The organism is Maribacter cobaltidurans (assembly GCF_002269385.1).
GTDB lineage: Bacteria > Bacteroidota > Bacteroidia > Flavobacteriales > Flavobacteriaceae > Maribacter > Maribacter cobaltidurans.
The window spans coordinates 1,802,437-1,860,107 of record NZ_CP022957.1 but is presented as its reverse complement, the minus strand read 5'-3'; the positions used below and the strand labels follow the sequence as shown (position 1 = coordinate 1,860,107).

Below are 57,671 nucleotides of genomic sequence, written 5' to 3'. Positions count from 1 at the left end.
CTTACAATTTGTGGATGCAGTTGTAGGTAATTCGTCAAGTGGAATATTGGAAGTCCCCTATTTCAATATTCCAACAATTAATATTGGGGATAGACAAAAAGGGAGATTAATGCCACTTAGTGTGATTTGTTGTAGGCCAGAAGGAAAAGAAATTGCTTTAGCGCTAGAAAAGGTATACGACTTTAGATTTCTTCAATTGATTAGAAATGAAAGAAGGGTATATGGAGAAGGGAATGCGACAGTAAAAATTTTAGAAGTTTTAAAGTGTCTTAAAATAGATACTTTGAAAAAATCTTTTTTCGATATAAATTTTGATATATGAATAAGCCAGTAATACTTTATAATAAGTCAATTCATGAAGCTCTCATTGAGTTAAACTCTATAAAGGATGAGGTAAGTAGATTAATCTTATTTGTTGTAGACGAAAATGAAAGGGTAATAGGCTCGTTAACAGATGGTGATATTAGAAGAGTATTAATTAAAAACAAAGACCTAGACCAACACGTTGTAGATGTCTGCAATAAAAACTTCATAAGTATAAAAGAGCCAATTTCTTATATTAAGGTAAAGGAATACAAAAAGCGGGAAATAAAGATGCTACCTGTTTTGGACGACGAAAATCGTTTAATAAAAATCATTGATCTTGACAAAATCAAAGCTATTTTACCTATGGAGTGTATGATAATGGCCGGAGGTAGAGGTAAAAGATTAAGTCCTATGACTGACAGTATTCCAAAACCTATGCTGACCTTAGGAGGCAAACCAATTATTGAACATAACATAGACAGGCTTATCTCTTTTGGGATACAAAAAATATATATATCCATTAAATACCTTGGCGAACAAATAAAAAACCATTTTGGTGATGGTAGTGCCAAGGGAATCAGTATTGAATATATAGAAGAAGATAAACCGCTAGGTACCGCAGGGGCTCTTTCTTTGGTAAATCAATTTAACACCGAACATATTTTGTTGATGAACAGTGATTTATTCACCAATATTGATTTCGAAGACCTGTATCTGCAAATTTTAAATTCCAACGCAGACATGGCAGTTGCATCAACGGAGTATAAGGTCAATGTGCCATATGCTATTTTTGAAACAGAAGGGGCCAGGGTAAAGGACTTTAAAGAAAAACCATCTTATTTATTTCAATCTAATGCTGGTATATATATCTTACGGCGGGATTTAATCAATGAAATACCATCCAATCAGTTCTATAATATTACAGACTTAATGGAAAAGTTGGTAAAGAATGATGGCATTTTAGTATACAACCCAATAATCGGCTATTGGATAGATATTGGAAAGCCATTAGATTATGAACATGCTCAAAATTTTGTAAAACATATTGAAAATTAAATAGATGTCTTATAATAACGTCCTTGTAGTAATTCCGGCAAGAGGGGGCTCAAAAGGTATACCAAGGAAAAATATTAAGCTATTTAATGGTAGGCCCTTAATAGATTATACTATTAAAGCCGCTTTAAGAATATTTCCAAGAAAAAATATATGTATAAGTAGTGATGATGAAGAAATACTAACGGTTGCCGAAGATTTAGGGCTTGAAATTAGTTTTAAGAGACCCGATTGTCTTGCAACGGATACTTCAGGGTCAAGAGAGGTGCTTTTACATGCCGTCGATTTTTATGAAAAAAAGGGATATGTATATGATACTTTGGTATTGTTGCAACCAACATCTCCCTTTAGAACTTTTAAACATATCGAGCGAGCGCTTAAGTTGTACGAATCAGATTTAGATATGGTTGTTTCTGTAAAGGAGTCAAAATCTAACCCTTATTATAACTTATTTGAAGAAGAACAGGGCTTTTTAAGAAAGTCTAAAAAAGGAAGTTTTATTAGAAGGCAAGATGTTCCAAAGGTTTATGAATATAATGGAGCGATTTATATAATTAATATTAATTCGATTAAAGAGAAGGACATGTCGGATTTTGATAAAATTAGAAAATTTGAAATGGATGAGATTTCATCAATGGATTTAGACACTCCTTTTGATTGGAAGATAGGTGAATTGTTATCAAATAATTTTTAAGTATGAAAACGGTAAGGGTAATTCCTCGATTGGATATTAAAGGTCCAAATTTAGTAAAAGGTATTCATTTAGAAGGGCTTCGGGTTTTAGGAAAGCCTTCTGATTTCGCTAAGTATTATTATCAACAGGGTGCAGACGAGCTGATGTTTATGGACGTAGTTGCCTCGTTATATGAGCGCAACAGTCTTCATGATATAATCACGGAGACTGCCAAGAAGATTTTCATACCTATTACTGTTGGTGGAGGATTAAGAACCATTTCTGATATTAAGGGTGTACTTAGGGCTGGTGCTGATAAAGTGTGTTTAAATACTGCGGCAATAAAAGATCCAGAACTGATAAAAAAGGCCTCTAGAATGTTTGGATCGTCTACTATAGTTATTGCCATCGAAGCAATAAAAGAAAGTGACGGTAAATATCTTGCCTATACTGATAATGGACGTGAGTATACTGGAGTTGACGTTTTTGAATGGGCCCGAAAAATTGATGAGCTTGGTGCTGGAGAAATTGTAATTACATCTGTGGATCAGGAAGGAACAGGACAAGGATATGATTTGAATTTAGTCTCCAAAATAAGTGAATCCGTTAGTATTCCTGTGATTGCACATGGCGGGCCTGGAAATAAAAAAGATGTAGTTTCTGTTCTAAAAGAGGGCCATACGGATGCCGTGATGATATCTTCTCTATTTCATTATCATTTTATAAAAGAAAACGAATCGAAAGTTTCCGAAACGGAAGGCAATGTTGAGTTTTTAAAACAGAAAAGAAATTTTCATACATTTGAACCTTGTAGTATTTTAGAATTAAAAAGAACGTTGGTAGATAATGAAATTGAATGTAGATTGTAATGGGAGAAACAAATAAAAAGGTTACCATAATTGACTACCAATTAGGAAATTTGTTTAGTGTGAAACAAGCATGTGATACAGTTGGTATTAATGCAGAAATAAGTTCAAAAAGAGAAGATATTTTAAATTCAGCCGCATTGATACTTCCCGGCGTGGGGGCTTTTATAGAAGCCATGAATAATCTGAAAAGCTTAGATTTGATAGATGCAATAAAAGAGAAAGTTGATGGTGGCACTGCATTATTCGGAATTTGTTTAGGACAACAATTACTTTTTACAAATAGTGAAGAATTTGGCGCAGGAAACGGCCTAGACCTCATTAAAGGAGTTATTAAAAAATTCCCCGACTCATTTAATGGAGAAAAGATGAAAGTACCTCATATCGCTTGGAACAAGGTTTATTCTGAAAACCTTGAATGGAAAGGAACAGCTTTGGATGAAATCGATGATAATGAGTTTATGTACTTTGTACATTCCTACTACGTTGAGCCGTTAAATGATGAATGCATCCTTGCTAAAGCTAATTATTCAGGGCTTCAATTTTGTTCCTCAATATTAGTGGATAATATTTTTGCAACTCAATTTCACCCAGAAAAAAGTGGTGATAAAGGAATTTCTATTTATAAAAAATGGTCTTTAATTAATAACCTGCTCTAATGTCAAAACAAAAAGTACTTGAAGCATATTATGGTTTACCAAATGAGGTAAAATATTGTACTAAATGTGTAATGTCCAATCAGAGACCAACATCTGCTGTTGAATTCAAACATACTAAGAACAGTAAAAAGACTACTATGCAGTTTGATGAAAATGGTGTTTGTGATGCATGCAGAACAGCAGAAATAAAAGAGGGCATAGATTGGGTGATGAGAGAAGAGGAATTGGTGAAACTTTTGGACCGGTACAGAAAAAACGACGGTTCCTATGATTGCTTGGTGCCTGGAAGTGGAGGTAAAGATAGTGCCTATCAAGCACATGTGCTTAAATACAAGTATGGAATGAACCCTTTAACCGTTACCTGGCCCCCTATTTTGTATACTGATTATGGGCTGAAAAATTGGAAAAATTGGTTAGATAGTGGCTTTGATAACATATCTTTTTATCGAAATGGAAAGGTCATGAAATTATTAACCAAACTATCCATAGAAAACTTATTACATCCATTTCAGACCTTTATATTGGGTCAAAAGAACCTTGCTCCAAAAATAGCTGCTAAATATGGAATAAACTTGGTCTTTTATGGTGAAAATGAAGCAGAATACGGTAATCCCTTGGCAGATAATGCCACCTCATTACGTGATAAATCATATTACAGCTTTGAGAATTTGGATGAAATATATCTCGGGGGCGTTACGGTTAAAGATTTGATGGAGAAATACAATGTCAGACTAAGTGATTTAATGTCGTTTTTCCCCCCAAAGGTAGAAGAATTGAAGAAATCCAATGTGGAGGTTCATTATCTTGGCTATTATTTGAAATGGACGCCGCAGGAGGTTTATTATTATGCGGTGGAAAATACAGGTTTTAAAGCCCGACCACACCGAACTCAAGGGACGTATAGTAAGTATAGTGGAATTGATGATAAAATAGATGATTTACATTTTTATACCACATTTATTAAGTTTGGAATAGGTCGAGCAACTTACGATGCATCCCAGGAAATTAGAAACAAACATATCACAAGAGAGGAAGGAGTAGCTTTGGTGAACCGATTTGATGGAGAATTTCCAGATAGATATTTTGATGATATAATGAAGTATATTGATATGAAACCAGAAGATTTCCATAATCTATGTGATAAGTTTAGGTCGCCACATTTGTGGGGTAAAAAAAATGGTGAATGGAAACTTAGGCATAATGTAAAAGGTACAGGTCTTGATGATTAGCTTATTTTAGATTCAGTCCTGTATTTATAGGAGTTTGAAAAGTCATCTTCTTTAATTAATCTCTTTCCTTTATTCAATAAAGATTATGAAGGCAATAAAAAATACTGGTGTTTTATTGTTTTCTGAATTTATTTCAAAAGGCATAGCTTTTTTACTGATTCCGTTTTATTCTTTTGTAATAGAGCCTGAAGATTTTGGCTTGATTGCCATACTGCAATTGTTTTTCACCATCTTTTTTTTGGTAATTTCTTATTCTTTAAGTAGTACGTTTGATAAGTTTTTTTTTGATGAAAAATATCAATCTCTCCAAACTCTTTTTTCAAATTTGTTTTTGCTTCAAATCTTCGCAATACTTATTGGCAGCTTAATATACCTATTGTTTGATAGTTCAATAGTTACCTTGTTAGATTTAGAAAATAAAGAATATTTAGATTGGATATTTTATACAGCTGTAATAGCAGTTTTTTTTCCCCTAGTTAACTCGTTTTTAATTTGTAGTGGACAAGTTAAAAAGGCAGGTTTGTTCTCAATCCTTATTTCTATCATTAGAAGTGTAATGGCTTTGCTTCTTGTCTTGAATATGGAAGATAAGGTTCTTGCCATATTGTTGGCCGGTTTTGCAGAACAGATTGTCGGGTTTTTAATAGCAGTGCCATATTATTACAAACACCTTAGGTTAAATAAAATTAGTAAGACATTAATAGCCGAGAGTGCACTTTATGCAAGTTTGTTTTTTCCCACCTCATGCTCTACGTTTATAGTCAAATTTTCTGATAGGTTTATGATTCAATATATGTTAGGATACCAAAGCTTAGGTATTTATTCGATGGGGACAAAACTAGTTAATATTCCAGGTCAGTTCATATCCACAGTAAATAAAAATTTTATGCCTCAAATTTATCAAGGCATTAGTAAAGGTGATAATCGGCTTATAAATCAGTTAGTCAGGTTATTTTTGGCGGTAATTTTTATTTTTATTTTCGGTTTAATAATATTTTCGACCGAGATTTTTTATGTAATAGGAACTAATTACAAAGACTCATATAATATATTTATCATTTTAAGCCTTTGTGCATATATTAATGGCTATAATTTAATACTACAGCCAGTCATGACTTATTTTAATAAATATGTTAAATATAAATCCATGATATGGGTAACAGTTGGAATTGTTAATTTAATATTAAATATCTTAGTTATACCCGATTATGGTATATTAGGTGCAGCTGGAGTAACTACCTTCTCTTATTTGATTTCCATACCTTTTAGTTATTATTATTCTAAAAAGGCGTACAAAGAAAATTATTATATAAAATGGTTTTCTTTTTCGTGTTTATTGTTGATTGTTCTGTCGATTTTTATGATTTTAAATGAGTATGAAGAGTCTTTGCTTTCTTTTTTTGTGAGGGTTATTATTTTTACTACAGTAGGATTGATTTTCATGAAAAAACTAGTTAGTCTTAAAGCTTTAAAGGCCAAGACAATGCTGTTCTCAAAAAAGCTACTAAAAAAAAAATAATGTAATTCTGTTTTATGAAAGTGGCTGTACTTATAGAATCTCCTTTGCAATTATTGAATGCCAATGAGTATATCAAAAAACACGAGCTAGAGCATATGTGCGACTTTTATTTTTTGAGCTCAAGAGATTTAAGTAATCTAAACCAGTTGTATAGTACATTTAGTGTTTTAAATTTAAAGGGGGATATTGAGGAGATAAGTGTTACTAACATTCATAATAGTATTTTAACGAGAATCAAATACTATTTTAAAATTAATAACGCTGCTAGAAGAAATAGAACTTTAAATTATTCACTTATCTTAGTTGGGAATATGCGCTCTATTTATCAATGCATATTGATGAATTCTTTCCAATCTGGAAAGAGTATTTACCTAGATGATGGTAATGCCGCTATTTATAATCAAAAAATGCTTTTATCAAAAAAACTTTCATCCTTTGCGCCTTTTTCGAAGAGGATACTTCCCTTAGCTGTTGGTTTGAACGCTAACTTAAAATATGATAAAGGGTACTTACATATATTCAGTATTTATGACAATATAATTCCAAAAGGCCATTCATATTTGAAATTTGAATATTGTGAATATACTTACTTAAACAATGAATTTGGAGGAAAATTGTTAAATAAGGATTTGATATATTTTATTGGAACTCCATTTTATTGGAAAAAACCAATTTATAATAAATTTGAAAATTATTTAGACAGAGTGGCTAAATATTATAGCAACAAATCCGTTAAATATTTTCCACACAGATATGAGAATAACCAACAATTAAATATAATAAAAAGTAAAGGCTGGGAAATCATCAATACCGGATTGCCGATTGAACTTTCATTGGTAAGTTTAAAGGAGTTACCACTAGAATTTGGAATGTTTTATTCGTCTGCATGTTTTAGCCTTTATGAATTAATACCAAATATTAAGTTCAGATCTTTTGAAATAGAAAATACGGAGAATTTGGAGGAAGGGGAAGATATTCAAAACCTATATGAGAGATATGTTGAAAATGAAAGCTTTGAAGTAGTTAACTTTAATTCATCCAAGTTATCCACATAATGACATTTTCAAGGGAATATCTATCGTTAGGGTTTCAGGCTTTTATGCTTAATCTTGTTTTATTTCTATCCTTGTCATTGAACTTGATGTTTGGGGCAGTTATTTTATTGATTATTTTTTTTGGTTTGGTAAATCGCATAAAAATTTTCTATGCGTTCTTTTTACAAACTATATTCTTTCAAAACACTTTTATAGCATTTGCATCAATATTTATAGAGAGCCTATCCATTTTCAAAATTTTACATGGAATAAATTTTTTGCTGCCAACACTCTTGGTGCTTTTTATGTTCAAAAAGAATACAGATTATTTTGACGGAAAATTTTTTGTTAAATCTGTTGCCTTGATATCTATACTAATTCTTTTTTATTTATTTGGAATTTACCACTATGGGTTTTTAAACAGTACAGTATATCTGAGGTTGTTAATTACTCCGATAATTTACCTTTTGGCTGGTATATTCTTTGCCAGAAAAACCACTCTTGGTTTTTTGAACGGATATTTGAAACTAATTCTGGTCATTTGTCTGGTCATAACAATGCTACAATTCCTATTTCCTTATACATTAAGCTTCTTTATGAACGACCTTAAATATTTCAATCTGAAGATTGGAATGAATACTTGGGACGAGCTGTTAGAGTTCTACAGGAGTAAGAAATTATTTAATTTTTCTTGGCTAAATGTTAGGTTTGCCAGAATAGGATCTTTAATAAAAAGTATAATTTCTTTAGGATATTTTTTATGCATACTTGGATTGTACTTTTATTGGCCCCAAAAGAAATTTCGGCTTTTTTTGATATTGGTTCTTGTTATTTTATCCGTAAATTCCAAAGGAGCCATATTGATGCTCTTCTTTTCAATATTTCTTTATTTTTTATTTTATAGAACAAACGTATCTAAAAGTTTGGCAATTTTACTTTATATAATAGTAAACATTGGATTTGTCGTACTTGGGTATTACGCCAGGAATGAACATATTGTGGGCTTCTTTGCGGGAATAGAGTATCTATTTTCATTTGGAAATGGGCTAGGATTTTCTGGCAACCTTTCTACAACCATGATGTCGAGTTTTAAAGGCGGACAGTTGCCTGATTTAGGTTATTGGACGAGATTTCAAAATGGTAGCGAGAGTGTCTATGGAGTATTATTTTCCAGTCTGGGTGTTTTTTCGATTCTCTACATCTACTATTTTGCGGATATTATTTTTACACTTTTTAGAAAATTAACTTCGGCGAATAGTTATGCGAAAATTTTGAAAGTATTAGCCTTGGTACTATTCGTTCAGGGTATATATCAAGAAGAGGCATTTTCTCCTTATGCATTTGGTCTGGTTATGTTTTTGGTAGGTTTAAATTTCAACACGATCAATGAAAGAGAAGGTGTATCAATATAGTCTCTGTCTGTTTGCATTTAGCATGGCATTTGAACCGGATTGGAGCAGCAAAACACTTATTTTGACATCTTTTTTTGCACTTTTTAACATCAAGTTTAATCGAGAAGTATTCAAAAAATTACCGTTTGCTATTTTGTGCATCCTAGCTCTATATGTAGTACTAAATATTGTTTTTATTACAAGGGAAGCTGATTTTAGTTTTTTTCCTTTTTTAGGCCTCCTATTTTTGTTTTTTCTTTTATTTACCAATACATCAATTGAGATCAAAAGCAAAGAATGGATTCTTTTCTCTTTTGTCGCGGGAGTTTTTGTTGTAGGCCTTTTCAATTTGTTTTTTTCATTCTTTCGTTCAAGTGGTGCTATGATTACTTTCTTCAACTCTTGGGAAACGACTGCCATTATAGACATTCAAAAAATATATTATGCCATGTATCTTAATATGGCATATGCTATATGTTTAGTTGGCCTTCAAAAAGGAAGAATAAAATATAGACTGGTCTATATAACTATTTTAACGGCACTAACAGTTGTTTTATTAATTTATAGCGGGGCAATGAGTGGTATAATACTGTTTGTAGTAATTAATGCTCTTATGTTGCTTCAATTGGCGAAAAAGTGGGTGAGATTTTTTTTCGTTATTTCTTTTATAACTTTTCCAATGGTATTTCTATTATTACTATCAAAACAAATGACTCAAGACTTTTTTTCACAAATAGACGGTGAAAATTCCAGAATAAGAAACTACAACGTTAATATGGAGCTTATTTTGGCAGCGCCTATTTTTGGCTATGGTTTAGGAAAGGAACGTCAAACTATGCAGGCCAATAGAAATGAGAAGAGTTGGGAGTATAAAAATAATTATCATGCACATAATCAATATTTTGAATCTCTATTAGGGGGGGGGTAATATTACTACTTTTGATATTATCGTTGTTGGCACTACTTTTAAGAAAAGCTTTGTTTAATACCGCCTCTGTTTATGCAACAAGCTTTGTTGTTATTTTATTATATTCTTTTTTAATAGAATCAATCTTAAGAAGACATCATGGAATTTTGTTCTTTTCCTTTTTCCTTTTTCTTCTATACTTCTACGATGTAGGCACTTCGAATAAAAGAATTAAATAAAGTTAAATTCTGATAAATGTTTTTCAATTCTCTCGATTTTGCCATCTTCTTACCGATAGTTTTTATCCTTTATTGGTTTTTGGCCAATAAAAGTTTAAAGATTCAGAATTTATTAATTGTAGCGGCTAGTTATATATTTTATGGTTGGTGGGATTACCGGTTTCTTGCACTGATTTTATTTAGTACTATAATAGATTATTTTATCGGACTCAAATTAGCGAAAGAACAGTCTTTACTGAAAAGAAAATTTTTGTTATGGACTAGTATCTCAGTTAATTTAGGTTTATTAGGTTTTTTTAAATATTTTAATTTTTTTCTCGACAATTTTGTAACGGCTTTTTCTTTTTTTGGCTTCCAAATAAATTCAGGCTCCTTAAACATAATTTTACCAGTAGGTATAAGTTTTTATACATTTCAAACGCTTAGTTACACGATTGATATCTATAAAGGAAAGTTGGAGCCTACAAAAGATTTTATCATATTTTCTGCGTTTGTCAGTTTTTTTCCGCAACTAGTGGCTGGCCCCATAGAAAGAGCTACGCATTTATTACCGCAGTTTTATAAAAAGCGTAACTTTGACTATTCTGCGGCTATTGATGGCCTAAAGCAAATTTTATGGGGGCTATTTAAAAAAGTGGTGATTGCAGACAACTGTGCTTACTTTGCCAATTTGATTTTTAATAACTCAGAGGATTTTTCAGGTAGTACTTTAGTATTAGGGGCCCTATTTTTTACTTTTCAGATTTATGGTGACTTTTCTGGCTATTCAGATATAGCTATTGGGACTTCTCGTCTTTTTGGTTTTGATTTAATGAAAAATTTTGCATTTCCATATTTCTCAAGGGATGTTGCAGAGTTTTGGAGACGGTGGCATATTTCGCTTTCAACTTGGTTTAGAGATTATCTATATATCCCATTGGGAGGTAGTCGCGGAAAAACTTGGATGAAAGTTCGTAATACTTTTATTATTTTTATTGTGAGCGGCTTTTGGCATGGAGCAAATTGGACTTTTATAATTTGGGGGGGATTGAATGCAATCTATTTCCTTCCTCTATTGCTTACAAATAGAAACAGGAACAATGTTGATATAGTAGCCCTAGAAAAGAAATTACCTTCGCTAAAAGAGTTCTTAAACGTCCTTATCACATTCAGTTTAACAGTTTTAGCATGGATATTTTTTAGAGCGGAGAATGTGACACATGCCTCAAATTATATATCTGAAATTTTTTCTTCTTCTTTATTATCTATGCCGTTGTTTCCAGATATGAGCATGGCGTTAACGACCATAATCTTAATTTTTATTTTTGTTTCTATAGAGTGGGTTGGAAGGCAAGATGAATACGCCATAGAACGCATTGGATTAAAATGGAAAAAGCAATTTCGTTATGGTATGTATTACATAATAGCACTCGTAATAATGTATTTCGGAAACTTTGGCGAAAACCAATTTATTTATTTTCAATTTTAAAAAAATGAAAGAATTTATATTTAAAATAACCTCTTTCGCTTTTGTCCTAGGTAGTACCTTACTACTAATAAACTATTACGGTGATGCAGCACACTTGTTCGATAAAGGTTATGAAATAAAAATGGCGGAGATTTTGCAAGATAATAATTATGTGACTAACATCTCCAATTATGACGAAAGGCTTTTTCAAAAGGAATTTATCAGTACTCGGACTCATCAACCAGACATTGTTGTGTTAGGCTCTAGTAGAACTATGCAAATTACTACTGAGGATTTTCCGGATGAACTTTTGATTAATAATTCAGTTAGTGGCGCTAGTGTTGAAGATATTATTGCTATCTATCAAATCTATAGAAAGAAAGGTATAAAACCCAAGAAAATTATTATTGGTATAGATCCTTGGTCGTTTAACGAGAACAATCAAAGAAACAGGTGGCAAAGTATAGCTGATTATTATTATGATTTCAAAAAGCAGAAAACAAGCCATGAGCATAAATCATTGGCAAAATATAAGGAACTGTTCTCATTTTCATATTTTCAGGAATCTGCAAAGAACTTAGTACGTAAAATATCAGGAAGTAATGAACCAAAAGCTAGTAACCGAAAACTAAACCGTACTAATACTAAATTATTTGATGGTTCATTAACTTATGGTGAGGCATATAGGAACATGTCACAAAAAGAAGTGGAAAAGAAGGCGGAATCATATATTTTAGGCGAGATTTACGGTGTTGAAAACTTTGAAAGAATTTCTAATAGGATTTGGAGTGAATTTGATGACTTGATAAATGATATGAAGGAGAATCAAATTGAAATTGAGTTTCTTCTTGTTCCATATCATCCTCTTGTTTATAAGAAAATAAAAATGGATTATAATATTATATTAAAGGTTGAAGAAGATCTTAAAGAATATGCAAATAACAATCATGTTTCATTAAAGGGTTCTTTTAATCCAAATCTTCTAAAATTGAATGAAACGTATTTTTTCGATGGTATGCATTGTAAAGAAAGGGGGATTAAAATAATATTGGATAGCCAGTATTGATTTGAGTTTTAAATAGATTGATTTTTTATAAGATATTAGAGTTAATAATGAAGATATTATTTGTTTCGAGTCTTGGTGGGCATTTAGAACAGTTGTTGAGCCTTAAGCCCACAATGGAACAATATGAGTCCTATATTATAACAGAGGAGAATAGCTCAACTTTAAAACTAAAGGAGAAACATTCAAACATTTCGTTTATTCCATATATTTCAAGGAGTAATTATTTATCTTTTGCTTGGTCTTTTATTAGCATAATATACCATTCGATAATTCATTTTTATAAAATTAAACCCGAGGTAATCATCACTACCGGATCGGGTTGTGTATTGCCGATATGTCTAATTGGAAAAATCCATGGTAAGAAAATTATTTTCATTGAGACGTTCTCTAGGGTCCATAGTAAAACGCTAACAGGGCGAATTTGCTATTACTTGGCAGACGTTTTTATTGTTCAGTGGGAAGAATTAAAGAAATTATACCCTAAATCAATTTATAATGGTTCAATATATTAATTCATGATATTCGTTACTCTTGGAAATCAAAACTTTCAGTTCAAGAGGCTTTTGATTTCAATCGAAGGTTTAATTAATGATGGTATTATTTCTGAACCTGTGGTAGTACAGTCGGGCTATACTGTTTATAAAAGCGATTTGTTCATATCAAAGAAATTTTTAGGTAAAGATGAGTTTAATGATTATGTTAAAAAAGCTGAATATATAATTTCGCACGCTGGAACTGGTTCTATAATAAGTTGTTTAAAACAAAACAAAAAGGTGGTTGTTGCCGCTAGGCTACAAAAATACGGTGAACATATAGACAATCACCAAGTTGAAATATTACAATCGTTTTCTGATAAAAATTTTATTGTTGGACTAAATCCTGAATTGAGCGATATAGAAAATAAAATAAAATCAATCGATAAAATAAATTTGAATTTTTTTATTTCAAACAATGATTATTTTAACAGGAAATTGATTGAAATAATAGAAGGACTATAGATGCTTTTAAAACAAGGTAGATACTCGGGACTTATAACACCGCTATCCTATTTTATGGATTTATTGGTGGTTAATCTATCAACCTATTTTCTTCCCATAAATTTTCAAAACCCTTGGCTATTTCATAGTTATATATCTATTTCTTGGATTATTATTTCCTTTAAAAATGAATTTTATGAAGTACATCGGTATTCAAAGGTTGTCGTAATCTTAAGGAAGCTATTCACTCAGTTCGTTTTCTTTTTTTTGGTATTATACGCCTATATAGGCTTTTTTAAGCAACCTTTAATGAGCAGGTTGGCATTAGGAAAATATTTCTTGTTGGTATTTGCGGGTGTCTTTATCCTAAAATTTCTGAACTATATTCTTTTGATGCAGTATAGGAGCCTATGGAGGGGAAATATCAGGAACGTTGTGGTCATTGGAAAAAGTAAGAAGGCAAATCAGTTGATACAGGTGTTCGAAGACAGGAAGGAGTACGGATATAGGTTTAGAAGGCAATTTTCTACCAAGGACCAAAATTTTGATTTGGTTACTTGTTTCAGATATATAGTAAACAATGGTATTGATGAAATATACTGTTCAGTTTCAGAACTAAAAAATGATGAAATTGCTTCCTTTGTTGATTTTGCAGACAATAATTTAAAAACCTTAAAATTCCTACCAGACAACAAGAACATTTTCGCAAAAAAATTGAAATTTGAATATTACGATTATTTGCCCATTTTATCATTAAGGGATATTCCATTACATAATACCCTAAATGCCTTCGTAAAAAGATCCTTTGACATCATATTTTCCTTATTTGTTATTTTCGGCATTCTAATTTGGTTTGGACCTTTATTGGCCTTATTGATAAGATTGGAATCCAAGGGGCCTGTTTTTTTTATACAAAAAAGGACTGGCTTCGATAACAAGGAATTTCAATGTTTTAAATTTAGATCGATGGCAGTGAATAATGATTCTGATGATAAACAAGCTGCAAAGAATGATATGCGGGTAACCAAAATTGGAAAGTTCATTAGAAAAACCAGTATAGATGAATTGCCTCAATTTTATAATGTATTATTTGGTAATATGTCCGTGGTGGGGCCGAGACCCCATATGATAAAGCATACGGATGAATATGCAAATAGGGTTGATAAATACATGTTAAGGCACTTCGTAAAGCCAGGAATAACCGGATTGGCACAAATAAGGGGCTATAGGGGTGAAATAGAAAAGGATAGTGATATTCAGAATAGAATAAAGTTTGATATTTTTTATGTTGAGAACTGGTCCTTTTTTCTAGATATCAAAATCATAGTCCAAACGGTGATAAATGCCTTTAAAGGAGAGGAAAAAGCGTATTAAATGAAAAAAATTTTAATAACAGGTGCTGCTGGATTTTTAGGGTCTCACTTATGTGACCGTTTTATCACGGAGGGGTTTTATGTCATTGGGATGGATAATCTTATTACAGGGGATTTAGATAATATTACTCATCTATTTCCATTGGAGAATTTTGAGTTTCACCATCATGATGTAACCAAGTTTGTCCATGTTTCAGGGAAGCTGGATTACATACTACATTTTGCTTCCCCGGCAAGTCCTATTGATTACCTTAAGATTCCTATCAAAACGCTGAAGGTAGGTTCTCTAGGTACGTTGAATTTACTGGGTTTGGCCAAAGAAAAGAATGCTAGGATTTTAGTAGCCTCCACTTCAGAAGTTTATGGCGACCCTCTAGTGCATCCTCAAAATGAGGAATACTACGGAAATGTGAGTCCTGTTGGACCTCGTGGTGTCTACGATGAGGCAAAACGTTTTATGGAATCTATAACCATGGCATATCACAGACATCATGGTTTGGAAACCCGTATTGTTAGGATCTTTAATACCTATGGTTCTAGAATGCGACTTAATGATGGTCGGGTTGTTCCTGCTTTTATGGGGCAAGCGTTGAGAGGGGAAGATTTAACCGTGTTTGGGGATGGATCCCAAACTCGTTCATTTTGCTACATCGACGACCAGGTTGAAGGTATATACCGATTGTTATTTAGTGATTATGCGGAACCCATTAATATTGGAAATCCACATGAAACGACCATAAAGGAGTTTGCGGAGGAAATAATTGCACTTACGGGAACCAATCAAAAAATAATTTATAAGCCGTTACCTAAGGATGACCCCTCACAACGCCAACCGGATATTACAAAAGCAAGGGAGATTTTAGGATGGGAACCAAAAGTAAGTCGTTCAGAAGGCTTAAAAATCGTATATGATTATTTTAAATCGCTCTCTCCAGAGGAGTTACAGAAAAAGGAGCATCGGGATTTTTCTTCCAGGTAGTTTAATTGCCCTTCAAAGCTTATTTTTGCCAAAATCAGTATTATGAACATATTAATTCTCGGATCAGGAGGTCGCGAGCATGCGTTTGCCTGGAAATTGTCCCAAAGTAATAAGTTGAGCAAGCTTTATATAGCACCTGGAAATGCCGGAACTTCTGAATTGGGAGAAAATATACCAATTGGCGTAAACGATTTTGATAACATCAAAAAAGTTGTGCTGGAAAAGAATATCGAAATGGTTATTGTAGGTCCGGAGGATCCACTTGTGAATGGTGTACATGACTTCTTTTTGAACGATTCCGATTTAAAGGAAATTCCAGTTATAGGTCCTCAAAAAGAGGCAGCTACCTTGGAAGGAAGTAAGGAATTTGCAAAGGAATTCATGATACGACATAATATTCCAACTGCCAAATACCAAAGCTTTACTGCCGATACCTTAAATGCTGGATACGAATTTTTAGATAGTCTGGAACCTCCATATGTGTTGAAAGCAGATGGTCTAGCGGCTGGCAAGGGTGTGGTCATTCTTAAGGACCTGAATGAAGCAAAGTCAGAGTTAAAATCCATGTTGGTGGACGAGAAGTTCGGAAACGCCAGTACGACCGTCGTCATTGAGGAGTTTTTGGATGGTATTGAATTGAGTGTTTTTGTACTTACTGACGGAACTAACTTTAAGGTGTTGCCCACGGCCAAGGATTATAAAAGAATAGGGGAGGCGGATACCGGTCTTAATACTGGAGGCATGGGGGCCATTTCGCCTGTTCCTTTCGCCGATAAAGTTTTTATGGATAAGATACACGACCAAATTGTAAAACCTACTGTAGAGGGCCTTAAAAAGGATGACCTGCCTTACAAGGGATTTATTTTTATTGGATTGATCAAGGTTGGGGATGAACCCAAGGTTATCGAGTATAATGTCCGCATGGGAGATCCTGAAACTGAGGTCGTTTTACCAAGGGTTCAGAATGATTTTGTTGAGTTGATGAATGCCGTGGCCAGTGGCAGATTGAATGAAGTGGAACTGAAAATAGATGACCGTTCGGCCACAACCGTAATGACGGTATCGGGAGGGTATCCCGGGGCCTACGAAAAGGGAAAGGAAATATCAGGTATAGGGGATATTGGAGACTCCATAGTTTTTCATGCGGGAACTACCTTAAAGGACAACAAAGTGGTTACCAACGGGGGAAGGGTTATGGCCATAACTTCCTATGGCGAGAATTTCAAGGATGCGCTGAAAACGTCCTACAAAAGCATCGAAAAACTAAAATTTGAGGGAATGAATTATCGTAAGGATATAGGTTTTGACTTATAAATAAAAAGCGTCATAGAACTTTAATAAGTTCTATGACGCTTTTTATTTTACTTGAAAGAATCCTATAAATAGGAGTGGGAAGAAATGGACTTATCTTCTTCGCCCTTGTCGTTGAACTTCTTCAGCTCAAGCATCCAATAAACGAATGCAACAAAACCGATCAACATAAAAATCCAGTTCAAGATATTGGATAATGCCCAACTTTCCGTAAATCTTAGTGCATCCAATGGCGCAAAAAGTACATTGACGAACAAATCCTCGATACCATAAAAAAATGACTTCATCTTATTCCTATATTTACAGGGCAAAAGTATAAAAATCATACATGATTTCAAGCATTTTTGGCAAAACAAAACCGGTAAATTTTGTCATACTCTTAAGTTTTATCTTTTTTCTTTATTCCATAGCCAACGTTTTTATTTTGGGCCGAGGTTTGGAGGACTTAAATATTTTCGAGGAAATCGTTGTATTGGCGGTACTATTGTTCAGCGTTTTTATAATGGATTTTATAGTTAAACGTAATAAACTCTCTAAAAATAATTCCTACGTCATTCTCTTTTTCACTTTATTTTTAATGGCCTTTCCGGATACATTAGGTGATTCCAAATCCATATTATGTTCATTTTTTGTACTCCTCGCCGTTAGACGTATCCTCAGCATTAAATCACTTAAAAATATCAAGTTAAAGATTTTTGATGCAAGTTTATGGATACTGGTAGCCAGCCTTTTTTATGATTGGGGCATTTTATTTATGGCCCTTGTAGTTTTTGCGATTTTAATTTATGAACCAAAAAATTTGAGAAACTGGCTTGTTATACTATCCTCCTCAATATGTTTTATACTTATACTCATAGGGTTTCTATCTGTTTTTAACGCAGTGGATTGGATTTGGAAGCATTACACGTTTCAGGCAGATTTTGAAACGTTGCTCACGGTACAACTGACCTCAAGTTTAAAAATTGTGATTTTTTTAATTTTGAACGCTTTCCTAATTGTTTGGGCTTTCGTTAAACTTGGAAAATCCGGTGTGGGCAGAATAATTATGATCCGTTTGGTGGTTTTAATATTTGCATTGGGGCTGTTGTTAAACCTATTGGTGGTTTCCAAGGATAGTAATTCTTTGATTATTATCTTTTTCCCTTCGGCAATTCTCGCAACAAATTATGTGCAATCCATTAAAAAGGAGAAATTTCGGGAGATACTTTTAATAGCATGTATTTTGGTTCCGATATCAATTTTTTTCGGAAGACTCTTGATTTCCTGATATAAGGTATCTTTGCACAAAACGTTATGTATGTTCAGTGATTTCGCGTTTAAGGTTTTTGGGGAAAGTATTGAGAAATATCATCAAAAGGATGATGTATATCAAGAGTTTAAAAATCCTTATCCCAAGGACGATATTGCACATTTGTTGTATAGGAAGAATTGGATAGATACTGTTCAATGGCATTATGAAGATATTATAAGGGATCCAAATATCGAGCCAGAAGCAGCGTTGGATTTAAAGCGTAAAATCGACGCGAGTAATCAGGATCGAACTGATTTGGTAGAGTATATTGATGGTTATTTTTTGAATAAATACCAATCGGTAGAAATTAAGAAGAATGCCACTATCAACACGGAAAGCCCTGCCTGGGCGATTGACCGACTTTCTATTCTCGCCTTGAAAATTTACCACATGCAGGAGGAGGTGAACCGGGAGGATGCATCCCAAGAACATCTAAAAAAGTGTCAGGACAAATTGGACATTCTTTTGGAGCAGCGCAGAGATCTTTCCACGGCCATTGACCAATTGTTGAAAGATATAGAGGAAGGCAACAAATACATGAAAGTGTACAAGCAAATGAAGATGTACAACGATGAGGAACTAAATCCCATCTTACGTGGCCAAAAATAAAATAAAGCATGTATTGGTTATCAGGCTATCGGCCATGGGAGATGTGGCCATGACGGTTCCTGTGCTACTTGCATTGACCCAAGAGCATCCAAATCTAAAGATCACTTTTCTTACCAAACCTTTTTTTGCCCCTATTGTATCCGAAATTCCAAATGTAAAGGTGCTCACGGCAGACGTTAGGGGTGAACATAAAGGTATTTTTGGTCTTTGGAAGCTATTTAGGCAAATGAGGACCTTGGAAATTGATGCCGTGGCCGATCTTCACAATGTGCTACGCAGTAATATTCTAAAACTCTTTTTTAGGCTATATGCTATACCGGTTGAACAGATGGATAAGGGTAGAAAAGAAAAAAGGGAACTTACTTCGGGAAAACTGAAGGCACTAAGGCCGTTAACACCTATGTATTTGCGATATAAAATGGTTTTTGAGCATCTTGGCCTTAGCTTTGACGTAAACAAGCATCACGTTCTAGGAAAACAAAAAATAACTACGGAAGTTTCTAAGGAACTATTTCCTATCAGCAAAAAAATTATTGGCATTGCTCCGTTTGCGGCATTTCAGGGGAAAGTATATCCACAGCATCAAATGGAAAAATTATTGGTCGAATTGAATAATTTGGATAATTCACGGATTATTCTCTTTGGTGGAGGTAAAAAAGAAACTGAAATTCTGGAACAGTGGGAGAATACATTCAGCAACTGTATATCGGCAGCAGGGAAACTTACTTTTCAGGAGGAGCTAAGGGTAATTAGCAACTTGCGTTTAATGATTTCCATGGATAGTGGAAATGGTCATTTGGCCGCCATGTATGGCGTTCCCGTAATTACCTTGTGGGGCATTACCCATCCCTTTGCGGGATTCACACCTTTTGGGCAAAGCGATTCAAATCAAATTTTATCCGATAGGGAGAGGTTCCCCCTAATTCCAACATCGGTTTACGGAAATAAGTTTCCGCCGGGTTATGATAAAGCTATGGAAACCATTTCGCCACAAACGATTTACGATAAAATAAAGGAATTACTCTAAGTTGCTATACAGCTACCGTTTTTGGCTCCAACGATTTAAGGTACATTCTCAATTGACTCATAAATCTGTATTTCCTGGCGCTAGGGGCAGCACCCACCATCAATGTTCGAACACCAAAATAAGAGCTTATTAAAAAAGTGGCTGCGGCTTCACAATCTACATGGCGATCCACATAGCCATTGAACTTTCCTTTTTGCAAGGTTGAAACTAGGTTAACTTCCCAAATGGAAAATATATCACATAGATGTTTCATGATTTTTTCGTCCTTTCCACGGAATTCAGTCAGGAAATTATTGAGGACACAACCAAAATCCATTTCATTGTGAACAGCAGTTTCTAATGCATCATCAAAGCAATCCTGAATTTGTTTAAGAGGATCGTCATGGCCTTCTATAGGCTCAATTAATACGCTATATATTTTTCTGGCCAATAAATTTTGAATGATTTGAATGAAGAAATCCTCCTTGGATTCAAAATGATAATAAAAGGCACCTTTGGAAAGCGAGAGTTTTTTTAAGATATCATCAACACTGGTGTTATAATAACCATTACTATAGAATAGTTCCAAGCCAGTGGTCTGCATACGGTGCATGGTAGCCATGCGTTTTAAGTTTTTATCCATGATTTCAAGATTTGGGTTAATCTGACCGTTTGGTCTATACAAAGAACCGACCGATGCTCGGTGAAATTCGATTCTTTGGTTATCATGAAGTAAAAAATCGGTGAACGTTCAAAATATCGGTGTACTACCTAATTATGGAATTGGAAAACAAACTGGGTGGTCGGTTTAGGTGTACATTTTTGAGGATGTATGACATACAAAAACCCTAATCATATAGGTTTTCAGGCCATATTAATAGAAATATAAACCTACTAAAAGCGATAGTTTTTATGTATGCCAGAATTGTAGTGTTTCAATTTAGCAACATCCGCCCCCATCATAATGGTATGTAGATTCGCTAATAAAGATATCTTCCCTCTGTAGGGATTGTAAAGCCCCTGCAGTTTTATCACAAACGGAAAGAGGCTGGTTTTTGAGCAGCACGTGCCCTTTTTTGTCATCGAAATAATCTTCATCACCATAATATATAGCAGACTTTCCTGTAAACACACACGGTCCGTCCTCTGGCATGGGATCCTTTATTGCCGCGACTTCAATGGATTCAATATAGATTAGTTCTTCAGTTGGATAATTTTTAGGATCCAGAATGCGGTATGGTTTTCTGGCCCTGATTTCTATGGTTCCAAAACCAACATCGGTCAGCGCTTTCACATATTCTCTTATGGGAAGGCTCCCACTAAGGCATAAAGCCCTTAACCGGTCATTATTTCTTAATGTGTCCGTCATTTCTTGTTCACAGGTAGGATCACTCATTACGAGTTTCCCATGTGGTTTTAGAACTCGGTACATTTCCTCGATAGCTTGTTTAAGGTCATCTTCCTTGAAAATATTGAAAAGACAGTTCTGCGCGGCTACATCTATAGTGCTATCTTCCACTGGAAGATTTAGGGCATCTCCTTTTTTGAGGTCCACGAATTCAGATTTGAACCAATCGTTCAGTTTCTCGGCCTCTTTAAAATTTTTTCGGCTCGCCTTTAGCATTTCATCCACCACATCTATACCTACAACTCCGCCGTTTTGGCGATTAAAATAAGAGAACTGTAAAAGTTCCATACCTCCGCCAACACCCACATAGAGTATTTTAGGGTTGTTGCCTAGGTCCCTTGCGTTAACAGTACTTCCACAACCATAGTTCATTTCCTGCATGATTTTGGGGATTTTTAAACCAGGTAATTCCCAAATTGGATTAGTGGTACAGCAAAGCCCTACATCTGGTTTTAAAGCTGCTTCCTTATATAGTTCATGTGTTGCTTCTAAATAACTCATTTGTTTTTTTTAAATAATTAGATTTATGCCACAGTACCCTGACAACTACTGCCGGCACCTGCAGTGCAGCCATAGCAGTGTTGGGAAATAATAATGTTTCTATCGTTTAGGATATCCTCATTGTAGTCTTTAATATGTTTTACTTTACTGGCAACCTTCAAATCCAGCATTTGATTGAAATCGCAATCATATAACCATCCGTCCCAACTCACGGAAATCGTATTGGTACACATAACATTGGCCACCGCAGCGGGATTATAAGCTTCCACAAGGGCATACATATAGTCCTCGTAGTTTTCGGAAGCGATCAAATAATCCAAAAATCGGGCAATGGGAAGATTGGTGATGGCGAATAAATTATGGAACTGAATACCAAAGTCCTCTTTCAGTGCTTTTTTAAAGTCCTTTTCCATGGCGGTCTGGTCTCCTGGCAGGTAAGCCCCAGATGGGTTGTAAACCAAGTCTAAGCGCAATTCGCTGTCCGGCATTCCATAACCTCGTTCGTTCAATTCCTGAAGGGCCTTTATTGATTTGTCAAAAACACCATCACCTCGTTGTTTATCCGTTTTTCCGCGAGTCCAATGTGGCATGGAAGAAATCACATGTACATTATGTTTTTTAAAGAAATCGGGCAGGTCATAATATTTTTTATTGGCCCTAATAATCGTCAAATTGGAACGTACGATAAAATCCTTGATTCCTGCTTTGGCGGCTTCTTCCACAAACCATCTAAAATGAGGATTCATTTCGGGTGCACCTCCCGTAAGGTCCAACGTATGGGCACCTGTATTTTTAATGACCTCCAAGCATTGTTTCATGGTTTCCCGGGTCATGATTTCCTTACGATCGGGCCCAGCATCCACATGGCAATGTTCACAGACCTGATTACACATATACCCCACATTGATTTGTAGCACCTCTAATTTTTTTGGTCGCAATGGGAATTGACCAATTTGGTTGATCTTATCCTTGAAATAGGGAAGTTCCCCATCGGCAAAAATACCTCCGTTCAAAATTTCCAATTGCTTATTAGATACTGCTAATTCATCTCCTTGCGCCTTCAACGACTTTGTTGCCATAATTTTTTATTTTTCAGTATTCAATTTTTTAAATAGTTGTAGATACGAAATGCTACATAGAAAGTTTGTTGTATTTGTTCATCATTTGAACTCCATGCACTAGGGTCGCACCACTTTCTATAGCTGCTCCAACGTGTACGGCTTCCATCATCTCTTCTTTGGTAATTCCTTTTTGAAGGCCATCCTTGGTATAGGCATCTATACAATAAGGACATTTTACGACATGGGAAACGGCAAGGGCAATCAGGGATTTTTCCCTGGCGCTCAAGGCCCCTTCTTCAAATACCTTTCCATAGTAATCAAAGAACTTGGTTCCCAGTTCTTCGCTCCATTCGGTTATTTTACCAAACTTTCTTAAATCTTTTGGGTCATAATAAGAGTCTGCCATTTTATTCTGTGTTTTGGATTGAATGTTTTGTTTATTTAAATCGATATTAAATGAAATGGGTATTCCTTGCCCCATTTTCTCTATTTTCGGAAGAATTTCCATATTATCCCATATTCCGGATGCTAAGGTGTCCGCATATTCCTCAGGCAAATGGTTTTGGTACATAAGTCGTTGAGCCGCCTGGAAATCATATGCAAAGGATTTATGGGAATAGGATAGATTTTCTTCTGTATCCTCCATAAGAACATACCAAACCCTAGATGTACCATCATTCGCGGGCATACCTATTACCCCGGGATTCACCCATAATTTTTCCTTTATGTTTTGATGAAAAGGAAGCCCACAATGTCCGGCAATCACCACATCGCTATGAGTAGCTTCAAAACAAGTTTCCTTACTTTCTTGGCCATTGGATTTAAATATGAATTCCGATACGTTGCCATAATTACCGTGCACTACCGTTATTTTTTTTCCGACATAATCAAAACTGATATTTTCGGGTATAGTGCCAATCCATTTGAGTGATTCTTCGGACAACTTCATTTTTGTATATGGAAACCACATTTTGGAGAAACTGTCGCATCGTCCACCTGCCTTAAAATCGCATCCACATTCCTCACTGTCATTGGCCAACTGTAGTTCGACATTACCGGCAATACTCAAAGCCCCCCAATTTTTGAAGGCTTGTACCGTTTCTTCTGGTTGGGCGCAATATCCGGTGATGTCTCCCGTACAGATACAATTTTCTGGAGGAATACCTTCTTCTTTAGCTATTGAAATTAGCTTTTCCAGCGCCTGTAAATTGCTGTATACACCACCAAAAAGGAGTAGTTTCCCCTTTTTTGTTCCGATATGTTTTATTTTTTCAGCCATTTAGGTATAAGGTATAACAGTGTACAGCATGAGATTCCCCAAACATTGATCCAAAGTAAATCGGCATATTTACCGGTCGTAAATATGAATTGTTCTGGGAACCAATTAAAAACCAGGAAAAGACCAAATATCAGTCCACAAAGAACACTCAAGTGAAAACTGATTTTAGGTGCCTTTCCTTTCCAAAAAATGAATATAGGGGTAAGCCCAATGACCATGGTTCCGCTGATGGTCGTCGCTGATAGTATTTCGGCATCCAAAAAAACAGGAATAGTACCAAGTACGGCAATGAAGGCCATAGACCAACGCCCTATACTTAGGGTGTTGCCAAATTTCAAGTCCACCGCGATTAGTTTAGAAAACGAGGAAAACGTGGAATCCAAGGTGGAGGCTGCTGAGGTAATCATTATAAAATTGATGATTAACAGTGTTACAATACCAAAGGCCTTTCCAACCTCAACGGCAGCTTGCCCTACAATTCCTTGGGTCTGGGCATAAACTCCAATAACGCTAAACAGTACAATGCATATAGCACCGGTTACACTGGCCCACAAAAAGCTTTTTAGGGTTACTTGGGGACTACTGATGAAACCTCTGTCCGTTAAGACCGGATCATGAAAAGGGTAACTGAAAGATTGTATAAGCGCCGCAAATAAAAGATTTAACCCCATTTCAAAGGACCAAATACCGGAATTCAAGGTCTCCCTGACCGTGAAATCAGTTTTTGGACCGTAAATGGTATATAGAATTACAATAAGCAGAATAGAAAATAGTACCATTTGTACTACATCCGTAAAAATGGAGCTGCTCATTCCCCCTTTAATCACATAGGCCAAGGTGAGAACAGTAAATACCAAAATACTCCAATAATAGGTGCTGGTCCCCATTTCACCAAAATAAGAACCAATGACCATGGTGTTACTCCAAACTTCATTAAATAACCGGATAGCTATCAATAAGGAAAATACCAGTACGGCCATTTTGCCAAATTTTGACGTGAGGAAGTGGTGTATGCTTTTATAATTTCCATACACACGCATTTTATAAATAATAATTCCTGCTACGGCAAAGGATAGGTAATATGCCGCATAGGCAACACCACCCACGATTCCATAATCCAACCCCAAATTTGCGGCATTGGTTATGCTTTTTGCGAATATCCATGAAATAACCAAACTGCCCATTAATACCAGTGTGTTGGGAGCTTTTTTCTTTTGAACGGCATTAAAAAACTGATTGGTATTTTTAGCAAAAGGGGACAAGAAAAATAGTATCAAACTAGATACTATAATCAATCCCCATTGCCAAAATAACATGTTGTTCATTTTTATTTTATTCTTCGTCCCACCAGACGTTTACGTTGATACTGTTACCGTTTGTATTGTCTGAAGCTTCGGTGTAATTAGAATTGTTAAGCGCTTCTTCCTCGCCGGGATATGGCATTCTAACGGGTATTAAATCATCATTGAGACTTGCTGAAATTGTTTTTAGCTGTGGGTAACCTGTTCTTCTATATTCTATCCAACCTTCATATCCATTAATCATATTGGCAATCCACTTTTGGGTGATAATATTCTCCAAAGGATTTCCGTTATTCAATGCTCCTGGACCCGTTAAATACTCATTGGAAAGGACTACCTGCCAATAGTCAAAAGCCTGGCTGACCCCCCTTTCATATAGCTGATTCACATTTCCAGTGATTAAACCCTTTTGCGCAGCCTCGGCCAAAAGAAAATGGGTCTCCATACTCGTCATGAAATTGGCGTCCAAGACCCCTGTATTTTCCCTAAAAATAGTCCCGGCCAAGGAATAGTCAGATACGTTAATAGTAGTTGAAGAGGCATCGATACCATTTAAGAGTCCGTTATATTCATCACCCATATCACTATTAGCAATGGGCCTAAAAAGTTTTGAAATACGCGGGTCATTAAGATTGGTTAAAATTTCATCCATCGTTTCGGACATCACAAAATTGTTGAAATCTCCAATTCGCAATCTTGCCAGCCTAAAATTGTTGGGCTCGCCATCCGTAAAATCAAACACTGCATTTTGACTATTCTCCTGAATATAATTTCCTTCGTTAAAAAGGGCTTGCAGTTCCGTAGCCACGTCCAATTTTGAAGAAATTCGCATGAGGTATTTGATCTTAAGTGAATTGGCAAAACGCACCCAGCTTTCCAAGTCACCCTCAAAAAGGATATCCCCTTCGAGCGGAATGGTTCCTTCATAGGATTCAATGGCCGATATCCCTTTATTAAGATTATCTAATATTCCATTTTCAGCCATATAAATGGATTCTTGACTATCGTAAACAGGGGTCACCGTGCCTTGATTCCCTTTAAAGGCTTCAAAGTAGGGAACGTCTCCAAACAAATCGGTCAATGCGGCGGCCATATAGGCTTTCATTATTCGTGCTGGTCCTTCATATACTGAAAATGAAGTGTTTTCCTGTGAGAGATTCAATATGATTTCATTGTCCCGAAGGTTCTCATAGAATATGGGCCATGGATTTCCTCCCAACTGTGGAGACTTTAAGTTATGCCTATCAAAGAGGTTAAAATCCAAAGCTGTAGTATATTGTCCCAACAAATTTCCAGCGGTAAAACCTTCATAGGACATCTGCTCCCCATAATCATAAATGACCTGTCTCAGCAAAAGGCTGGGTTGTACACTTACTGGGGAATTAGGATTGGTGTTGATATCCTCAAAATCTTGGGTACAACTTATTATCGCCAAGAAAAGTAATAAGCTATATGTTTTTTTCATCGTTTTCATTCTTAAAAATTAAACCCTGCCTTAATACCAATACTACGTGTGGTGGCATAAGACATATCCTCAACACCACCAATAAACCCTTGTCCTTGTACGGCAAGTTGCTCTGGGTCAAAATGCGGATTTTCAGTGAGGGCAAAAAGATTTCTGCCAATCAAGGAGACATTTAAACGCGCATCTTGATTAAAAACAGATAAGTCCTTAAACGTATATCCAATAGAGAACTGACGTAACTTTAGAAAAGACGCATCATACGTGTTGTTTTCCTCATGGTTACGGTCATAAAACTGTCTGTAATAGCTCTCTGCAGATACTGCAACCGTATTTGGGGTATATACAGGATTGTCATCAGTTCCCGTGTTGACCACACCAACAGGTACAATACCTGCTTCCGGACGAAAAGACGTTTCTGCCAATTGACCTCCTACGTTGCCCAAGGCCCTGGTTCTGGATACAATGATTCCTCCTTGTCGCCAGTCCAAAAGAAAGCCAAGGTTCCAGTTCTTATACTTAAACTGGTTATTAAAGCCCAACATAAAATCGGGATTGTAATTCCCTAGTTTTTGTAAATCGTTATTGGGAATATACCGTCCTTCATCCGTAAGTATAAAATCTCCATTTTCATTTTTTAAATAACCGGTACCATAAAGATCCCCAACGCGACCTCCTTCTTCCACTTGAAGATATACCGTTTGGTTTTGACTATCATAGATTCTTGAATATGCTAGGGTTAAGCGGCCGTCTTCCTGTGGTAAATCTTCAACAATGGCTCTGTTGGTGCTAAAATTTAAGGTGCTGTTCCATGAAAAACTCTCAGATACCACGGGAGAAATTCCGGTAATAATTTCCAACCCTTTGGAACGAACACTTCCTGCATTGACTACTTGCTTCGTATAACCGGAAGAAATTCCTATGGGCAGGGAGATAATTTGGTTTTTGGTCAGGGCATTATAATAGGAAATATCAAAATGCAACTGATCGCCGAAAAACCGTAAATCCGCCCCAATTTCAAAAGAAGAAGTCTGCTCCGGTTGCAAATTGGGGTTGGCAATGGTGTTTTGGTTGCTAAAAGTGGGCTGTCCATTAAATGGAGTTTGAGCCACGAAGGCACTTGTGGTTTGGTAAGGATTGGTATCATTACCCACTTGGGCCCAACTGGCACGGAGTTTTGCAAAAGAAATAAACTGTGGAACGTCTACAACCTCTGATAGAATAAAACTAGAAGAGACAGAAGGGTAAAAGAATGAGGTATTGTCTACGGAAAAAGGTGTGGCCAAAGCACTGGACCAATCGTTCCTGCCGGTAATATCTAAAAATAGAAAATCCTTATAGCCCAGTTTCACCAAACCATAAAAGCTATTGATGCGTTTGTTCGATTCAAACTCGAAAACTTCTACCGGGGAGGCCGCGTTCGAAAGCCTGAAAATTCTCGGCTGGGCCAAACTTGTTGTCTGGGATTGTGAAGTAAATGCTTTTTGGTCCAACCGGTTTCCACCTACACTAACATCGAGGCTTACATCATTAAAACGATTGATATAATTTAAAAGAAAATCGGTATTTATTTCCCTATAGAAAACATCATGCTCCGCATATCCTCCATTCTGGAATCTGTTGGAACTAAAGGCTCGCCTTAATTGGCGGAGTTCACTGGAATAGTCCATTCCTGATCTAATAGAAGCGGTCAAATGTTCCGTTATATCATAACTCGCAGAGATATTTCCAAAGACCCTGTCCCTATTAAAGGAGTTCCTGTTTTCATACATGATGAAAAAGGGATTATCAAAATAAGTATAGTTAAATGAATACTGCTGAACGCCTTCCAATCCGGGTTGCCAATAATCCCTGAGGCTTTCCATGTTCAGCGATCTTGGCCCCCAACCTACCAAGGAATAATTTACGTTTTCGGAACCGTAACCGTTTGATGGCCGGTTATCACTTTTGGAATTGATATAGCTGATAGAAGAATTGATACTCAATTTTTCGGTCGGTCTAAAGCCCAATCGTGCACTTATGGTTTGCCGGTCCAGATTTACACCTGGAATGATGGATTCACTTCTTAAATCCGTAAAGGAGAGGCGGTAGTTGCCTTTTTCAAAATTGGAGGCAACAGCAATGTTGTTAATAAGCGTAGTTCCCGTCCTATAAAAATCCTTTAGGTTATCCGGATGGGATACAAATGGGGTGGGCGTAATAGGCAGACCACTATAAAGTGCCGTGTCGCCACCTCGTACCACGGTTCCGTCGGGCAGAGTAACTGGGCTGTCAAATTGAGGAATAAGATTACCTACGTCCAAACGCGGCCCCCAACTGTAGGAAATCAAATCGTTGGTACCACCTCCCAGTCCATCTACAAAGGCAAATTGTCCCGCATTGCCCTGTCCATATTCATTTTGGAAATCGGGCAATTGAAATGCAGTATCCACGAAAAAGCTAGTATTATAGCTAATCCCAAGACCTGTACTGTTTCTACCACTTTTGGTCTCAATGACAATGACACCGTTGGAAGCTCTTGTACCATATAGCGCCGCTGCACTTGGCCCTTTTAAAACCGAAACTTCCGCAATATCATCAGGATTGACTTCCATGGCACCATTTCCAAAATCGATTTCCTGAAAGCCGGCAGCCGCTTCGTTGGTAAAGTTAAAAACCGAATTATTGTTAATGGGCACTCCGTCTACGATGAAGAGTGGATTGTTATTGGAGAAGGAAGCCTCTCCCCGTATGGTAATTTTTGAGGTGGAGCCTACTCCTGTAGGTCCTTGGCTGATTGTAACTCCTGCCAGTTTACCTGTAAGGTTATCCAAAAAATTGACCGATTTCACCTCGGTAACGCCTTGTGCGTCCAAACTTTGGACCACATAGCCCAATTCCTTGGTTTCCCTTTTTAGTCCAAGAGCTGTCAGGACGACTTCGTCCAATTGCTCGGAAGACTCCAATAAAGCGACCTCTATATAGAGCAAATCATTAATGGGAACTTTTTGCGTTTGATATCCTAAAACGGAAAACTCCAAAACACCCTTGGTATCGGTCGTATTAATCGAAAATTTTCCTTCTTCATTGGTAATGGTTCCTTTATTTGTTCCGGATAGGAGTACATTGACATAGGGGATGGGATTACCAGCGGCATCCGTTACGGTACCGGAAACCGTATTTTGGCAAAAACCCGTTGCGGTCATGAACAAGGTCATAACCAACATAATATATTTCATGTATTAGCGATTGTGTTAGTTCTTAAGTCGAATTTTGGATTGTAAGGAATCCAAAGGATTTAACGGATTGGAACAAACACTGGAGAACCTTTGTTCAAAGGCAGTTGGAGGGAAATGGAACTATAAAATGTTCCTATAAAAAAGACAGTACGGTTTATTGTATTTAGGCAATCGGAAAAAATTGATATTAGGGAAATAGCAAGTGTTGAGATATAATTGGAAAGCCTTTGGATATCATGTAAAGTGTCGATGTCCTCAAATACGGGTAGCTTATAAAATGAACACTTATTTTTTTCTAGGTTTTCAATTAATGTCCTTAAAAGGCAACTATTTTGCCATGGTAAATCAATGAAATCATCAGGATTAAAATTTTCTTGATGAATACCCATCAAATAAAAGCCACCATCCAAAGAAGGACCAATAACCGTTCTTCCCTTAATCAATGCTTCAGCTGCAGCCTTGATGTGCCCTGATTGTAGATGGGGGGTATCGTTTCCTACTGTAATGACTTTTTCAAAACCCTGATCGAAAACACTTTTAATGGCATTGGTAAAGCGTTCCCCAAAAGAATTTCCTTTTTGATGATGCTCGGTTATATGAAAATAGGCCAGCGATGTTTTTTCAACTTCCTTGAGCGTTCTTTGGGTCAAGGAATCAAAAAGTACCTCTCCATTGTTTATGGGTTTATAGCGCATTTCCTCTTGGGAAGAATTGGCAAATACTAAGACAGCGGTACTACGCATCAAAAATTAAATTATCATCCTTATTCTATTTAAACATACGATAAAAAAAGTCAATGGTTTTATTATTGATATATTTTATCGGTTGCTAACGATGGAAAATTCCATATTAAGTCAAAATGGCATGAACAGACCGGAAAGTTGGTCACTAATTCATTTTTTCCTAGGTAAAGTGAATTACAATCTGCCAGTTACCTAGAAAAGTCGGTGAAAAACACATTCCTTTCAATTATTAGAATCTTTTTTCTTAAAACAGACCAATTAGTCTAAAAAAGAACTTAAAAAAACAAGAAATTTTAAAAAATATTTAGCACTGCCAACTGTTCAACTGGCATGGGTATTGACCTAATTTTGTAGTAAAACAAAAAACATAAACAGTAATACAAATGGATACAAACAAATCAAGCAAAGGAAGTTTCAAGGTTTACTTCTTTTCCGCCTTAATAGCCTTGGCCGTTAGCCTAGGGGTTATAGGTGTAAACAAATTAAATCAAAAGGAGGAAATAAAAGGGGTTACTACGGTTGAAACGGTACAGGGGAAGCATGTTCTGTATACTGCTGATGACGACGGGAACATTAAACCCTTGGATTTTACGGATACCTCTAAAAAGGTATTGGATGCCGTAGTTCACATCAAATCCACACAAACTTCTCCACAGTATGGAAATCAGGGAACCAGGGAGTTGCCAGACCCTTTCAAGGAGTTTTTTGGCGACATGTTCAAGGGACAGACCCCAGAAGGAATGCAATCCCAGCCTAGGGTAGGTACGGGATCAGGTGTCATAATTAATGACCAAGGCTACATTGTGACAAACAACCATGTTATAGACAATGCAGATGAGGTGGAAGTAACCTTATATGACAATGAGTCCTACAAAGCCACGGTCATTGGTACGGATCCTACCACGGATTTGGCCTTATTGCATATTGATGCCGATAATTTAAGTACCATGTCCTTGGTAAATTCAGACGATGTGGAAGTAGGGGAATGGGTTTTGGCAGTAGGAAATCCATTGGGACTTAACTCTACGGTCACTGCAGGTATCGTAAGTGCCAAGGCACGCAGCATAAACATCAATAAAGAACAGTTTGCGGTGGAGAGCTTTATACAGACCGATGCCGCCATTAATCCGGGCAATAGTGGAGGAGCCCTGGTAAATTTGGATGGTAATCTGGTAGGTATCAATACGGCCATTGCCAGTAGGACGGGTACTTACACCGGATATGGATTTGCAGTTCCCAGCAACATTGTATCCAAAGTTGTAGAAGATTTATTGAAATATGGAAATGTGCAGCGAGGTATGTTGGGTGTAAGTATTAGAACAATGGACAGTAACTTGGCCCACGACAAGGACGTAGCATTTACCAAAGGTGTTTGGATCGAGCAGGTTGGTGAAAATAGTGCAGCCGACAAGGCAGGGATTAAACCAGGGGACATTGTCCTAAAGGTTAATGGTTCCGAAACCAACACCTCTCCAAGATTACAGGAAATCATCGCCAGTAAACGACCCGGGGATGAAGTAAATCTATTGGTTAACCGAGATGGTACCGAGAAGGAATTCAAAGTGATTCTTGAAAATGCCAATGGTACTACTAAAATTGTAAAGAAAGAGAAAAAAGAAATACTGAACCTACTTGGGGCCGATTTTGAAAATTTGGATAAGGATTTGGCCGAAAAGCTGAAGTTGGACGGCGGCGTTCAAGTAAACAAGTTATATCCTGGAAAAATCAGAAAAGAGACCCAGATGCGTGAAGGTTTCATTATTACACATATTGACGGTAAACGCGTTAAAGATGTGGAAGATGTGGCCGATATCCTTGAAAATAAAAAAGGTGGCGTTATGCTAGAGGGGGTTTATGAAGATGGAAGCAAGTATTATTATGCTTTCGGATTGGATTCATAAGGTAGTATTTGGTTAATTTTAATGCCGTATGAGGGTTTTTACTTCGTACGGCATTTTTATTAAGCTGTTATGGAGAAAGGGAAAATACTTTCCGAAAAAAAAATTGGATTGGTTCTATCGGGAGGGGGTGTTCGCGGAATGGCACACATTGGTGTTATAAAGGCCATGAACGAATTTGGTTTAAATGCAGAAATTGTGTCGGGTAGTAGTGTGGGAGCCTTAGTAGGAGCGCTATATGCAAATGAGACTCCTATTATGGATATGCTTCGATTTTTTAAGGAGACACCTCTTTTTAAATATAATTTTTTATCGATTGGTAAGGCGGGATTTTTAGATACCGATAGGTATGAAGATATTTTTAAAACTTATTTTCCTCATAATTCCTTTGAAGGGTTGCAGCGCGAACTTTTCGTAGTGGCTACCAATTTGGAAAAGGGAGAGGAGCTTTTTATACATCAGGGGGAGCTTATTAAGCCATTATTGGCATCCGCAGCGTTGCCTCCAGTATTCAGTCCTGTAGATTACAAAGGCAATTTATATGCGGACGGAGGTATCATGAACAATTTTCCATTGGAACCGATTCGGGACAAGGTAGATTTTGTCATTGGGAGCAATGTTTCAATCGTTTCAGAGCTGAACAAAAAGAATCTTACCAATTCCCTGCAACTTACAGGCAGGGTTACCGGATTGATGATTTATGCCATCAACAGGGAGAAGATAAAAAGCTGTGATTTGGTCATAGAACCCAAATCTTTGGAGCATATAGGTATTTTGGACCGAAAAGGGATTGAAAAGGCGTATGCCATAGGCTATGAAAACGCTAGTAGACAGTTGGAGAAATACCTTGCCTAAAGAAATAATACCATTAGCTAAAGCATAGCACTCAATAATAGTGTTCCAAGCACCAACAGCACTATGGAAATGACCCCTCCCAGAATGAGAAAGTGCTTAAACTTATAAATTCCCATGCTATAGATCAAGGCGTTGGTCTGATACCCCAAAGGCGTAAAAAAACTGAAGTTTGCCGCAAACATGACACAAAGGATAAAGGGTTTCACGTCCAGATCCAAACCTTTGGCCAATGCTATCGCAATTGGTGCCATAATGATGGCTGTAGCGTTGTTGGATACCACACTGCTGAACAACATAGTAGTAAGGAATAGCACGCCGATGATAAATATAGGCTGCTGGCCGGCCATAATTTTTAAAAGTTCTTGGGTCAACCATTGATCTGCCCCGGAGTTCGTCATGGCAATGCCTAGAGGAATCATGCCTGCCAAAAGAAAAATGATCTGCCAGTTGATTTTTTCATAAATGGTATTGAGTTCAATACACTTAAAAAGGAGCATGGCAATGGTCCCAAATATAACGCTGGTCATAATCTCAAAAACCCCGGTTGCCGCAAGGATAATGGTAACTACCAAAATCAAAAGGCATAAATTTCTTTTAAAGGAGGTAGAGGGCAGTGCCCCGTCAAACTGGTTTAGAACGGCCAAATTGTTACTGTTCTCAAAATTGTTGAGGTAGGAAGTATCTGTCTGTATCAATAGACGATCGCCTACCCGGAGCCGGGTTATGGCACTATTGTTCAAATGCAAACGACTTCTGAGGTTGGTCAAGGGTTTTCTCTTGTTTACCGCAATTGGAATGGCCCTTGGTACAATCATTTTTTTAAGTCCCGATAGTGTTTTTCCAATAAAACGGGAACCTGGTAACAATAAAAGCTCAAGGAGGATGGTTTCATGTTCTTTTTCATCGGGAGAATCCTTTTCTTTTCTGTCCAATCTCTTGATGGATGTTTCTTCGGATGTAAAATCGGCAGTATTTTCATCGATATCAAGGTCAAAATACCCTTCCCCTCTCATTTTTTGAAGATTTTCCAAGCTGCAATGCAATAGAATAATATCGTTTGCCTTTATTTTCAATCCAGGGCTGAGCATATTCTTCTCCAAATTGTTTCGGGTTACCCTTAAAACAGTAATTTCGGATTCCTTGAACATGAAAGTGTCCTGTAGTTCCTTGTCTACCAAAGGGGAGTCTTTGTTTACCTTTAGGGTGAGCAGGTATCGGTTTAGATTGTAGGTATCCGATAGTTTGTCCCCATCGCCTTTGGGTAAAAATTTGTAGAACAGAACAATGATGAACATGGAAACACCAAGGAAGGTCAAACCCAAAAGGGAAAATTCAAAAAAACCAAGTTTTTCGCCTGTGTAACGGAGGGCTATATTGTTCACGATCAAATTCGTGGAAGTACCCATTAGCGTGCAGCTTCCACCCAGAATTCCTGCAAAGGAAATGGGCAGCAGTAGCTTTCCCGGCAGCATACCATATTTTTCCTTGAGCTTTGCGACGATTTTTATAAAAACAATGACGACCGCAGTGGAGCTGATGAACGCCGAGATACCTCCGGATAAAATCATGATGGCAATCAAGGCAAGAACGGCCGGCCAACTTTTTAGGATTTTTAATCCTTCTGCCAACCACGAAATTACTCCGTTATCCTCTAGTCCAATGGCCAATATCATAAGGCAAAGGATAGTTATCACGGCTTTGTTGGAAAACCCACTTACAGCCTCTTCCGGGCTTACCAGGCCAGAGAGCAAAAGAATTCCTATGATTAAAAATGAGATTTTATCCATAGGAAAAACTTCAAAGGCAAACAGGATTACAACTGCGCCGATGATAAGAAATACGGTAATAATTTCCCAGGTCATACTTAAAGGTAGAAATTGACCAAATGTAACACAAGGACTACATCAAATTAGCCCAATGCAATAATTTGGTAATGTTATTACTCCTAAGCGACGCATGTTACAGGAAAAAAGTAAAGTGCAGGTGCACTAAACGTCGTCATAATCCACTTTAAGGGTAGGCGTTGTGGGATGGGCCTGACAGGTAAGTACAAAACCTTCTTCGATTTCGCCATCGGTAAGGATTTGATTGGCAGCCATTTCTGCTTTTCCTTCGGTAATACGGGCAATACAACTGCTGCACACTCCACCTTGGCAGGAATAGGGAGCATCGATGTTTTCCTTTAGGACCGCATCCAAAACCGTAGTTTTCTTGTCCATGGTCAATTGGAATTCCTCATCTTCCAAGGTTACGGTCAAAACGGTCTGTCCTTCCGGTAAACTGGGCATTTCCTCCTTAATTTCCGTAGCGGTAAAAAGTTCAAAATGAATCTTATCTTCAGAAATATCATTGTCCAACAAGGTATCCTTTACATTTTCGATCATCTGTTGGGGTCCACAGAGATAATATCCATCGAAGTCAGTACCGGCATGTTTGTTCTTTAAGGCATAATTCACCGTTGAGGTGTCTATTCGACCAAAAAGTGCGTTATCCTCGCGAGTTTGACTGTTGATGAAATAGACAAAAAACCTATTGGTATAATCTAGTTCCAGTTTTACCAAATCTGTATAAAACATGGTTTCCTCATATGATTTGTTACCATAGACCAATACAAAAGTATTTTTGGGATTTCCATCCAATACGGATTTGGCAATGCTCATGATAGGGGTAATACCGCTACCCGCTGCAAAGGCCGCAACATGTTGTGGGCTACCCTTGGGTTTAAATGAAAACCGACCTTCAGGAGGCATAACTTCCAAGGTGTCGCCAACTTGCAGTTTAGTATTGGCGTAATGGGAGAATCCACCATTATCTACTTTTTTGATACCGATGGTAATATGGTCTTTCTTGGGGGAAGAGCTGATGGAGTAGGCCCTACGCAATTCCTTTCCCTTTATTTCTTTTTTTATGGTGATGTATTGCCCGGCCGTAAATAAAAAGGTCTGAACCAAATCCTTGGGAATCTCAAAAGTGACCGCCACGGAATTGGGGGTTAATTTTTTAATGTTTTTAACGGTCAATGCATAAAAATCTGCCATAATTATCCAATCTAGAAATAGAATGCAAAATTAAGGAAAGAAGGAGGTATATGAAATGGGAAAGGAAAAAAATAGAACCACTTTTAAATTAAATTCTATTTGACAGATTTTAGCTTTAGGCTGTAATATTTTTTGGAGTTTGATTTATAGTTATAATTTAACGTGTTTTCTTACTTTTTAAAGCAAGTTGTTTGCAAATAGGGTAAATGGCCTTATTTTACTGTCCTAAATAATAAACAAGACCTACTTTGAACCGCAAAATCTATATTACTTTTTTAGCTCTTTTCCTTGGTTATTTTTCAAATGCCCAAAGAGAGGGTGCTATATGGTATTTTGGGGACGGAGCTGGAGTAGATTTTAATTCTGGGGCACCCGTCGCTTTAACAAATGGACAACTATATACGAATGAAGGCTGCGCCACTATTTCTGATAGGAACGGTTCACTACTTTTTTATACGGACGGTAGTTCAGTTTATAATCGTAACCATGTGTTCATGCAAAATGGTACAGGCTTGAATGGTAATTATTCAAGTACGCATTCGGCCGTGGTGGTGCCAAAACCTGGTTCCATTAGTGAATATTACATTTTCACGGTGGATGTTGTTCAACCTGGCAGTAAAGGTTTTCAATACTCAATTGTAGATATGTCCTTGGACGGTGGGCTAGGAGCCATAGTTGAAAAAAATGTTCCTGTATTTCCTGAAGTTACCGAGAGAATAGCGGCTTACAAGAAGTCGTTTGCCAACGAATTTTGGATTGTTACGCGCAAGGCCAATGGAAACGAGTTTATGGCCTACAACCTTACAGCTGCGGGCCTAAATATAACACCTGTCATCAGTGCTATAGGAATACCCAGTTATGGCAACAACAGGGCCTCCGGTCAAATAGAAATCTCACAGGATGGCAAACGACTGGCTTTGGCAAATGCATGGGAGGCCCAGGTGTTTGATTTTAATGAAAATACAGGTGAGGTGACCAATGAAATAACAGTGATGACCAATGTAAACAGTTACGGTGTGGAGTTTTCTCCCAACGGGAATTTATTGTATGTGAGCTTTTATGGGGGAATATGCCAATTGAATTTGTTAGCCGGCTTGGAAGCGGAGATTCAAAATTCCAAATATTCACTGCTGAACAACTTTCCGGTTGAAGCGTACGCCTCCTCACAAACTGGACCTGATGGAAAAATATATATCACGAAGAGAACCAAGGAATATTTGGATGTAATCCATGAACCTAATAATATAGGAGCAGCCTGTGATTATAGATACAATGATTTTTATTTGGACGGAAGGAGAGGGTTGTTAGGACTACCTACTTTCATTTCAAATATTAACACCTTGGAAGGCTTTATTCAATATGAAGGTACTTGTTTAGGGGATGACACAATTTTCAAGGCAGATTTTGATAACCCTTCTGCCACTATTCTTTGGGATTTTGGCGATGGTACTACATCTACAGACGTTTCACCAGTACATGAATATATGGCTACTGGCACATATCTTGTAAGTCTTACACTAACGGAAGGTATACAAAGTAATACGGAAAATGTGGAGATTACCATTTCGGAATACCCGGTGGCCAATACGCCAACAGATTTGGTAGGATGTACCTCGTATGGTAGCTATAATATAGACCTACCCTCTTTTGATCCCACCGTGTTGGGTACACAGGACCCCAACGATTTTAGCGTAGCCTATTTTTTGTCCCAGGCTGATGCGGATAGCAATGTCAATGCCCTGGAACCCATACATTCCTTTGATTATGGAACTACCCCTGTGTATGTGAGGGTATCAAATGCGAACAACGGACAGTGCTATGACACCACCCAGTTCAACATCGTAGCTAGGGAAGCCCCGTTGGTGGATACCATAACTGATTGGACGGTCTGCGATGACGATACGGACGGACTTTTTACTTTTGACCTTTCCCAAAAGAATACGGAGATTTTCAACGGTCAGGATGAAACCATGTTCGAAATCCTGTATTTCGCCTCCCAAGCCGATGCCGATGCTGGGACAAATCCATTGTCTTTGAACTATACCAATACGGCAGCTACGGAAGAGATTTTTGTACGCTTTCAGAACAGTACCTATACCGACTGTTTCCGAACCGGAAGTTTCAATATTGAAGTGATTCCCGGAGTAACAGCCAACCGACCGACCGACCTGTCCCTTTGTGATGACAACAATGATGGGGAAGCCATTTTCGACCTGAGCCAAACGGATGTGGAAATCATTGGCACGCAAAATCCTGGTAGCTTGAACATCAGCTATCACGAATCACAGGACGATGCGGATGCAGGAACAAACCAATTGAACGCTAATGCCTATTTAAGTACAGCCTATCAAAGCACCATATTTGTTCGTGTGGAGAATGCCTCCGATACCAGTTGTTATGATACCACATCATTTGGCCTGACTATTTTTGATACGCCCATAGTGCCAACGGTAACCGATTGGCAGGTGTGTGACGATAATAATGATGGATTCTTTTTATTCAATCTATCCGAAAAGGAAAATGAGATTTTGAACGGAGCTTCGGGTGTCAGTGTTTCATTTTATGTTTCTCAAACCGATTCTGAAACATCTCAAAACCCAATTACTGGGAATTATCAAAATACGAGCAATCCGCAGACCATCCATTTCAGATTGGAAAATACAAATAACTCCCAGTGTTATACCACAGGTTCCTTTCTGTTGCAGGTATTCGATATGCCCACGGCCTATACGGCATCCAATATAATAATTTGCGACACCGAAGAAACGGGTAGCCATTATTTCGACCTTTCCCAAAAGGACGATGAGGTATTGAACGGACAGAATCTTTTGTTTTACGATATAAGCTATTTTATCTCCGAGAATGATGCATTGAACAATTTGTCGCCCCTTTCAAAGGCCGATTATCAAAATACAAATTTGAACGAAACGATTTGGGCCCGTATCCAACACACCGATTTGGAAAGTTGTTTTGACGTATCCAGTTTCAATGTCATTGTAAATCCATTGCCACAGATGAACATGGAGGAACGCTATGTTATTTGTCCCGATAGTCCGGACTTGGTCATTGACGGGGGTGATTTTGAAAGTTATAGTTGGCGAGACGAAAGCGGAAATGAAATCAGTAACCAACCAACCTTGGATATAACCGCCTTAGGCGACTATTCTCTGATTGTCAGCCAGACTACCAATGGGATTACCTGTGAGAACACGGCCTATTTTGAGGTGGTGTCCTCAGGCGCTCCTGAAACCTTGGAAGTGGACCTTAATGGCTTTTCGGACGAGATTGAACTGGAACTTTTGGCGAACGGAATCGGGGAATTTGAATATTCCATCGATGGGGAGAATTATCAATCTTCCAATAGTTTTACGGTCTTTCCGGGTCAATACACGGTCTACGTTCGGGATAGATACGAATGTAGGACGATTACTCAAGACGTGACCGCCATGGGCTACCAACGTTTCTTTACCCCGAACGGAGATGGAACTAACGAAAACTGGAAGATAATCGGTGCCGACTTGCACCAAGATGCCCAACTCTATATCTATGACCGATATGGCAAGCTATTGAAACAATTGGCCCATAATTCGGAAGGGTGGGACGGTACCTATCAAGGGCAACCCATGCCTTCTTCGGATTACTGGTTTCGCTTTGTTTACGACCAAGACCAGGTCTATACGGGACATTTTACCTTAAAAAGGTGATATTGTTATTTGAATTAAGCTATAAAATCTCCTAGTTTTTGTAACATTTTTCATTTTTGGTTTACTTATGGTTTAAACAACAACATCCAACCCTTATGTTTAAACGATTTGCTTCCCTACAATGGAAATCCTTTTTTAGGTCGGCCAATTTTGGCAAAAGCCTTGCCGTAAAGATTCTCATGGGTTTTTTCGCAGTCTACATGCTCGTAGTGCTTGCAGCTTCAGGTGCTGGGATATATTTTCTACTTAGAAAAGCCGTACCGGACCAAAGCCCTATGTGGACCTTGAGCCAGTATCTTATTTACTGGGTACTGATTGAATTGTTTCTCAGGTATTTTATGCAGAAACTTCCTGTCATGGACATTAAACCCTTTTTGACCACACCCGTTAAAAAGAGTTCCATTGCCCACTATATTCTGGGTAGATCCGCGGCCTCTATGTACAATTTGTTGTCACTGTTCTTTTTTGTGCCTTTTTGTATTGTGCTTTTGTTCGAAGGTTATCCTGCATTAAATGTGCTGCTTTGGTTGGTGGCTATTATGGCGATTGTGTTGATTATTAACTACTTAAACCTTTTAATAAACAAAAGTGATAAGGCGCTCACCGTTATAGGAGGTATCATTGTAATTTCTTACGCTTTGGATTATTTCGGTGTATTTTCCATAAAGGACGTTTTTGGCCCTATATTTCATGCTTTGTATGCGTATCCCATAACGGTTTTGGTTCCGTTGGTCTTGGCGGTTTTCATTTATTATATCAATTATAAGTTTCTCCATGATAAGATATACTTGGACGCCAGCTTAAAGCCTAAAAAAGTACAGGCCAACACCAGTGACTTGGCTTGGACAAAGCGTTTTGGGGATTTGGGAACCTTTCTTCAATTGGATTTAAAAATGATTTGGCGGAACAAACGGACGAAATCCCAAGTTTGGATATCCCTTTTGTTCGTGTTTTATGGCCTCATATTCTATACCCAGGAAATTTATGCCAACATGATGCCCATGAAAGCCTTTTTGGGCGTTTTTATGACCGGTATTTTCCTGAGTAACTTCGGACAGTTTATCCCGGCTTGGGACAGTAGTTATTACAGCATGATGATGTCCCAGAATATACCGTTGCGAAAGTATTTGGAGTCCAAGGCCCTATTGATATCCGTGAGTGTCATATTTATGTTTTTGTTGACCATCCCGTATGTATACTTTGGTTGGGAAGCCTTGGCCATTAATTTTGGGTGTGCCCTTTACAATCTGGGAGTAAACATACCGGTCATTTTATATTTTGGGTCGTTCAACAAAAAAAGGATAGAATTGGATCAGAGTCCGTTTGGAAATATGCAGGGTACCAGCGCCAATCAGTTTTTGATCATGGTTCCTGTGCTTATTGTTCCAATACTCATATTCAGTCTTTTCTATTACCTTTTTTCGGTGACGGTGGGTGTCACAGTGCTGTGCGTCCTCGGACTCATCGGTTTGGTCTTAAAGAATACCCTTATGGATAAGGTAACGGAACAGTACCGAAAAAAGAAATATGGCATGATTGCCGGATTTAAGGAAAAAAATAGCTAACACATATCAACCATTATGATAACAGTACAGAATTTGACAAAGAAATACGGAAAGCAAACCGTTTTAAATATAGATAATCTTGAAATACCTACGGGACAAAGCTTTGGATTGGTAGGAAACAACGGAGCGGGAAAAACCACTTTCTTTAGCCTCTTACTGGATTTGATTCAGCCTAGTTCTGGCCATATAGAAAGCAATGGTGTCCAGGTAAATACGAGCGAAGAATGGAAACCTTTTACCTCTTCTTTTATTGATGAGACCTTCTTAATCGGTTATTTGACTCCGGAGGAATATTTTTATTTCATTGGTGACTTAAGGGAACAGAATAAAGCGGATGTGGATGCATTACTTTCCCAGTTTGAAGACTTCTTTCATGGAGAAATTTTGGGCCAGAAGAAATATCTGCGGGATTTGTCCAAGGGAAATCAGAAGAAAGCGGGAATCGTGGCCTCGTTTATAGGAAATCCCAAAGTGGTGATTCTAGATGAACCCTTTGCCAATTTGGACCCTACCACACAAATTCGGTTAAAAGGTATTATCAAGGATTTGGCAGCAAAAGATAATGTGACCGTTTTGGTTTCCAGTCATGATCTTATCCATGTAACCGAGGTTTGTGAACGTATCGTAGTATTGAACAAAGGTGAAATGGTCAAGGACATTAAAACGTCTACCGAAACCTTAAAGGAATTGGAAGCGTTTTTTGCGGGGTAACCTTAAAAAGAAGCTTAATCCAACTTAATTCTTAAAACCGACTATCGAGTCGGTTTTTTTATTTGATTTTAAAAGTATTGATTACTGCAAATCCGATTTTCGTTCAATGGCCATCGTTAAAAGGTAAAAAAGAACCCAAAGAATCACTTATAATGGGCCGAAACAGACCGTTGGGTCTGTAAATTTTTAGGCGATTGCTTAAGCACCCTATCAATAACTGATTCTTAAAGTTGCCTTTTGTCGATGAAGTGTATAATAATATGGTTGTTTTTCAGTTATGCATACATACGTAGACCGTCTATTTTGAACTACAGAAACAAACTCTTTTTATCTGGACTTTTAGGAACTTTGCTCTTCAACGCGTGTTCCACGAAAAAGGATGCCTTCATCAATAGGAATTGGCATGCCCTTAATACCAAGTACAATACCCTTTACAATGGCAATATTGCCTTTGAGGAAGGCAGGGCTACATTGAATGATTCCTACAAGGATGATTATTGGGAAATATTGCCCATAGAACGCTTGGAGGTCTCCGGGGATGTAAAATTGGATTCCGAGGACAACAACCCCAACTTTATCATTGCCGAGGAAAAGGCGACCAAGGCCATCCAAAAGCACAGCATGGACATCAAGGATGAGGAACGGAACCCTCAGACCGATGAAGCATTTCTGCTTTTGGGTAAGGCCCGTTACTTTGACGAACGTTACATCCCGGCACTGGAAGCCTTCAATTATATTTTGAACAAATACACTGAGAGCGACCAGCTCAACGAAGCGAGCATTTGGAGGGAAAAGGTGAACATCCGTTTGGAAAATGAGGAATTGGCGGTTAAGAACCTAAAACGGTTGATGAAGTATGAAACCCTCAAGGATCAGGAATATGCAGATGCCCGGGCGATTTTGGCACAGGCGTATATTAACTTAAATGTGCCGGATACGGCAATACAACAATTAAAAGTTGCATCGTACTATACCAAAAAGAATCCTGAAAAGGGCAGGTATTATTATATCATCGGGCAGTTATACAATCAATTGGGTTATAAGGACAGTGCCAATTACGCTTTTGACAAGGTTATTGACCTGAACAGGAAATCCCCTAGAGTGTATATGATCAATGCCGAAATCCAGAAAATAAGGAATACGGCCATTACATCGGAAAACAAAGAGGAAATGCTGGAATACCTGACCGATTTGGAGGAGAATAGGGAAAACAGGCCTTTTTTGGATAAAATCTACAGGCAAATTGCCGAATTTCATTTAGAGCAAGGTTCCGATAGTCTCGCGTTGGCCTATTTCAATAAATCCCTTCGCGCTACCCAAAATGAGCCAAAGTTAAATGCTCTCAATTATGAAAATTTGGCCGAATATAACTTTGATGAAAACAAGTACAAGAATGCCGGCGCGTATTTTGATAGTGTATTAAGCAATTTGGCCGAAAACACAAAAAAATACCGCAGCATCAAAAAGAAGCTGGACAATTTGGAAGATGTAATCAAATATGAGGACATTGTTCAATATACCGATAGTGTCATCGGTATATATCAAATGCCCATTGATGATCAGATTGCCTATTTTGAAAAGCATATAGAGGAATTAAAAGAGGCCCAGGAGGCGGCCCAGAAAAAAGAGCGGGACAAGTTAACGGACGGGTTTGCCAACTTTGCGAAAAGTAAGGGCGGTAAGGAAAACAAGGGCAAGTTCTACTTCTACAATATTACCAGCTTGGGCTATGGACAGAACGATTTTAAGAACCGATGGGGAAACCGGGAGTTGGCAGATGACTGGCGATGGTCCAACAAAGCAGTGTCCAATATTTCGGAGGCTACGGGAGAAGTCCTTGCGGATAGCGGAAGCCCTGAAGCCGTTGTTTCGGAGGAAGAGAAATTCTCGTTGGATTTCTATATGGACAGAATCCCTAAGGAAGAATCCACAATAGATAGTATTAAAACAGAACGGAACTTTGCCAATTATCAGCTTGGGTTGATTTATAAGGAAAAGTTCAACGAAAATCTATTGGCCGCGGAAAAGCTGGAAAAAGTGCTCGCTTCTAACCCTGAGGAACGTCTCATACTGCCATCAAAGTACAATCTTTATAAAATATACGAAGAGGAGGGCAGTCCGCTAATGGCATCCATGAAGGCGGATATTATAGCCAACCATGGGGATTCGCGTTATGCGGAAATATTATTGAACCCACAGGCCGTGTTGGCGAATGATTCGGATAGTCCGGAGCGTCGTTATGAAGCTTTGTTCAAAGAGTTTCAAGATCAGGAATTCTTGCAGGTAATTACAGGTTCGGAAGAAAACATAAACAGATTTACGGGCGACCCCATTGTACCCAAATTCGAAATGCTGAAGGCCAATGCCATTGGTAGGTTGCAAGGGTTCGAGGAGTTCAAGGAAGCCTTGAATTATGTGGCACTTACCTATCCCAATAGCCCAGAGGGCAAAAAGGCGGAGCAAATGGTCGCGGAGCAGCTCCCAAAATTGGAACCCACGGAATTTTCCCCAGAAACGGGTTCCACGGGAACCTCCAACTGGAAGGTAGTTTTTCCGTTTAAAAGGAGCAATAATGAAAGGGCCTTAAAGTTGATGGAGCTTTTGGAAAAATCCATTGTGGATTTAAAGTACAAGAACATTGTATCCAAGGACATATATAACTTGGAAGACCAATTTGTGGTGGTCCACGGCTTTAAATCGAAAGATTTTGCATTGGGTTATGCGGAACTTTTAAAAAACAATAAGGATTACCGGGTTGCTGATGAGAATTTCGTAATTTTATCGGACAACTATAAAATAATACAGGTACACAAGAACTTAGAGGCATATAGAAATACACTTTTAACCCCAAAACCTTGAACAATGTTTTCAGACAAACAAAAACCTAGAACTATGAGCGAAATAGGAGGACAACCTAACAGAATTGAAAAGAACACCAAGATCAAAGGAGATATTATTTCCGAAGCGGATTTTCGTATTGATGGAAAATTGGACGGCAATGTAAAAACATCCGGTAAAGTGGTCATTGGTAAGGATGGTTATATCCATGGAAAGGTTGAGTGTGTAAACGCGGATATAGAAGGAAGTTTTAACGGAGAGCTATTGGTGTCCGACCTACTTTCCTTAAAATCATCTGCCGTAATAGAAGGTACCGTTTCCGTATCCAAACTGGCCGTAGAGCCCGGGGCTACGTTCAACGCATCCTGCACCATGGGAGGTGGAAAGACAGCTAGCGCATCAAATACCAATTCAGGTGGGTTTAAACCTTCCATGAGCGGAAAGAATGAGCCAGCAAAAGCCTCGTAACGATTCTAACCTTTTACGTACGGCGGCAAGTCTCTCCGGAATTGCCATTCAAATGGGAGCAACCATTTACTTGGGGAATCTATTGGGCACGTGGTTGGACGAAAAGTTTCAAAAAACCTTTTTAGAGGACACCATTACATTACTTGCCGTATTTTTGTCCATATATCTGGTCATTAAAAAGGTAATGGCCCTTAACAAATAGGTACAATTGCTCAAAAGAATAGTATTATATATAATCGTGTTCATCTTCGTGGGCGCGATTTCCTTTTTTATCCATAATACGTTGCTTGGCAATATAGACCGTGGGTTTCACCTTTTGTTGGAAAAGGCGTATGTCTTTCATTTTTTTTTCTCATTGGTGCTTGTTGTGGCATTTCAATTTTTATCAAAGGTCAAAAAACTGGTCGCTCAACTCGGGTTTTTATATATTGCCACGCTAGTTTTTAAAATTGTGGTCTTTACCGCCATATTCTATCCGCAACTTATGGGAGATCAGCCACTTCCCCATTTTTACAGGGCCATGATCCTTATTCCCATTTTTATATTTCTGACTTTGGAAGTGATTTTTGTTTCAAAAATTATACGTGAAAAATAAGCCTAAATTTTAAGGCTTTAAAATTCTTTGTATTACAGTAAGAATGACTACTTTTGCGCAAATTTTCAGGAGCATAATTTTTTTGATAAAGAAATAATGAAGGAAGTTTCAAAAGTGGTTAAAAATCTCGTATTGTTTATTGCAATAGTAAGTTCACTCCAGGGGTTTGCTTTCTCCGAGGGTCAGGATGAAGGTGCGGTAAAAGGTTCGGAAAGGGTAAATGAATATATTCAACATCACATTAAGGACTCTCATGATTTTCATTTATTTTCCTATACCAATAGCGAAGGGGAAAGAAAACACGTAGGTTTTCCGTTACCCGTAATCTTATGGTCCAGTAATGGTTTGGTAACTTTTATGTCCTCTGAATTTCATCATGATGATAATGGTGAGGTCATCGTAGAACGAAATGGTTCCAAATTTGTGAAATTGCACAGCAAGATTTATGAATTGGAAGAAGGTGCTACATCAGTAAATCTTGATGAGAGCCACCATGCGACCAATGCGCACAGGGTATTGGATTTCTCCATTACAAAAAGTGTTTTTGGAATTTTACTGGTCGGGCTCCTAATGCTGTTGGCGTTCTCTTCTTTGGCAAGACAATATAAGAACAAAAGTATTCCTACCGGTTTTGGAAGGGTTTTGGAGCCCTTGGTGCTATATGTTAGGGATGAAATTGCCAAGCCGAATATCGGCGAGAAAAAGTACAGACAATTTACAGGATACCTTTTGACCGTGTTTTTCTTTATATGGATATTGAACCTTTTAGGGCTTACACCATTTGGTTTCAATGTTACCGGACAAGTTGCAGTAACAGCCGCCCTGGCCATTTTTACCTTAATTATATATACGGTAAGTGGCAATAAGGATTATTGGATGCATATGCTATGGATGCCTGGAGTACCTGTTCTGATTAGACCTGTTTTGGCCATAATCGAATTGGCGGGTGCATTTTTAATCAAGCCTTTCTCCCTGCTTGTGCGTTTGTTTGCAAACATCACTGCCGGACATATTGTGTTTATGAGCTTGATTGCCATCATGTTCGTTCTTAAGGAGAGTTTGGGCACGGTAGGAGCTACGGGCTTATCGGTATTATTGTCTGTATTGATATTGATTATTGAAATTTTGGTCGCCTTTTTACAGGCCTATATTTTTACTATGCTTTCGGCGTTGTTTATTGGTATGGCGGTAGCGGAGCATGATCATGAACATCATCATGATGTTGAAGGGCATGAAATGCCAGATGAAGAAGACGTAAGGGCGGATTTTATTTAACACGAGTGTATTTTTAATTTAATCTATAAATCAGTTTACTATGTACAATTTAATTGGAGCAGGTTTAGTAGTAATCGGAGCAGGTATTGGACTTGGTCAAATTGGTGGTAAGGCAATGGAAGGTATTGCCCGTCAACCAGAAGCGACCGGTAAAATCCAGACTGCGATGATTATTGTAGCGGCACTTTTAGAAGGTTTGGCATTTGGTGCATTAATCTTGGGAAAAGGATAAGAACCTGAAAATTTAGTAGGATACGTCTCTGCAACGGTTGGTTGCAGAGCGTGTTTTAAATTAAAAACGAGAGAATTTAATTTTTCGATATAATGGAAACTTTATTAAACGATTTTTCACCAGGTCTATTTATAGTTCAGACCATTCTATTAATTGCGATTATTGCCTTAATGGTAAAATTTGCCTGGAAACCCATCATCAATTCCTTAAATGAAAGGGAGACGGGTATACAAGACGCATTGGCCGCTGCAGAAAGGGCAAAGGCTGATATGCAAAACCTTCAAGCGGATAATGATAGAATGTTGCAGGAGGCCCGTGCGGAGCGTGAGGCTATGTTGAAAGAGGCTCGTGAAATCAAGGATAAAATGATTTCAGATTCCAAGGAGCAGGCCAAGATAGAAGGAGATAAAATGATCAAACAGGCACAGGCTACGATAGAGAGTGAAAAGAAGGCTGCCGTTGCGGAAATAAAGAGTCAGGTTGCGGAGCTATCGGTTTCCATAGCCGAAAAAGTAATCAAAGAGGAATTGTCCGGAAAAGATAAACAATTGAAGCTAGTTGAAAAAATGCTAGGCGATATCAAATTGAACTAAACGATGAGTAATTCCAGAGCGGCAATACGATACGCCAAGGCTATATTGGGTTTGGCCATAGACAATAAAGCGACCGATGCTGTTGAAAAGGACATGCGCAATGTAGTTGGCACCATATCCGAAAGCAAGGAGCTTAGGGATATGCTTTCCAACCCAGTAATTTCTGGATCGGCAAAGAAGGATGTACTTAAAGCCGTTTTTAAAGATGGACATGCCATTTCTGAAGGGTTAATGACAATGTTGGTGGACAATAAGCGTATTTCCATTTTAAATGAAGTGGCACTGAAATACATTATTCTTAATGAGGATTTGAAAGGAAAGGATGTGGCCTACGTAACCACCGCCGTTCCAATGACCCAAAATTTGGAAAAACAAGTGTTGAAGCAAGTGGCTTCCATTACAGGCAATGAGGTGACTATTGAGAACAAAGTCGATGAAAGCATTATTGGTGGTTTTATTTTAAGGGTAGGGGATTTGCAGTATGATGCAAGTGTATCCAATAAATTGAATAATCTAAGAAGAGAATTTACAAACAGTCTATAATTAAATTTCATAAAAGAAATTTACCCTGAGCATAGTCGAAGGGATTATCTTAAACAGGAACAAAAATGGCAGGAGTAAAAGCCGCAGAAGTATCGGCAATTTTAAAGAAACAATTATCAGGATTTGATGCAACCGCTACTTTGGACGAAGTAGGAACTGTATTACAAGTAGGTGATGGTATTGCCAGGGTCTATGGTTTGGCAAATGCCCAATACGGGGAGTTGGTAGAGTTTGATGGCGGTTTGGAAGGAATCGTATTGAACTTGGAAGAGGACAATGTAGGTGTTGTATTATTGGGACCATCCAAAGCAGTTGGTGAAGGTGCAACCGTGAAAAGGACACAAAGAATCGCTTCTATCAATGTAGGTGAAGGCATTGTGGGACGTGTTGTGGATACTTTGGGTAACCCGATAGATGGTAAAGGACCTGTGACTGGTGAAACCTATGAAATGCCCTTGGAGCGTAAGGCACCTGGTGTAATCTATAGGGAGCCTGTAACCGAGCCGATGCAATCCGGTATCAAAGCTATCGATGCCATGATTCCAGTGGGTAGAGGTCAGCGAGAGTTGGTTATTGGAGACCGTCAAACCGGAAAGACTACAGTTTGTATCGATACTATCTTGAACCAAAAAGAATTTTACGATGCGGGAGAACCAGTCTATTGTATCTATGTTGCCGTAGGTCAAAAGGCTTCAACCGTTGCCGGAATCGCACAGATATTGGAAGATAAAGGAGCAATGGCCTATACTACCATCGTGGCTGCCAATGCATCTGATCCTGCTCCTATGCAGGTATATGCTCCATTTGCCGGTGCTTCCATCGGTGAGTACTTCAGGGATACCGGTCGTCCGGCATTGATTATCTATGATGATTTGTCAAAACAGGCGGTGGCTTACCGTGAGGTTTCCTTGTTATTAAGAAGACCACCAGGACGTGAGGCCTACCCAGGAGACGTTTTCTACCTACACTCAAGATTATTGGAGCGTGCGGCAAAAGTGATAAATGATGATGATATCGCAAAGAACATGAACGATTTGCCAGAGGTCTTAAAACCAATGGTAAAAGGAGGTGGATCTTTGACAGCCTTACCTATTATTGAAACACAGGCAGGTGACGTATCCGCCTATATCCCGACCAACGTTATTTCCATTACGGACGGTCAGATATTCTTGGAACAAGATTTGTTCAACCAAGGGGTAAGACCTGCAATTAACGTAGGTATATCCGTATCCCGTGTTGGTGGTAATGCACAGATTAAATCCATGAAGAAAGTTGCCGGCACTTTAAAATTGGATCAGGCACAGTTCCGTGAATTGGAGGCCTTTGCCAAGTTTGGTTCAGATTTGGATGCGGCTACACTAAATGTTATCGAAAAGGGTCGTAGAAACGTTGAGATTCTTAAACAGGCACAGAACGATCCATATACGGTTGAAGATCAAATTGCTATCATTTATGCCGGTTCCAAGAACTTGTTGCGCAATGTTCCCGTTGAAAAAGTGAAGGAGTTTGAGTGCGATTATTTGGAGTTCTTGAATGCAAAGCACAGAGATGTCTTGGATACCTTAAAAGCGGGTAAATTGATTGATGAGGTAACGGATACGCTTGCAGAAGTATGTAAGGAGCTATCAGCGAAATATAAAGGTAAATAAGTACATAGTACTGAGTATTTAGTTTTTTCGTTTGACGACTTAACTAAATACTAATAACTAAATACTAACTACTAAAAAGCATGGCCAATTTAAAGGAAATACGTAACAGGATTACATCAGTCTCTTCAACGATGCAGATTACTAGTGCCATGAAAATGGTGTCTGCCGCAAAGTTGAAAAAGGCCCAGGATGCAATTACTGCCATGAGACCCTACGCGGATAAACTTACTGAGCTGTTGCAGAATCTTAGTGCCAGCTTGGAAGGTGATTCCGGGAGTGTATATGCAAGCAATAGAACCGTCAATAAAGTTTTGGTGGTTGCCATAACTTCAAATCGTGGTCTTTGTGGTGCGTTCAACACAAACATCCTAAAGCAGAGTACCCATCTTGTGGAAAACGTTTATGGAGGTAAGCAGGTTGATTTTGTGGCCATTGGGAAAAAGGCAAATGACTACCTTAAGAAACGGTATAACGTCGTTTCAAATCAAAGTGGAGTTTTTGATGATTTGACCTTTGACAATGTTGCTGAAATTGCAGAAGCTTTGATGGAGAAGTTTGCCCAAGGGAAATATGATCGTATTGATATCGTCTATAACAAATTCAAAAATGCCGCAACGCAATTGGTAATGACCGAACAATTTCTGCCCATTATTCCCATGGAAGGTGGTGAAGGAAGCAATGCCGATTATATGTTCGAGCCTTCCAAAGCTGAAATTGTAGAGCAGTTGATACCCAAATCGCTCAAAACGCAACTTTACAAGGCGATAAGGGATTCTTTTGCCAGTGAGCATGGAGCTCGAATGACGGCCATGCATAAGGCAACGGACAACGCCAAGGAATTAAGGGACCAATTGAAATTGACCTATAACAAAGCGAGACAGGCTGCCATTACCAACGAAATCTTGGAAATTGTTGGTGGTGCGGAGGCACTTAACAATTAGGTGTAAGCCAAATTTTTAAAGAGCCCAAGCACTGAATAATTAGGTGCAAGCCAAATTTTTCAAAAGACGAAGCTTTGAATAATTAAAAATTTATAGAGAATTTTTACAAACCCCTTCGGAAACGTTGGGGTTTTTATTTTTTGGATACTTTATTCAACTTATTATCCGACTTTTGTCGCCAGTATGAAATCTAAAAAAACGGCTTTACTCTTCATTTTTATTACCATCCTTGTAGATGTTATTGGAATAGGAATTATTCTTCCCATAATACCGGAGCTTATTATGGAGTTGACTGGAGAGGGAACGGCCACGGCCGTAATTTACGGCATGTGGTTGACCACCGCTTTCGCTGGAATGCAATTTTTGTTTTCTCCGGTCCTAGGTGAAATCTCGGATAAGTTTGGTAGACGGCCAATTTTACTGTTAGCCTTATTAGGTTTAAGTATCGACTACTTGATACACGCCTGGGCACCCACAATTACTTGGCTATTTTTGGGAAGGTTTTTGGCAGGAATTACAGGGGCAAGTTTTACAGTAGCCTCGGCGTATATTGCCGATGTGAGCACTAAGGAGAACAAGGCAAAGAACTTCGGATTGATTGGTGCCGCCTTTGGTCTTGGTTTTATCATTGGTCCCGGTGTAGGTGGTTTCTTTGGTGAAATTGATATTCGTCTGCCATTTTATATCGCTGCGGGACTCACATTTTCTAATTTTCTTTTTGGGTTGTTTTTTGTACCTGAATCCTTGACTCCTGAAAATAGGAGGGCAATCAACCCGATGAAAATGATTCCCGGGGTATCCTTGTTCGCTTTACGAAAATACAAGGGAGTGCTTTTACTTATCTTCGCCTTCTTTTTGGCTAATTTGGCAGGACAAGCCTTACCATCCACTTGGTCCTATTACGGTATTGAACGATATAATTGGAGCCCTAAGGAAATAGGGGTTTCATTAATGGTCGTAGGACTATTGGTGGCCCTTGTGCAAGGGGTACTGGTAGGGGTTTTGGTGAAAACGTTTGGAAAACGAATAGTGGTCACTGTCGGCTTTTTACTTTGGACGATAGGGATGTTTTTATTTTCCCTGGCTTCCGAACCCTGGATGTTGTATGCCTTTTTGATTCCCTATGCGCTAGGTGGAATGGCCGGTCCAACGGTTCAAGGTATTATTTCCAATCAAGTTTCCGAAAAGGAACAGGGAAATCTACAGGGTTCCATTACAGGTCTGGTAAGTATCACGGCCATTTTAGGCCAATTGGTATTTTCTCCCGTGTTTTACTTTTTTATACGTCCTGGGGGAGAAATATACTATCCCGGTGCTCCTTATACCTTGGCTGCTATTTTCTTGTTAATAGCCTTTCTGATGGCATTTTTAGCCATGAAGCGTTTGGAATTGGAGGATGAAAAGATTCCTGCTGAAGCCTAGCAAAGGTTAATTCATTTAAATGGTACTGAAACCAACTTTGTATAACGGAGGTAAATAGGTACATTTAACACTTCAATCTAAGGTGTTTGAATCCGCTTAAAAAACTTTTTAAACAAACGGCGATTTATGGCCTGGCAACCGTGCTCCCACGGATGTTGTCCTTTCTTTTGGTACCCATTTACACCTCGGTTATGCCACCGGGTACTTACGGCGAAGTTACCCTTATATTTACTTGGTTTGCCATTTTCAATATTTTCTTGGCCTATGGAATGGAAACCGCTTTTTTTAGGTTTTATAAGGATTCGGAAAATAAGAAAAAGGTGTTATCCACCTCTTTGATTTCTTTGACCGTATCGTCATTACTGTTTTTGCTCATCGGCCTAATGTTTAAAAATTCCATTGCTACCGCCTTAAACCTTGAATCTAGGTATATGCCTTATGTTTTTGGAATTTTAGTGTTGGACGCCCTGGTAATCGTTCCTTTCGCATGGCTCAGGGCCAATGAGAAGCCTACTAGGTATGCCATTGTTAAAACATTGAATATTGCTTTAAACCTAGGCCTGAATTTATTTTTTCTAATCCTTCTGCCAACACTGGTTACCGAGGAAAACACTGTTTTTTTTGGAAATCTGTATGTGCCCGACTTTGAAATATCATATATCTTAATTTCAAATTTAATCGCAAGTGGTATAACCCTTTTAATAATGCTCAGGGTCTATATGAGAAGGCCTTATGTCTTTGATTTTGAGCTGTGGAAACGAATGTTAACCTATGCCATGCCCGTGATGGTGGCCGGAATTGCATTCACCATCAATGAAGTTTTTGACAAGTATTTATTGTCTGAATTATTACCTGAGGACATTGCCAAGACCGAGATGGGAAAATATGCCGCATGTTATAAATTGGCCTTGTTCATGACCCTTTTCGCTACGGCCTTCCGGATGGGAATAGAACCTTTTTTCTTTAGCCACTCCGATACCAAAAACCCGCAAAAGGCCTATGCTCAAATTACCAACTACTTTGTGGTTTTGGGGAGCATCATTTTATTGGGCGTGGTCGTATTTGCAGATGTGTTAAAAGAGCTTTTTGTGTTAAACGCCTCCTATTGGGATGCGATGTCAGTCGTACCCATTATAATCTTGGCCAGTTTTTTTCTGGGTATTTACCATAATCTTTCGGTATGGTACAAGGTAACGGATAGGACCAAATTTGGTGCGTATATCTCCATGATAGGGGCCATACTTACCATCATTATAAATGTGGCCCTGATACAATATTTCAGTTATGTTGCTTCGGCTGTTGCTACCTTGGTGGCCTATGGCACCATGATGGTATTGTCCTTCTATTTTGGACGTATGTACTACCCCATACCCTATAATTTCAGAAAAATTATATTTTACTTAGGAATTTCTATACTGTTTTCAATTGTTTCCTTCTATATCTTTGATAGAAATTTATTTGTTGGCGTACCCCTATTGCTTATTTTTCTAGGATTGGTGTACAAATTGGAAATCGATAACCTGAAAAAAGTATTTGTCAAATAAGGAGAGGTTCAAAAAAATGAAGATTAGGATTATTAATAAATCGGCACACAAGCTGCCAAACTATGAAACCGAGGCATCGGCGGGAATGGATTTAAGGGCAAATATAGAGGAGCCTATTACCCTAAAGCCTTTGGAACGCGCTATTATAAAAACGGGGCTTTTTTTGGAACTGCCAATGGGCTATGAAGCGCAAGTACGCCCTAGAAGTGGTCTGGCGGCTAAAAAGGGAATTACGGTACTGAATTCTCCCGGCACGATAGATGCGGATTACAGGGGAGAGGTTGGGGTTATTTTGGTGAACCTATCCAATGAAAATTTTACCATTGAAAATGGGGAACGAATTGCCCAAATGGTAATTGCCAAGCATGAACGTGCAGAATGGGAACCGGTTGAAGAACTTTCTGAAACTCTCAGGGGCGAAGGTGGTTTTGGAAGTACCGGTGTAAAATAAAAGTCCTATATGAAACAGACGATCCCAATGATAATGTTTTACATAGGGGCATCCATTGTCCCAGGGATTGTTTTGTGTCAAGAAGAAGGCCCCATTACAGAGGAAGAGAGTGCAGAGGTTTCTTTTGAGGAATATTCCGATGAATTTCAGGAAAGCTTTTTTGAAGGCCTAAAACAACAGGGTATCCAAAACTATGACAAGGCCATAAATGCATTTTTAAAATGCAAGAACTTGGAACCGGAAAAGGACGTAGTATCCTTTGAGCTGGCCAAATCGTATTTGCTCAATAAACAATATGTCAATGCACAGCAATATGCAGAGGAAGCACTTGCAGAAGTTCCCACCAATTATTGGTACGCAAATACCTTGGCAGAAACCTTGGAAGCCCAAAACCTATCGGTTAGTATGGTGAAGGATAAAATTCCTTGGGATAACGGGGATTTTAAGAAAAACTTGGCGAAGATTTATTTTGAACTTGGAAATTATCAAGAAGCCAAATCAATTCTGGAGGAGGTTAAAAAGACGGCTAAAATCGCCTACCTTCAGTCAAAAATAGAAGATTCCATCTCCAAAAAGCAGAATCGTAAAAGCATTGCACAGGAAAGTGTTGTTGTCAATAAGAGTGAAGATGCGAATAATTTGAGTGATTATGAAAAAAGAATCAAAGATGCAATAAACGGTTCGGTTGACTTGAAAGCCCTTTTGGCACTATCAGAAGAAGCACTTGAAAGTTATCCCTCACAGCCTTTCCTTTATTATGCTCAAGGATACGCCCTTAGAAAGGAAAATAAAAACAGTGAGGCCATTGAATCTTTGGAGACTGCACTGGATTACATAATAGACGATTCGATATTGGAGAATAAAATATATAAGGAGCTTTCTGAAATATATGCTGCCATGGGGAATACTGATAAGGCAACCCAATATTTGAATAAGGTTAAACCTGGATTTTAATGATACAATTTAGATTATATACCTATTATAAAACCCTTATATACTGCTTCTTGGTACTTTTTGTATTATCCTGTAAAAGTACGAAAGTGATTTCCGATGGATCCGTAGACAATAGGCTTTCGGCTAAATCGGTGGTAAAGGCTCACTATCAGAATAACCTGAATTTTAAAACCTTGACAGGAAAGGTCAAAATAGATTATTCCGATGGTGAGGATGAACAAAGTTTCTCGGTAAGCCTTCGTATGGAAAGGGACAAGGGTATTTGGCTGAGTGCCCCTTTGGGCATTGTCAAGGCCTATATTACTCCAGATAGGGTTTCTTTTTACAATAAGTTGGACAATGAATACTTTGATGGTGATTTTTCATATTTAAGTCAACTTTTGGGAACCGATGTGGATTTTTCCATACTTCAAAATATGTTAGTGGGCCAGGCCTTGTTTGATTTAAGGGAGGAAAAATATGACCTATCCATAGCAGATGAGACCTATCGTTTAACCCCAAGAACCGCGGGAACACTTTTCAAGACCTTGTTTCAAATAGAACCCAAAAATTTTAAAATGGCGGTTCAACAAATAGCCCAACCCTTAAAAAAACGGTTGTTGGAAATCAAATATCAGAATTACCAGAGTATAGGAAGGGAAGCCATACCCAATGAGATTCTAATCTTGGCGATAGAGGAAAACACGGAAAACAGGATACTATTGGAATATAGAAATATGGAGTTGAACCGTGAGGTCAATTTTCCATATAAAATACCGAAAGGTTTTAAAGAGATAGTGTTGGAATAGCGTTATGTTAAAAAAACTTCATAATATTCTTTGTCTTCTCCTTTTGTTTGGAGGACCGTTGCTGTGGAGTCAGACCAATGAGCAAAAGGCCCTTGAAGAGAAACGGGAACAACTGCAAAATGAGATTAGGGAAATAAATAGGCTGCTATTGTCCGAAAAAAAGGAAAAGGGGACGGTACTGGATCAGATGGAGGCGTTGGATAAAAAAATCACGGTCCGCCAACAATTGATTAGGGTCACCAATCGGCAGGCAAATTTGTTGAATAGGCAGATCAATACCAATATCCGTAACATTAGTAAACTTAAAGGGGAGCTTCAGGAAATCAAGGAAGAGTATGCCAAAATGATCCAAAAATCCTATCAGAACAAATCGAAGCAGAACCGATTAATGTTTCTATTGTCCTCAGAGAGCTTTTATCAGGCCTTTAAAAGGCTTCAATATATGAAGCAGTACACCGACTATAGAAAGGAGCAGGGAGAGCAGATTTTGGCCAAAACGGAGGAACTTACCCGGTTGAACATGGATTTGAACGAGGAGCGAAAGGTAAAGCAGGTTCTATTGGCCCAGAACACCAAGGCCAAGAATCAACTGTTTACGGAAATCCAGGAGCAAAAGGCTTTGTTGGGAACCATAAGACAAAATGAAAGCAAGTATGCCAAGGCCATAGAGGATAAAAAACGGCAGGCCCGAAAAATAGA

General features: G+C 38.0%; 52 protein-coding genes and 1 pseudogene (2 of these 53 only partly in view). 41 read left to right on the top strand and 12 right to left on the bottom strand.

From position 1 onward, the window contains the following. The 17 genes from neuC to purD form a co-directional block, all read left to right on the top strand. Window positions 1-322, top strand: the end of a protein-coding gene (neuC, locus tag CJ263_RS08135; RefSeq protein WP_094996812.1) for a UDP-N-acetylglucosamine 2-epimerase. The gene continues 842 nt to the left of window position 1, outside the view; the window shows 322 of its 1,164 coding nt (coding positions 843-1,164); its start codon lies off the left edge, out of view; it ends in the stop codon at window positions 320-322. Then, window positions 319-1,362 (top strand): nucleotidyltransferase family protein, encoded by a 1,044-nt coding sequence (locus CJ263_RS08130; protein WP_094996811.1) that lies wholly within the window; start codon window positions 319-321, stop codon window positions 1,360-1,362. The genes neuC and CJ263_RS08130 overlap by 4 nt, the downstream gene beginning before the upstream one ends. Window positions 1,363-1,366: 4 nt before the next feature. Further along, a complete protein-coding gene (locus CJ263_RS08125) occupies window positions 1,367-2,053 on the top strand; it encodes an acylneuraminate cytidylyltransferase family protein (RefSeq protein WP_094996810.1) in 687 nt (228 codons plus the stop codon). Window positions 2,054-2,055: 2 nt separating this feature from the next. Beyond that, window positions 2,056-2,901: an imidazole glycerol phosphate synthase subunit HisF gene (hisF, locus tag CJ263_RS08120; protein WP_094996809.1), complete on the top strand. Its 846-nt coding sequence runs from the start codon at window positions 2,056-2,058 to the stop codon at window positions 2,899-2,901. Beyond that, complete coding sequence (gene hisH, locus CJ263_RS08115; RefSeq protein ID WP_094996808.1) at window positions 2,901-3,557, top strand: imidazole glycerol phosphate synthase subunit HisH; 657 nt, start codon at window positions 2,901-2,903, stop codon at window positions 3,555-3,557. Before hisF ends, hisH begins: the two co-directional genes overlap by 1 nt. Then, window positions 3,557-4,786 carry an N-acetyl sugar amidotransferase gene (locus CJ263_RS08110; RefSeq protein ID WP_094996807.1) on the top strand — a complete coding sequence of 410 codons (1,230 nt, stop codon included), beginning with the start codon at window positions 3,557-3,559 and terminating at the stop codon, window positions 4,784-4,786. The genes hisH and CJ263_RS08110 overlap by 1 nt, the downstream gene beginning before the upstream one ends. Before the next feature lie 85 nt (window positions 4,787-4,871). After that, window positions 4,872-6,305, top strand: coding sequence for an oligosaccharide flippase family protein (locus CJ263_RS08105; protein ID WP_094996806.1), 1,434 nt, complete (start codon window positions 4,872-4,874; stop codon window positions 6,303-6,305). Between the two features lie 14 nt (window positions 6,306-6,319). Further along, a complete protein-coding gene (locus tag CJ263_RS08100) occupies window positions 6,320-7,360 on the top strand; it encodes a hypothetical protein (RefSeq protein WP_094996805.1) in 1,041 nt (346 codons plus the stop codon). Window positions 7,361-8,262: 902 nt separating this feature from the next. Next, window positions 8,263-8,751, top strand: coding sequence for a hypothetical protein (locus tag CJ263_RS20915; protein WP_158657111.1), 489 nt, complete (start codon window positions 8,263-8,265; stop codon window positions 8,749-8,751). After that, entirely contained in the window at window positions 8,726-9,658 is a 933-nt protein-coding gene (locus CJ263_RS08090) for an O-antigen ligase family protein (RefSeq protein WP_094996803.1), read from the top strand. Before CJ263_RS20915 ends, CJ263_RS08090 begins: the two co-directional genes overlap by 26 nt. Before the next feature lie 234 nt (window positions 9,659-9,892). Beyond that, entirely contained in the window at window positions 9,893-11,344 is a 1,452-nt protein-coding gene (locus CJ263_RS08085; protein ID WP_094996802.1) for an MBOAT family O-acyltransferase, read from the top strand. A gap of 4 nt (window positions 11,345-11,348) precedes the next feature. Further along, window positions 11,349-12,389, top strand: a complete 1,041-nt coding sequence (locus tag CJ263_RS08080; protein ID WP_158657110.1) for a hypothetical protein — start codon at window positions 11,349-11,351, stop codon at window positions 12,387-12,389. Between the two features lie 47 nt (window positions 12,390-12,436). Beyond that, window positions 12,437-12,901: a PssD/Cps14F family polysaccharide biosynthesis glycosyltransferase gene (pssD, locus tag CJ263_RS08075; RefSeq protein ID WP_094996800.1), complete on the top strand. Its 465-nt coding sequence runs from the start codon at window positions 12,437-12,439 to the stop codon at window positions 12,899-12,901. Window positions 12,902-12,904: 3 nt separating this feature from the next. Then, the gene (locus CJ263_RS08070) at window positions 12,905-13,387 is read left to right on the top strand and encodes a glycosyltransferase (RefSeq protein WP_094996799.1); all 483 of its coding nucleotides are present in this window, start codon (window positions 12,905-12,907) and stop codon (window positions 13,385-13,387) included. Further along, entirely contained in the window at window positions 13,388-14,740 is a 1,353-nt protein-coding gene (locus tag CJ263_RS08065; RefSeq protein WP_094996798.1) for an undecaprenyl-phosphate glucose phosphotransferase, read from the top strand. Beyond that, window positions 14,741-15,718, top strand: a complete 978-nt coding sequence (locus CJ263_RS08060; protein ID WP_094996797.1) for a UDP-glucuronic acid decarboxylase family protein — start codon at window positions 14,741-14,743, stop codon at window positions 15,716-15,718. A gap of 42 nt (window positions 15,719-15,760) precedes the next feature. Next, window positions 15,761-17,032 (top strand): phosphoribosylamine--glycine ligase, encoded by a 1,272-nt coding sequence (gene purD / locus CJ263_RS08055; protein WP_094996796.1) that lies wholly within the window; start codon window positions 15,761-15,763, stop codon window positions 17,030-17,032. A gap of 62 nt (window positions 17,033-17,094) precedes the next feature. Here the strand turns inward: purD and CJ263_RS08050 are convergent, their stop codons facing one another. Next, window positions 17,095-17,316: a DUF6341 family protein gene (locus CJ263_RS08050; RefSeq protein ID WP_094999164.1), complete on the bottom strand. Its 222-nt coding sequence runs from the start codon at window positions 17,314-17,316 to the stop codon at window positions 17,095-17,097. Between the two features lie 41 nt (window positions 17,317-17,357). Between CJ263_RS08050 and CJ263_RS08045 the strand changes: the two genes are divergently transcribed. The 3 genes from CJ263_RS08045 to CJ263_RS08035 are packed head-to-tail and all read left to right on the top strand — an operon-like array spanning window position 17,358 to window position 19,956. After that, the gene (locus tag CJ263_RS08045) at window positions 17,358-18,296 is read left to right on the top strand and encodes a DUF6427 family protein (protein WP_094996795.1); all 939 of its coding nucleotides are present in this window, start codon (window positions 17,358-17,360) and stop codon (window positions 18,294-18,296) included. Between the two features lie 30 nt (window positions 18,297-18,326). Then, complete coding sequence (locus tag CJ263_RS08040) at window positions 18,327-18,929, top strand: DUF4254 domain-containing protein (RefSeq protein ID WP_094996794.1); 603 nt, start codon at window positions 18,327-18,329, stop codon at window positions 18,927-18,929. Next, entirely contained in the window at window positions 18,916-19,956 is a 1,041-nt protein-coding gene (locus tag CJ263_RS08035; protein WP_229702386.1) for a glycosyltransferase family 9 protein, read from the top strand. The genes CJ263_RS08040 and CJ263_RS08035 overlap by 14 nt, the downstream gene beginning before the upstream one ends. Before the next feature lie 4 nt (window positions 19,957-19,960). Here the strand turns inward: CJ263_RS08035 and CJ263_RS08030 are convergent, their stop codons facing one another. The 9 genes and pseudogenes from CJ263_RS08030 to CJ263_RS07990 all read right to left on the bottom strand — a co-directional run bounded on the left by CJ263_RS08030 (window position 19,961) and on the right by CJ263_RS07990 (window position 30,908). Beyond that, entirely contained in the window at window positions 19,961-20,578 is a 618-nt protein-coding gene (locus tag CJ263_RS08030) for a TetR/AcrR family transcriptional regulator (RefSeq protein WP_094999162.1), read from the bottom strand. A gap of 297 nt (window positions 20,579-20,875) precedes the next feature. Continuing rightward, window positions 20,876-21,844, bottom strand: coding sequence for an arsenosugar biosynthesis arsenite methyltransferase ArsM (gene arsM, locus CJ263_RS08025; protein WP_094996793.1), 969 nt, complete (start codon window positions 21,842-21,844; stop codon window positions 20,876-20,878). A 23-nt stretch (window positions 21,845-21,867) separates the two neighbouring features. Further along, complete coding sequence (gene arsS / locus CJ263_RS08020; protein WP_094996792.1) at window positions 21,868-22,923, bottom strand: arsenosugar biosynthesis radical SAM (seleno)protein ArsS; 1,056 nt, start codon at window positions 22,921-22,923, stop codon at window positions 21,868-21,870. Window positions 22,924-22,975: 52 nt separating this feature from the next. Beyond that, a complete protein-coding gene (locus tag CJ263_RS08015; RefSeq protein WP_094999161.1) occupies window positions 22,976-23,311 on the bottom strand; it encodes an arsenosugar biosynthesis-associated peroxidase-like protein in 336 nt (111 codons plus the stop codon). Window positions 23,312-23,629: 318 nt separating this feature from the next. Beyond that, window positions 23,630-24,184: pseudogene (locus CJ263_RS08010) on the bottom strand (metallophosphoesterase family protein); the annotation flags it as partial. Then, window positions 24,169-25,509 (bottom strand): SLC5/6 family protein, encoded by a 1,341-nt coding sequence (locus CJ263_RS08005; protein ID WP_094999160.1) that lies wholly within the window; start codon window positions 25,507-25,509, stop codon window positions 24,169-24,171. The gene CJ263_RS08005 and the pseudogene CJ263_RS08010, both read right to left, overlap by 16 nt. A 7-nt stretch (window positions 25,510-25,516) precedes the next feature. Continuing rightward, window positions 25,517-26,950 carry a SusD/RagB family nutrient-binding outer membrane lipoprotein gene (locus tag CJ263_RS08000; protein WP_199768178.1) on the bottom strand — a complete coding sequence of 478 codons (1,434 nt, stop codon included), beginning with the start codon at window positions 26,948-26,950 and terminating at the stop codon, window positions 25,517-25,519. Window positions 26,951-26,961: 11 nt separating this feature from the next. Further along, complete coding sequence (locus CJ263_RS07995) at window positions 26,962-30,165, bottom strand: SusC/RagA family TonB-linked outer membrane protein (RefSeq protein WP_094996790.1); 3,204 nt, start codon at window positions 30,163-30,165, stop codon at window positions 26,962-26,964. Window positions 30,166-30,224: 59 nt separating this feature from the next. Then, on the bottom strand, window positions 30,225-30,908 hold the full coding sequence (locus CJ263_RS07990) for a TIGR04282 family arsenosugar biosynthesis glycosyltransferase (protein ID WP_094996789.1): 684 nt from the start codon (window positions 30,906-30,908) through the stop codon (window positions 30,225-30,227). A gap of 383 nt (window positions 30,909-31,291) precedes the next feature. On the opposite strand from CJ263_RS07990, the gene CJ263_RS07985 reads away from it, so the two are divergent. Together CJ263_RS07985 and CJ263_RS07980 are read left to right on the top strand one after the other, a co-directional pair. Continuing rightward, window positions 31,292-32,809 carry a Do family serine endopeptidase gene (locus tag CJ263_RS07985; RefSeq protein WP_094996788.1) on the top strand — a complete coding sequence of 506 codons (1,518 nt, stop codon included), beginning with the start codon at window positions 31,292-31,294 and terminating at the stop codon, window positions 32,807-32,809. Window positions 32,810-32,878: 69 nt separating this feature from the next. Further along, the gene (locus CJ263_RS07980; protein WP_094996787.1) at window positions 32,879-33,661 is read left to right on the top strand and encodes a patatin-like phospholipase family protein; all 783 of its coding nucleotides are present in this window, start codon (window positions 32,879-32,881) and stop codon (window positions 33,659-33,661) included. 17 nt (window positions 33,662-33,678) lie between these two features. Here the strand turns inward: CJ263_RS07980 and CJ263_RS07975 are convergent, their stop codons facing one another. Beyond that, the gene (locus CJ263_RS07975) at window positions 33,679-35,523 is read right to left on the bottom strand and encodes an SLC13 family permease (RefSeq protein WP_094996786.1); all 1,845 of its coding nucleotides are present in this window, start codon (window positions 35,521-35,523) and stop codon (window positions 33,679-33,681) included. Between the two features lie 126 nt (window positions 35,524-35,649). Beyond that, complete coding sequence (locus tag CJ263_RS07970; RefSeq protein ID WP_094996785.1) at window positions 35,650-36,699, bottom strand: ferredoxin--NADP reductase; 1,050 nt, start codon at window positions 36,697-36,699, stop codon at window positions 35,650-35,652. Window positions 36,700-36,947: 248 nt separating this feature from the next. On the opposite strand from CJ263_RS07970, the gene CJ263_RS07965 reads away from it, so the two are divergent. The 19 genes from CJ263_RS07965 to CJ263_RS07875 form a co-directional block, all read left to right on the top strand. Then, entirely contained in the window at window positions 36,948-40,403 is a 3,456-nt protein-coding gene (locus CJ263_RS07965; protein WP_094996784.1) for a T9SS type B sorting domain-containing protein, read from the top strand. A 95-nt stretch (window positions 40,404-40,498) separates the two neighbouring features. Beyond that, complete coding sequence (locus CJ263_RS07960; protein ID WP_094999159.1) at window positions 40,499-41,968, top strand: DUF5687 family protein; 1,470 nt, start codon at window positions 40,499-40,501, stop codon at window positions 41,966-41,968. Window positions 41,969-41,983: 15 nt separating this feature from the next. Continuing rightward, a complete protein-coding gene (locus CJ263_RS07955) occupies window positions 41,984-42,679 on the top strand; it encodes an ABC transporter ATP-binding protein (RefSeq protein ID WP_094996783.1) in 696 nt (231 codons plus the stop codon). Between the two features lie 303 nt (window positions 42,680-42,982). Continuing rightward, window positions 42,983-45,538: a type IX secretion system periplasmic lipoprotein PorW/SprE gene (gene porW / locus CJ263_RS07950; RefSeq protein WP_094999158.1), complete on the top strand. Its 2,556-nt coding sequence runs from the start codon at window positions 42,983-42,985 to the stop codon at window positions 45,536-45,538. Window positions 45,539-45,541: 3 nt separating this feature from the next. Beyond that, a complete protein-coding gene (locus tag CJ263_RS07945) occupies window positions 45,542-45,985 on the top strand; it encodes a bactofilin family protein (protein ID WP_094996782.1) in 444 nt (147 codons plus the stop codon). Further along, window positions 45,963-46,187 carry an AtpZ/AtpI family protein gene (locus CJ263_RS07940; protein ID WP_094996781.1) on the top strand — a complete coding sequence of 75 codons (225 nt, stop codon included), beginning with the start codon at window positions 45,963-45,965 and terminating at the stop codon, window positions 46,185-46,187. Before CJ263_RS07945 ends, CJ263_RS07940 begins: the two co-directional genes overlap by 23 nt. A 6-nt stretch (window positions 46,188-46,193) precedes the next feature. Continuing rightward, the gene (locus CJ263_RS07935) at window positions 46,194-46,580 is read left to right on the top strand and encodes a DUF6168 family protein (protein ID WP_158657109.1); all 387 of its coding nucleotides are present in this window, start codon (window positions 46,194-46,196) and stop codon (window positions 46,578-46,580) included. A gap of 96 nt (window positions 46,581-46,676) precedes the next feature. Continuing rightward, on the top strand, window positions 46,677-47,855 hold the full coding sequence (atpB, locus tag CJ263_RS07930; RefSeq protein ID WP_094996779.1) for a F0F1 ATP synthase subunit A: 1,179 nt from the start codon (window positions 46,677-46,679) through the stop codon (window positions 47,853-47,855). A 40-nt stretch (window positions 47,856-47,895) separates the two neighbouring features. Next, window positions 47,896-48,087 (top strand): ATP synthase F0 subunit C, encoded by a 192-nt coding sequence (atpE, locus tag CJ263_RS07925; RefSeq protein ID WP_089258428.1) that lies wholly within the window; start codon window positions 47,896-47,898, stop codon window positions 48,085-48,087. A 92-nt stretch (window positions 48,088-48,179) separates the two neighbouring features. Further along, window positions 48,180-48,680, top strand: coding sequence for a F0F1 ATP synthase subunit B (locus CJ263_RS07920; protein WP_094996778.1), 501 nt, complete (start codon window positions 48,180-48,182; stop codon window positions 48,678-48,680). Window positions 48,681-48,683: 3 nt separating this feature from the next. Continuing rightward, window positions 48,684-49,223 carry an ATP synthase F1 subunit delta gene (atpH, locus tag CJ263_RS07915; RefSeq protein ID WP_094996777.1) on the top strand — a complete coding sequence of 180 codons (540 nt, stop codon included), beginning with the start codon at window positions 48,684-48,686 and terminating at the stop codon, window positions 49,221-49,223. Window positions 49,224-49,288: 65 nt separating this feature from the next. Beyond that, on the top strand, window positions 49,289-50,872 hold the full coding sequence (gene atpA / locus CJ263_RS07910; RefSeq protein ID WP_094996776.1) for a F0F1 ATP synthase subunit alpha: 1,584 nt from the start codon (window positions 49,289-49,291) through the stop codon (window positions 50,870-50,872). An 80-nt stretch (window positions 50,873-50,952) separates the two neighbouring features. Continuing rightward, complete coding sequence (gene atpG / locus CJ263_RS07905; RefSeq protein ID WP_094996775.1) at window positions 50,953-51,813, top strand: ATP synthase F1 subunit gamma; 861 nt, start codon at window positions 50,953-50,955, stop codon at window positions 51,811-51,813. 183 nt (window positions 51,814-51,996) lie between these two features. Next, window positions 51,997-53,235 carry a TCR/Tet family MFS transporter gene (locus tag CJ263_RS07900; RefSeq protein ID WP_094996774.1) on the top strand — a complete coding sequence of 413 codons (1,239 nt, stop codon included), beginning with the start codon at window positions 51,997-51,999 and terminating at the stop codon, window positions 53,233-53,235. An 86-nt stretch (window positions 53,236-53,321) separates the two neighbouring features. Next, on the top strand, window positions 53,322-54,779 hold the full coding sequence (locus tag CJ263_RS07895) for a lipopolysaccharide biosynthesis protein (RefSeq protein WP_094996773.1): 1,458 nt from the start codon (window positions 53,322-53,324) through the stop codon (window positions 54,777-54,779). Between the two features lie 16 nt (window positions 54,780-54,795). After that, window positions 54,796-55,230, top strand: a complete 435-nt coding sequence (dut, locus tag CJ263_RS07890; protein ID WP_094996772.1) for a dUTP diphosphatase — start codon at window positions 54,796-54,798, stop codon at window positions 55,228-55,230. A 9-nt stretch (window positions 55,231-55,239) separates the two neighbouring features. Further along, on the top strand, window positions 55,240-56,184 hold the full coding sequence (locus CJ263_RS07885; protein ID WP_094996771.1) for a tetratricopeptide repeat protein: 945 nt from the start codon (window positions 55,240-55,242) through the stop codon (window positions 56,182-56,184). Then, on the top strand, window positions 56,184-56,972 hold the full coding sequence (locus CJ263_RS07880; RefSeq protein WP_094996770.1) for a DUF4292 domain-containing protein: 789 nt from the start codon (window positions 56,184-56,186) through the stop codon (window positions 56,970-56,972). The genes CJ263_RS07885 and CJ263_RS07880 overlap by 1 nt, the downstream gene beginning before the upstream one ends. Window positions 56,973-56,976: 4 nt before the next feature. Then, window positions 56,977-57,671 carry the 5' portion of a murein hydrolase activator EnvC family protein gene (locus CJ263_RS07875; protein WP_094996769.1) on the top strand. Its footprint extends 529 nt past the window's final position, so 695 of the gene's 1,224 nt are visible here — the first part of the coding sequence; its start codon is at window positions 56,977-56,979; the stop codon falls past the right edge of the window.

Bases quoted from the DNA above. Each gene is read 5' to 3' on its own strand.
- CJ263_RS08130 (WP_094996811.1), top strand. From the start codon at position 319: ATGAATAAGCCAGTAATACTTTATAATAAGTCAATTCATGAAGCTCTC.
- CJ263_RS08125 (WP_094996810.1), top strand. From the start codon at position 1,367: ATGTCTTATAATAACGTCCTTGTAGTAATTCCGGCAAGAGGGGGCTCA.
- hisF (WP_094996809.1), top strand. From the start codon at position 2,056: ATGAAAACGGTAAGGGTAATTCCTCGATTGGATATTAAAGGTCCAAAT.
- hisH (WP_094996808.1), top strand. From the start codon at position 2,901: ATGGGAGAAACAAATAAAAAGGTTACCATAATTGACTACCAATTAGGA.
- CJ263_RS08110 (WP_094996807.1), top strand. From the start codon at position 3,557: ATGTCAAAACAAAAAGTACTTGAAGCATATTATGGTTTACCAAATGAG.
- CJ263_RS08105 (WP_094996806.1), top strand. From the start codon at position 4,872: ATGAAGGCAATAAAAAATACTGGTGTTTTATTGTTTTCTGAATTTATT.
- CJ263_RS08100 (WP_094996805.1), top strand. From the start codon at position 6,320: ATGAAAGTGGCTGTACTTATAGAATCTCCTTTGCAATTATTGAATGCC.
- CJ263_RS08090 (WP_094996803.1), top strand. From the start codon at position 8,726: ATGAAAGAGAAGGTGTATCAATATAGTCTCTGTCTGTTTGCATTTAGC.
- CJ263_RS08085 (WP_094996802.1), top strand. From the start codon at position 9,893: ATGTTTTTCAATTCTCTCGATTTTGCCATCTTCTTACCGATAGTTTTT.
- CJ263_RS08080 (WP_158657110.1), top strand. From the start codon at position 11,349: ATGAAAGAATTTATATTTAAAATAACCTCTTTCGCTTTTGTCCTAGGT.
- pssD (WP_094996800.1), top strand. From the start codon at position 12,437: ATGAAGATATTATTTGTTTCGAGTCTTGGTGGGCATTTAGAACAGTTG.
- CJ263_RS08070 (WP_094996799.1), top strand. From the start codon at position 12,905: ATGATATTCGTTACTCTTGGAAATCAAAACTTTCAGTTCAAGAGGCTT.
- CJ263_RS08065 (WP_094996798.1), top strand. From the start codon at position 13,388: ATGCTTTTAAAACAAGGTAGATACTCGGGACTTATAACACCGCTATCC.
- CJ263_RS08060 (WP_094996797.1), top strand. From the start codon at position 14,741: ATGAAAAAAATTTTAATAACAGGTGCTGCTGGATTTTTAGGGTCTCAC.
- purD (WP_094996796.1), top strand. From the start codon at position 15,761: ATGAACATATTAATTCTCGGATCAGGAGGTCGCGAGCATGCGTTTGCC.
- CJ263_RS08050 (WP_094999164.1), bottom strand. From the start codon at position 17,316: ATGAAGTCATTTTTTTATGGTATCGAGGATTTGTTCGTCAATGTACTT.
- CJ263_RS08045 (WP_094996795.1), top strand. From the start codon at position 17,358: ATGATTTCAAGCATTTTTGGCAAAACAAAACCGGTAAATTTTGTCATA.
- CJ263_RS08040 (WP_094996794.1), top strand. From the start codon at position 18,327: ATGTTCAGTGATTTCGCGTTTAAGGTTTTTGGGGAAAGTATTGAGAAA.
- CJ263_RS08030 (WP_094999162.1), bottom strand. From the start codon at position 20,578: ATGGATAAAAACTTAAAACGCATGGCTACCATGCACCGTATGCAGACC.
- arsM (WP_094996793.1), bottom strand. From the start codon at position 21,844: ATGAGTTATTTAGAAGCAACACATGAACTATATAAGGAAGCAGCTTTA.
- arsS (WP_094996792.1), bottom strand. From the start codon at position 22,923: ATGGCAACAAAGTCGTTGAAGGCGCAAGGAGATGAATTAGCAGTATCT.
- CJ263_RS08015 (WP_094999161.1), bottom strand. From the start codon at position 23,311: ATGGCAGACTCTTATTATGACCCAAAAGATTTAAGAAAGTTTGGTAAA.
- CJ263_RS08005 (WP_094999160.1), bottom strand. From the start codon at position 25,509: ATGAACAACATGTTATTTTGGCAATGGGGATTGATTATAGTATCTAGT.
- CJ263_RS08000 (WP_199768178.1), bottom strand. From the start codon at position 26,950: ATGAAAAAAACATATAGCTTATTACTTTTCTTGGCGATAATAAGTTGT.
- CJ263_RS07995 (WP_094996790.1), bottom strand. From the start codon at position 30,165: ATGAAATATATTATGTTGGTTATGACCTTGTTCATGACCGCAACGGGT.
- CJ263_RS07990 (WP_094996789.1), bottom strand. From the start codon at position 30,908: ATGCGTAGTACCGCTGTCTTAGTATTTGCCAATTCTTCCCAAGAGGAA.
- CJ263_RS07985 (WP_094996788.1), top strand. From the start codon at position 31,292: ATGGATACAAACAAATCAAGCAAAGGAAGTTTCAAGGTTTACTTCTTT.
- CJ263_RS07980 (WP_094996787.1), top strand. From the start codon at position 32,879: ATGGAGAAAGGGAAAATACTTTCCGAAAAAAAAATTGGATTGGTTCTA.
- CJ263_RS07975 (WP_094996786.1), bottom strand. From the start codon at position 35,523: ATGACCTGGGAAATTATTACCGTATTTCTTATCATCGGCGCAGTTGTA.
- CJ263_RS07970 (WP_094996785.1), bottom strand. From the start codon at position 36,699: ATGGCAGATTTTTATGCATTGACCGTTAAAAACATTAAAAAATTAACC.
- CJ263_RS07960 (WP_094999159.1), top strand. From the start codon at position 40,499: ATGTTTAAACGATTTGCTTCCCTACAATGGAAATCCTTTTTTAGGTCG.
- CJ263_RS07955 (WP_094996783.1), top strand. From the start codon at position 41,984: ATGATAACAGTACAGAATTTGACAAAGAAATACGGAAAGCAAACCGTT.
- CJ263_RS07945 (WP_094996782.1), top strand. From the start codon at position 45,542: ATGTTTTCAGACAAACAAAAACCTAGAACTATGAGCGAAATAGGAGGA.
- CJ263_RS07940 (WP_094996781.1), top strand. From the start codon at position 45,963: ATGAGCCAGCAAAAGCCTCGTAACGATTCTAACCTTTTACGTACGGCG.
- atpB (WP_094996779.1), top strand. From the start codon at position 46,677: ATGAAGGAAGTTTCAAAAGTGGTTAAAAATCTCGTATTGTTTATTGCA.
- atpE (WP_089258428.1), top strand. From the start codon at position 47,896: ATGTACAATTTAATTGGAGCAGGTTTAGTAGTAATCGGAGCAGGTATT.
- CJ263_RS07920 (WP_094996778.1), top strand. From the start codon at position 48,180: ATGGAAACTTTATTAAACGATTTTTCACCAGGTCTATTTATAGTTCAG.
- atpH (WP_094996777.1), top strand. From the start codon at position 48,684: ATGAGTAATTCCAGAGCGGCAATACGATACGCCAAGGCTATATTGGGT.
- atpA (WP_094996776.1), top strand. From the start codon at position 49,289: ATGGCAGGAGTAAAAGCCGCAGAAGTATCGGCAATTTTAAAGAAACAA.
- atpG (WP_094996775.1), top strand. From the start codon at position 50,953: ATGGCCAATTTAAAGGAAATACGTAACAGGATTACATCAGTCTCTTCA.
- CJ263_RS07900 (WP_094996774.1), top strand. From the start codon at position 51,997: ATGAAATCTAAAAAAACGGCTTTACTCTTCATTTTTATTACCATCCTT.
- dut (WP_094996772.1), top strand. From the start codon at position 54,796: ATGAAGATTAGGATTATTAATAAATCGGCACACAAGCTGCCAAACTAT.
- CJ263_RS07885 (WP_094996771.1), top strand. From the start codon at position 55,240: ATGAAACAGACGATCCCAATGATAATGTTTTACATAGGGGCATCCATT.
- CJ263_RS07880 (WP_094996770.1), top strand. From the start codon at position 56,184: ATGATACAATTTAGATTATATACCTATTATAAAACCCTTATATACTGC.